This window comes from Sphingomonas jejuensis (assembly GCF_011927695.1).
Classification (GTDB): Bacteria; Pseudomonadota; Alphaproteobacteria; order Sphingomonadales; family Sphingomonadaceae; genus Sphingomonas_K; species Sphingomonas_K jejuensis.
On record NZ_JAATJE010000002.1, the window covers coordinates 221,501 to 275,449 of the forward strand.

Annotated in this window: 62 protein-coding genes, 2 tRNA genes and 2 pseudogenes (2 of these 66 only partly in view); 44 read left to right on the top strand and 22 right to left on the bottom strand. The window is 68.0% G+C overall.

The window, feature by feature from the left end; genetic code table 11:
* Positions 1-384: the 5' end (the start) of a patatin-like phospholipase family protein gene (locus GGR88_RS10520; protein ID WP_167954723.1), read on the bottom strand. The gene continues 762 nt to the left of window position 1, outside the view; only the first 384 of its 1,146 coding nucleotides appear in the window; the start codon lies at positions 382-384; its stop codon lies beyond the left edge, outside the window.
* Between the two features lie 94 nt (positions 385-478).
* Here GGR88_RS10520 and ypfJ point away from each other — a divergent pair, with 94 nt between their 5' ends.
* Positions 479-1,393 carry a KPN_02809 family neutral zinc metallopeptidase gene (gene ypfJ, locus GGR88_RS10525; protein WP_167954725.1) on the top strand — a complete coding sequence of 305 codons (915 nt, stop codon included), beginning with the start codon at positions 479-481 and terminating at the stop codon, positions 1,391-1,393.
* A 41-nt stretch (positions 1,394-1,434) separates the two neighbouring features.
* A complete protein-coding gene (locus GGR88_RS15330) occupies positions 1,435-2,148 on the top strand; it encodes an SDR family oxidoreductase (RefSeq protein ID WP_280742410.1) in 714 nt (237 codons plus the stop codon).
* Positions 2,149-2,205: 57 nt separating this feature from the next.
* Here the strand turns inward: GGR88_RS15330 and GGR88_RS10530 are convergent.
* From GGR88_RS10530 to GGR88_RS10540, 3 genes and pseudogenes are all read right to left on the bottom strand, one after another.
* A pseudogene (locus GGR88_RS10530) lies at positions 2,206-3,723 on the bottom strand (GMC oxidoreductase); the annotation flags it as partial.
* Positions 3,723-4,676 (bottom strand): aldo/keto reductase, encoded by a 954-nt coding sequence (locus tag GGR88_RS10535; protein ID WP_167954731.1) that lies wholly within the window; start codon positions 4,674-4,676, stop codon positions 3,723-3,725. The gene GGR88_RS10535 and the pseudogene GGR88_RS10530, both read right to left, overlap by 1 nt.
* Positions 4,673-5,725 (bottom strand): mannose-1-phosphate guanylyltransferase/mannose-6-phosphate isomerase, encoded by a 1,053-nt coding sequence (locus GGR88_RS10540; protein ID WP_167954733.1) that lies wholly within the window; start codon positions 5,723-5,725, stop codon positions 4,673-4,675. The genes GGR88_RS10535 and GGR88_RS10540 overlap by 4 nt, the downstream gene beginning before the upstream one ends.
* A 138-nt stretch (positions 5,726-5,863) precedes the next feature.
* Here GGR88_RS10540 and prsK point away from each other — a divergent pair, with 138 nt between their 5' ends.
* From prsK to GGR88_RS10560, 4 genes are all read left to right on the top strand, one after another.
* A complete protein-coding gene (prsK, locus tag GGR88_RS10545) occupies positions 5,864-7,906 on the top strand; it encodes an XrtA/PEP-CTERM system histidine kinase PrsK (RefSeq protein ID WP_167954735.1) in 2,043 nt (680 codons plus the stop codon).
* Positions 7,906-9,276 (top strand): PEP-CTERM-box response regulator transcription factor, encoded by a 1,371-nt coding sequence (gene prsR / locus GGR88_RS10550; RefSeq protein WP_167954737.1) that lies wholly within the window; start codon positions 7,906-7,908, stop codon positions 9,274-9,276. Before prsK ends, prsR begins: the two co-directional genes overlap by 1 nt.
* A 62-nt stretch (positions 9,277-9,338) precedes the next feature.
* On the top strand, positions 9,339-10,106 hold the full coding sequence (locus GGR88_RS10555) for a fatty acid desaturase (protein ID WP_342449780.1): 768 nt from the start codon (positions 9,339-9,341) through the stop codon (positions 10,104-10,106).
* Entirely contained in the window at positions 10,103-10,621 is a 519-nt protein-coding gene (locus GGR88_RS10560; RefSeq protein WP_342449781.1) for a sterol desaturase family protein, read from the top strand. The genes GGR88_RS10555 and GGR88_RS10560 overlap by 4 nt, the downstream gene beginning before the upstream one ends.
* A gap of 13 nt (positions 10,622-10,634) precedes the next feature.
* On the opposite strand, the gene GGR88_RS10565 is transcribed toward GGR88_RS10560, so the two are convergent.
* On the bottom strand, positions 10,635-12,416 hold the full coding sequence (locus tag GGR88_RS10565; protein ID WP_167954751.1) for an ABC-F family ATP-binding cassette domain-containing protein: 1,782 nt from the start codon (positions 12,414-12,416) through the stop codon (positions 10,635-10,637).
* A gap of 63 nt (positions 12,417-12,479) precedes the next feature.
* Between GGR88_RS10565 and GGR88_RS10570 the strand changes: the two genes are divergently transcribed.
* The 6 genes from GGR88_RS10570 to GGR88_RS10595 all read left to right on the top strand — a co-directional run bounded on the left by GGR88_RS10570 (position 12,480) and on the right by GGR88_RS10595 (position 18,776).
* Positions 12,480-12,824: a hypothetical protein gene (locus tag GGR88_RS10570; RefSeq protein WP_167954753.1), complete on the top strand. Its 345-nt coding sequence runs from the start codon at positions 12,480-12,482 to the stop codon at positions 12,822-12,824.
* A gap of 96 nt (positions 12,825-12,920) precedes the next feature.
* Positions 12,921-13,595, top strand: coding sequence for a response regulator transcription factor (locus tag GGR88_RS10575; protein ID WP_167954755.1), 675 nt, complete (start codon positions 12,921-12,923; stop codon positions 13,593-13,595).
* A gap of 236 nt (positions 13,596-13,831) precedes the next feature.
* A complete protein-coding gene (locus GGR88_RS10580) occupies positions 13,832-15,139 on the top strand; it encodes a sensor histidine kinase (protein WP_167956142.1) in 1,308 nt (435 codons plus the stop codon).
* A complete protein-coding gene (fdhD, locus tag GGR88_RS10585; RefSeq protein WP_167954759.1) occupies positions 15,136-15,912 on the top strand; it encodes a formate dehydrogenase accessory sulfurtransferase FdhD in 777 nt (258 codons plus the stop codon). Before GGR88_RS10580 ends, fdhD begins: the two co-directional genes overlap by 4 nt.
* Positions 15,909-16,448, top strand: coding sequence for a molybdenum cofactor guanylyltransferase (mobA, locus tag GGR88_RS10590; RefSeq protein ID WP_167954761.1), 540 nt, complete (start codon positions 15,909-15,911; stop codon positions 16,446-16,448). The genes fdhD and mobA overlap by 4 nt, the downstream gene beginning before the upstream one ends.
* Before the next feature lie 15 nt (positions 16,449-16,463).
* Entirely contained in the window at positions 16,464-18,776 is a 2,313-nt protein-coding gene (locus tag GGR88_RS10595) for an FdhF/YdeP family oxidoreductase (protein WP_167954771.1), read from the top strand.
* 17 nt (positions 18,777-18,793) lie between these two features.
* On the opposite strand, the gene GGR88_RS10600 is transcribed toward GGR88_RS10595, so the two are convergent.
* The 5 genes from GGR88_RS10600 to GGR88_RS10620 form a co-directional block, all read right to left on the bottom strand.
* The gene (locus tag GGR88_RS10600; protein WP_167954773.1) at positions 18,794-19,513 is read right to left on the bottom strand and encodes a Crp/Fnr family transcriptional regulator; all 720 of its coding nucleotides are present in this window, start codon (positions 19,511-19,513) and stop codon (positions 18,794-18,796) included.
* 86 nt (positions 19,514-19,599) lie between these two features.
* Positions 19,600-19,764 (bottom strand): DUF6894 family protein, encoded by a 165-nt coding sequence (locus GGR88_RS10605; protein WP_167954775.1) that lies wholly within the window; start codon positions 19,762-19,764, stop codon positions 19,600-19,602.
* A gap of 50 nt (positions 19,765-19,814) precedes the next feature.
* Positions 19,815-20,582 (bottom strand): MipA/OmpV family protein, encoded by a 768-nt coding sequence (locus tag GGR88_RS10610; RefSeq protein ID WP_167954777.1) that lies wholly within the window; start codon positions 20,580-20,582, stop codon positions 19,815-19,817.
* 20 nt (positions 20,583-20,602) lie between these two features.
* Entirely contained in the window at positions 20,603-21,592 is a 990-nt protein-coding gene (locus tag GGR88_RS10615; protein WP_167954779.1) for an NADP-dependent oxidoreductase, read from the bottom strand.
* A gap of 135 nt (positions 21,593-21,727) precedes the next feature.
* On the bottom strand, positions 21,728-22,807 hold the full coding sequence (locus tag GGR88_RS10620) for a DUF2171 domain-containing protein (RefSeq protein ID WP_167954781.1): 1,080 nt from the start codon (positions 22,805-22,807) through the stop codon (positions 21,728-21,730).
* A 227-nt stretch (positions 22,808-23,034) separates the two neighbouring features.
* On the opposite strand from GGR88_RS10620, the gene GGR88_RS10625 reads away from it, so the two are divergent.
* The 3 genes from GGR88_RS10625 (at position 23,035) to GGR88_RS10635 (ending at position 24,741) form a co-directional block, all read left to right on the top strand.
* Positions 23,035-23,110 (top strand) — tRNA-Ala (locus GGR88_RS10625).
* Positions 23,111-23,221: 111 nt separating this feature from the next.
* Complete coding sequence (locus GGR88_RS10630) at positions 23,222-24,010, top strand: NUDIX hydrolase (protein WP_245196820.1); 789 nt, start codon at positions 23,222-23,224, stop codon at positions 24,008-24,010.
* The gene (locus GGR88_RS10635; protein WP_167954785.1) at positions 24,007-24,741 is read left to right on the top strand and encodes an extensin-like domain-containing protein; all 735 of its coding nucleotides are present in this window, start codon (positions 24,007-24,009) and stop codon (positions 24,739-24,741) included. Before GGR88_RS10630 ends, GGR88_RS10635 begins: the two co-directional genes overlap by 4 nt.
* Positions 24,742-24,750: 9 nt before the next feature.
* On the opposite strand, the gene GGR88_RS10640 is transcribed toward GGR88_RS10635, so the two are convergent.
* Both GGR88_RS10640 and GGR88_RS10645 read right to left on the bottom strand, forming a co-directional pair.
* A complete protein-coding gene (locus tag GGR88_RS10640) occupies positions 24,751-25,293 on the bottom strand; it encodes a hypothetical protein (protein ID WP_167954787.1) in 543 nt (180 codons plus the stop codon).
* 180 nt (positions 25,294-25,473) lie between these two features.
* On the bottom strand, positions 25,474-25,722 hold the full coding sequence (locus tag GGR88_RS10645) for a hypothetical protein (RefSeq protein WP_167954789.1): 249 nt from the start codon (positions 25,720-25,722) through the stop codon (positions 25,474-25,476).
* A gap of 123 nt (positions 25,723-25,845) precedes the next feature.
* On the opposite strand from GGR88_RS10645, the gene GGR88_RS10650 reads away from it, so the two are divergent.
* Together GGR88_RS10650 and GGR88_RS10655 are read left to right on the top strand one after the other, a co-directional pair.
* The gene (locus GGR88_RS10650) at positions 25,846-26,961 is read left to right on the top strand and encodes a sensor histidine kinase (RefSeq protein WP_167954791.1); all 1,116 of its coding nucleotides are present in this window, start codon (positions 25,846-25,848) and stop codon (positions 26,959-26,961) included.
* Positions 26,951-27,712 carry a LytR/AlgR family response regulator transcription factor gene (locus tag GGR88_RS10655; RefSeq protein ID WP_167954793.1) on the top strand — a complete coding sequence of 254 codons (762 nt, stop codon included), beginning with the start codon at positions 26,951-26,953 and terminating at the stop codon, positions 27,710-27,712. Before GGR88_RS10650 ends, GGR88_RS10655 begins: the two co-directional genes overlap by 11 nt.
* 98 nt (positions 27,713-27,810) lie before the next feature.
* Here GGR88_RS10655 and GGR88_RS10660 read toward each other — a convergent pair whose 3' ends face one another.
* The 3 genes from GGR88_RS10660 to GGR88_RS15615 all read right to left on the bottom strand — a co-directional run bounded on the left by GGR88_RS10660 (position 27,811) and on the right by GGR88_RS15615 (position 31,615).
* Positions 27,811-28,095 carry a UrcA family protein gene (locus GGR88_RS10660; protein ID WP_167954795.1) on the bottom strand — a complete coding sequence of 95 codons (285 nt, stop codon included), beginning with the start codon at positions 28,093-28,095 and terminating at the stop codon, positions 27,811-27,813.
* A 222-nt stretch (positions 28,096-28,317) separates the two neighbouring features.
* Positions 28,318-28,971, bottom strand: a complete 654-nt coding sequence (locus GGR88_RS15075; RefSeq protein ID WP_209023372.1) for a PEPxxWA-CTERM sorting domain-containing protein — start codon at positions 28,969-28,971, stop codon at positions 28,318-28,320.
* A 145-nt stretch (positions 28,972-29,116) separates the two neighbouring features.
* Entirely contained in the window at positions 29,117-31,615 is a 2,499-nt protein-coding gene (locus GGR88_RS15615) for a prolyl oligopeptidase family serine peptidase (RefSeq protein ID WP_209023373.1), read from the bottom strand.
* A gap of 177 nt (positions 31,616-31,792) precedes the next feature.
* Here GGR88_RS15615 and GGR88_RS10675 point away from each other — a divergent pair, with 177 nt between their 5' ends.
* Positions 31,793-32,563: an SDR family oxidoreductase gene (locus GGR88_RS10675; RefSeq protein ID WP_342449782.1), complete on the top strand. Its 771-nt coding sequence runs from the start codon at positions 31,793-31,795 to the stop codon at positions 32,561-32,563.
* Positions 32,560-33,522, top strand: coding sequence for a glycoside hydrolase family 130 protein (locus GGR88_RS10680; RefSeq protein WP_167954799.1), 963 nt, complete (start codon positions 32,560-32,562; stop codon positions 33,520-33,522). Before GGR88_RS10675 ends, GGR88_RS10680 begins: the two co-directional genes overlap by 4 nt.
* 39 nt (positions 33,523-33,561) lie before the next feature.
* On the opposite strand, the gene GGR88_RS15340 is transcribed toward GGR88_RS10680, so the two are convergent.
* Positions 33,562-34,095, bottom strand: coding sequence for a restriction endonuclease (locus GGR88_RS15340; protein WP_280742597.1), 534 nt, complete (start codon positions 34,093-34,095; stop codon positions 33,562-33,564).
* 69 nt (positions 34,096-34,164) lie between these two features.
* Positions 34,165-35,277 (bottom strand): annotated as a pseudogene (locus tag GGR88_RS10685) (DNA methyltransferase); the annotation flags it as partial.
* 84 nt (positions 35,278-35,361) lie between these two features.
* Between GGR88_RS10685 and GGR88_RS10690 the strand changes: the two are divergent.
* From GGR88_RS10690 to GGR88_RS10705, 4 genes are all read left to right on the top strand, one after another.
* Complete coding sequence (locus tag GGR88_RS10690) at positions 35,362-35,499, top strand: hypothetical protein (protein WP_167954801.1); 138 nt, start codon at positions 35,362-35,364, stop codon at positions 35,497-35,499.
* Positions 35,500-35,609: 110 nt separating this feature from the next.
* Positions 35,610-38,531 carry an excinuclease ABC subunit UvrA gene (gene uvrA / locus GGR88_RS10695; protein ID WP_167954803.1) on the top strand — a complete coding sequence of 974 codons (2,922 nt, stop codon included), beginning with the start codon at positions 35,610-35,612 and terminating at the stop codon, positions 38,529-38,531.
* Between the two features lie 72 nt (positions 38,532-38,603).
* A complete protein-coding gene (locus tag GGR88_RS10700; RefSeq protein WP_167954805.1) occupies positions 38,604-39,533 on the top strand; it encodes an HTH domain-containing protein in 930 nt (309 codons plus the stop codon).
* A complete protein-coding gene (locus GGR88_RS10705; protein ID WP_167954807.1) occupies positions 39,530-40,981 on the top strand; it encodes a hypothetical protein in 1,452 nt (483 codons plus the stop codon). Before GGR88_RS10700 ends, GGR88_RS10705 begins: the two co-directional genes overlap by 4 nt.
* Before the next feature lie 22 nt (positions 40,982-41,003).
* On the opposite strand, the gene GGR88_RS10710 is transcribed toward GGR88_RS10705, so the two are convergent.
* Entirely contained in the window at positions 41,004-41,231 is a 228-nt protein-coding gene (locus GGR88_RS10710; protein WP_167954810.1) for a hypothetical protein, read from the bottom strand.
* 140 nt (positions 41,232-41,371) lie between these two features.
* Here GGR88_RS10710 and GGR88_RS10715 point away from each other — a divergent pair, with 140 nt between their 5' ends.
* The 6 genes from GGR88_RS10715 to GGR88_RS10740 all read left to right on the top strand — a co-directional run bounded on the left by GGR88_RS10715 (position 41,372) and on the right by GGR88_RS10740 (position 44,488).
* Positions 41,372-42,028 carry an SOS response-associated peptidase family protein gene (locus GGR88_RS10715; protein ID WP_167954812.1) on the top strand — a complete coding sequence of 219 codons (657 nt, stop codon included), beginning with the start codon at positions 41,372-41,374 and terminating at the stop codon, positions 42,026-42,028.
* Positions 42,029-42,266: 238 nt separating this feature from the next.
* Entirely contained in the window at positions 42,267-42,479 is a 213-nt protein-coding gene (locus tag GGR88_RS10720) for a cold-shock protein (protein WP_167954814.1), read from the top strand.
* Positions 42,480-42,546: 67 nt separating this feature from the next.
* Positions 42,547-42,789, top strand: a complete 243-nt coding sequence (locus tag GGR88_RS10725; RefSeq protein ID WP_167954816.1) for a hypothetical protein — start codon at positions 42,547-42,549, stop codon at positions 42,787-42,789.
* Between the two features lie 102 nt (positions 42,790-42,891).
* Positions 42,892-43,365 carry a DUF3597 domain-containing protein gene (locus GGR88_RS10730; RefSeq protein ID WP_167954818.1) on the top strand — a complete coding sequence of 158 codons (474 nt, stop codon included), beginning with the start codon at positions 42,892-42,894 and terminating at the stop codon, positions 43,363-43,365.
* 15 nt (positions 43,366-43,380) lie between these two features.
* Positions 43,381-43,806, top strand: a complete 426-nt coding sequence (locus tag GGR88_RS10735; RefSeq protein WP_167954820.1) for an OsmC family protein — start codon at positions 43,381-43,383, stop codon at positions 43,804-43,806.
* Positions 43,807-43,897: 91 nt separating this feature from the next.
* On the top strand, positions 43,898-44,488 hold the full coding sequence (locus GGR88_RS10740; RefSeq protein WP_167954822.1) for a hypothetical protein: 591 nt from the start codon (positions 43,898-43,900) through the stop codon (positions 44,486-44,488).
* A gap of 10 nt (positions 44,489-44,498) precedes the next feature.
* On the opposite strand, the gene GGR88_RS10745 is transcribed toward GGR88_RS10740, so the two are convergent.
* Entirely contained in the window at positions 44,499-44,831 is a 333-nt protein-coding gene (locus GGR88_RS10745; protein ID WP_167954824.1) for a hypothetical protein, read from the bottom strand.
* A gap of 121 nt (positions 44,832-44,952) precedes the next feature.
* On the opposite strand from GGR88_RS10745, the gene GGR88_RS15620 reads away from it, so the two are divergent.
* The gene (locus GGR88_RS15620) at positions 44,953-45,123 is read left to right on the top strand and encodes a hypothetical protein (protein ID WP_342449783.1); all 171 of its coding nucleotides are present in this window, start codon (positions 44,953-44,955) and stop codon (positions 45,121-45,123) included.
* 35 nt (positions 45,124-45,158) lie between these two features.
* On the top strand, positions 45,159-45,266 hold the full coding sequence (locus GGR88_RS15625; protein WP_342449813.1) for a glycine zipper 2TM domain-containing protein: 108 nt from the start codon (positions 45,159-45,161) through the stop codon (positions 45,264-45,266).
* A gap of 56 nt (positions 45,267-45,322) precedes the next feature.
* On the opposite strand, the gene GGR88_RS10755 is transcribed toward GGR88_RS15625, so the two are convergent.
* Together GGR88_RS10755 and GGR88_RS10760 are read right to left on the bottom strand one after the other, a co-directional pair.
* Entirely contained in the window at positions 45,323-45,628 is a 306-nt protein-coding gene (locus GGR88_RS10755) for a DNA primase (protein ID WP_167954826.1), read from the bottom strand.
* Between the two features lie 72 nt (positions 45,629-45,700).
* Positions 45,701-46,921 carry a multidrug effflux MFS transporter gene (locus GGR88_RS10760; RefSeq protein WP_167954828.1) on the bottom strand — a complete coding sequence of 407 codons (1,221 nt, stop codon included), beginning with the start codon at positions 46,919-46,921 and terminating at the stop codon, positions 45,701-45,703.
* A 228-nt stretch (positions 46,922-47,149) separates the two neighbouring features.
* Here GGR88_RS10760 and infA point away from each other — a divergent pair, with 228 nt between their 5' ends.
* From infA to GGR88_RS10785, 5 genes are all read left to right on the top strand, one after another.
* The gene (gene infA, locus GGR88_RS10765; protein WP_167956146.1) at positions 47,150-47,368 is read left to right on the top strand and encodes a translation initiation factor IF-1; all 219 of its coding nucleotides are present in this window, start codon (positions 47,150-47,152) and stop codon (positions 47,366-47,368) included.
* Positions 47,369-47,392: 24 nt separating this feature from the next.
* Positions 47,393-47,962, top strand: coding sequence for a Maf family protein (locus GGR88_RS10770; protein ID WP_167954830.1), 570 nt, complete (start codon positions 47,393-47,395; stop codon positions 47,960-47,962).
* Between the two features lie 3 nt (positions 47,963-47,965).
* Positions 47,966-48,967, top strand: a complete 1,002-nt coding sequence (locus GGR88_RS10775; RefSeq protein ID WP_167954832.1) for a ribonuclease — start codon at positions 47,966-47,968, stop codon at positions 48,965-48,967.
* Positions 48,945-49,133 (top strand): DNA gyrase inhibitor YacG, encoded by a 189-nt coding sequence (locus GGR88_RS10780; RefSeq protein WP_167954834.1) that lies wholly within the window; start codon positions 48,945-48,947, stop codon positions 49,131-49,133. Before GGR88_RS10775 ends, GGR88_RS10780 begins: the two co-directional genes overlap by 23 nt.
* A gap of 19 nt (positions 49,134-49,152) precedes the next feature.
* Positions 49,153-49,228: transfer RNA gene (locus tag GGR88_RS10785), tRNA-Phe, on the top strand.
* Positions 49,229-49,292: 64 nt separating this feature from the next.
* On the opposite strand, the gene GGR88_RS10790 is transcribed toward GGR88_RS10785, so the two are convergent.
* Positions 49,293-49,772 carry an SspB family protein gene (locus tag GGR88_RS10790; RefSeq protein WP_167954836.1) on the bottom strand — a complete coding sequence of 160 codons (480 nt, stop codon included), beginning with the start codon at positions 49,770-49,772 and terminating at the stop codon, positions 49,293-49,295.
* Positions 49,773-49,850: 78 nt separating this feature from the next.
* Here GGR88_RS10790 and hisB point away from each other — a divergent pair, with 78 nt between their 5' ends.
* The 8 genes from hisB to GGR88_RS10830 form a co-directional block, all read left to right on the top strand.
* Complete coding sequence (hisB, locus tag GGR88_RS10795) at positions 49,851-50,444, top strand: imidazoleglycerol-phosphate dehydratase HisB (RefSeq protein WP_167956148.1); 594 nt, start codon at positions 49,851-49,853, stop codon at positions 50,442-50,444.
* 11 nt (positions 50,445-50,455) lie between these two features.
* Positions 50,456-50,740: a YciI family protein gene (locus tag GGR88_RS10800; protein ID WP_167954838.1), complete on the top strand. Its 285-nt coding sequence runs from the start codon at positions 50,456-50,458 to the stop codon at positions 50,738-50,740.
* Complete coding sequence (hisH, locus tag GGR88_RS10805) at positions 50,737-51,339, top strand: imidazole glycerol phosphate synthase subunit HisH (RefSeq protein ID WP_167954840.1); 603 nt, start codon at positions 50,737-50,739, stop codon at positions 51,337-51,339. Before GGR88_RS10800 ends, hisH begins: the two co-directional genes overlap by 4 nt.
* Positions 51,336-52,052, top strand: a complete 717-nt coding sequence (hisA, locus tag GGR88_RS10810) for a 1-(5-phosphoribosyl)-5-[(5-phosphoribosylamino)methylideneamino]imidazole-4-carboxamide isomerase (RefSeq protein ID WP_209023374.1) — start codon at positions 51,336-51,338, stop codon at positions 52,050-52,052. The genes hisH and hisA overlap by 4 nt, the downstream gene beginning before the upstream one ends.
* A 7-nt stretch (positions 52,053-52,059) precedes the next feature.
* Positions 52,060-52,827, top strand: a complete 768-nt coding sequence (gene hisF, locus GGR88_RS10815; RefSeq protein WP_167954844.1) for an imidazole glycerol phosphate synthase subunit HisF — start codon at positions 52,060-52,062, stop codon at positions 52,825-52,827.
* On the top strand, positions 52,824-53,141 hold the full coding sequence (locus GGR88_RS10820; RefSeq protein WP_167954846.1) for a phosphoribosyl-ATP diphosphatase: 318 nt from the start codon (positions 52,824-52,826) through the stop codon (positions 53,139-53,141). The genes hisF and GGR88_RS10820 overlap by 4 nt, the downstream gene beginning before the upstream one ends.
* 5 nt (positions 53,142-53,146) lie before the next feature.
* Positions 53,147-53,524 (top strand): histidine triad nucleotide-binding protein, encoded by a 378-nt coding sequence (locus GGR88_RS10825; protein WP_167954848.1) that lies wholly within the window; start codon positions 53,147-53,149, stop codon positions 53,522-53,524.
* Positions 53,525-53,620: 96 nt separating this feature from the next.
* Positions 53,621-53,949, top strand: the start of a protein-coding gene (locus GGR88_RS10830; protein ID WP_245196831.1) for an amino acid permease. 1,240 nt of this gene lie beyond the right edge of the window; only the first 329 of its 1,569 coding nucleotides appear in the window; the start codon lies at positions 53,621-53,623; the stop codon falls past the right edge of the window.

The window sequence follows — 53,949 nt, forward strand, 5'->3', positions numbered from 1 at the left end:
CGGCACCCAGCGTGGCCGGAAGAATCCGGGGACGCCGGTCGCCGCCACCCACATCGCCGACCATTCGTGCACCGCCTCGCGCGCCTGGTCGCTGTCGGGAATGGGAAAGCTCGGCAGCCCGCTCGCCAGCCCATCCCAGAAGGCGCGCAGCCGCTCCACCCGGCGCGCGGGCGGGTTGCCCGCGATGATCGCTGCATTGGCCGCCCCGATCGAAATGCCGGCGACCCGATCGATCTCGATCCCGGCCTCGGTCAGCGCGGCATAGACGCCGGCCTGGAACGACCCCAGCGCGCCCCCGCCCTGCAGGACCAGCGCGACCTGCTCCGGCAGGGGCATCGCCGCCGGCGGCCTCGGCGCGCGGCGTTTCGGATCGGCATCGGCCATGGCTGCGCTATAGCGGCTGGCATCGGCCGGCGCGAGGGCGCATCCTCCGCGCGGTCGGCGCGTTACAGCGCCGGAACGACAAGGGGTGATTGCGATGCGGCTCGACGACTATCGCACCAGCGACAATGTGTCCGATCAGCGCGGGCAGAGCTTCGGCGGCGGCGGCGGGTTCGGCGGGGGCGGGGGCGCCCTCGGGCTCATCTTCTCGCTGGTGGCCAGCCGCTTCGGCATCGGCGGCATCATCGTGCTTGCGATCGGCGCCATGCTGCTTGGCTTCAACCCGTTCTCCGGGGGCGGCGGCAGCGGCGTGGTCTCGCCCGGAACGCAGGCGGTGCAGGGCACCCGCGACGCGACGCAAAGCTGCGCGGTGGACGAATCCTCCCGCTTCTCCTGCCAGGTGCTCGCCAGCACCGAAGACACCTGGGCATCGCTGTTCCAGGCCTCGGGCTCGCAATATCAGCCCGCGACGCTGGTGTTCTACGGCGGCCAGGGCATGTCCGGGTGCGGCGCCGCGCAATCGGCCATGGGCCCGTTCTACTGTCCCAGCGACAATGGCGTGTACCTCGACACCGGCTTTTTCCAGGAACTCCAGCAGCGCTACGGCGCGGCGGGTGACTTCGCGCAGGCCTATGTCATCGCGCACGAGGTCGGTCACCATGTGCAGACGCTGGTCGGCACGTCCAACGGCGTCCGCGCTCTTCAGGCGCGCTCCAGCCAGGCGGAAGGCAACCGGGTGCAGGTTGCGATGGAATTGCAGGCCGATTGCTATGCCGGCGTCTGGGCCGCCCGCAACCGCAACCGACTGGAGCCCGGCGACGTGCAGGAAGGCATGACGGCTGCCGCGGCGATCGGCGACGACACGCTGCAACGCGCGGCGGGGCAGCGTCCGGTCCCCGAAAGCTTCACTCACGGCACCAGCGCGGAGCGCCAGCAGTGGCTCCGCCGCGGGCTGGAGACCGGCGATCCCGACCAGTGCGACACCTTCGCCGCCATGGGCATTCGCCTGTGAGCGATGCGGCGGGACGGCCATCTGGACCAACCAGGACGATCATGATCACCGGCGCCGGCGCCGGGCTCGGCCGGGCGATGGCGCGCGCCGCGGTCACCCGCGGCGATGCGGTGGTGGCGGTCGGCCGGTCGGCCGCCTCGCTCGATGAGACCGGCCATGACCTTGACCCAGCCCGCTTCATGGCGGCGCCCGCCGACGTGCGCGACGCGCCGGCGCTGCGCCGGATCGCGGCGGATGCTGCAACACGCTTCGGCGCCATCGACGCGCTTGTCGCCGGCGCCGCCATCTACCCGCGCGGCCATGTCCAGGACGATCGTGCCGCCGAGGCGACGGACGTGATGGCGATCAACGTGGTCGGCGCGGCCAATTCGGTCGCGGCCGTCCTGCCGGGGATGATGCAGCGCGCCCGCGGCCGGATCATCCTGGTCGGCAGCTTCGCCCAGCTCGATCCGCTGCCGGACAGCTGGGCCTATTCCGCATCCAAAGGCGCGCTCACCGTGCTTGCGCGCGCCACCGCGGCGGAGGTTCGCGGCGACTATCCCGGCATCCTTGTCAACGAATGGGTTCCGGGCGCACTCAACACCGACATGGGCGTGCCGGAAGGGCATGATCCCGCGAAGGCGGCGCTATGGGGCCTGTCGATCCTCGACCTGCCCGACGGCGGACCCAGCGGGCGCGTCTTCAACGAGGATCGGCTGGTCGAGCTCCCGCTCTCCTTCAAGCGCAAGATCCTGCGCAAGCTTCGGCTCGGCTGAGGCGTCCGGACGAAGCCGCTCCACGATGCGGTCCGCCACGCGGATGGCGTTGGCAGCGATCGTCAGGCTCGGATTGACGCCGCCCCCCGACGGCATGAACGATCCGTCGACCACGTAGAGATTGTCGATCCCGTGCGCGCGACAGTCCCGGTCGAGCACACTGGTCGCGGGATCGTCGCCGAACCGGCACGTGCCCATCGGGTGGCCGAAATTCAGCACCGCCGCCTTGTTCAGGAAGAAAAGCCGCCTGCCCAACCGCTCCCGCAGCAGCGTCCGCGCCAACCGCGCCCGACGCGTCAGCTCCGGCCGGAAGCGATAATGAACGGTCACACCGCCTTCCCGGCTGGCATCGAGTTCCAACCTGTTGTCCGGATAGGGCATGTCTTCGATGATGAAGGACAAGATGGTCGCCGACCCGAACAGCCGGGCAGCAATCTTTGCCGGGATGCGCATGAACGGTTTTAGCGGCCGAACGCGGCGAAGCGGGCTGGCTTCAAGCCATCCATAGAGGAACTGCAGGATATTGCCGTATCCGGCCGACAAGCCGGTCGAATGGATCATGCCCAACCGCTCGCCGCCAGCGCTGTAGAGGGCGCGGGAAGCAACCGACTTGGCAGGCCCGGCCCCGTTCATCCGTCGGCTCGGCCACACCGCCACCCATTCATCCGCGTGGAACATCAGGTTCCGACCGACCAATCCCGACGCGTTGGCGAGACCATTCGGCCAATGGGCGTTTGCGGACTCCAGGAGCAGTGGCGCAGTTGCCATCGTTCCGGCCGCCAGCACAACGACGCGGCCGCGGTGACGCTCTTCTCTGCCGCCTTGTCGCACCCAAACGCCCGTTACCCGAGCGTCATCGGCCTTGATCCGCACGACCTCCGCCTGCGTCATCATGGCGGCGCCTGCCGCGATCGCAGGCTCGACACCGCAATTGCGCGCGTCCTGCTTGCAGGCGCGCTGGCATGGAACGCCCAAGCATTCTGCACAACCAGGCTTGTAGGCAATGCCGACATGCAGCCGGTACGGCGACAGTCCGGCCGCTGCCATGTCCTGCATCAGCTGAGCGTCCTGCGGCCGCATCGGCGGCGGTCTACGCATCTCGTCCGGCACCGCCTCGCCCAACGGATCGCGCGTGCCCAGCACGTGCAACCAGCGCTCGGCCACATCATAATAGGGTTTCAGCTCGGCGTACCGGATCGGCCAGCCGCCGGTTGGATGCGGTCTTGCGGGGTCGTCATCCACATCGTGCGGCTCCAGCCGCTCGAGCGAGCCCGAATAGAAAGTCGTCGACCCGCCGACGGACACGCCGATCGCCGGGTAGAAGTCACGATCGTCGTCGTCGATCTTCAAGCCGACGCGGTGGGCGACGCGCCCGATCGCCAGCCGCTCGTCGGGCGACTCCAGCTCATTGTCGCCGTCACGATATTCGCGCGCGCTGGCGACGCCCTTCTCGATGAACAGGACGCTCAATCCCGCCTCGGCAAGCCGGCGGCCGGCCATCCCGCCGCCCATGCCGGTGCCGACCACGATGACGTCCCACAACCTGTCGGCCGCGTTGACGCCGTCGTCCACCATCAGGCCCCATCGCCGGAGGCCGCCGACAGCCGCTCGATCTGCGACCGCGTCAGCTCGACCTGCAACGAACCCAGCAGGTCCCCGACCTGCGCGACCGACGTCGCGCTGGCGATCGGCGCCACCACCGCGGGCTGCGCCATCAGCCAGGCCAACGCAATCTGCGCCAGAGTCGCCCCGGTCTCCTCCGCTACCTCGTCCATCACCGCGAGCACCTCGAGCCCGCCCGCTTCCAGGGCGGCCCGCGCCTTGCCGCCGCGCGCGCCGGTCGCGTCTTCAGGGGAGCGATACTTGCCCGTCAGGAAGCCGCTGGCGAGGCCATAATAGGGAAGCACCGCGACATCGCGCGCCACGCAGAGCGGTTGCAGCTCGCGCTCGAACGCGCGCGAGATCAGGTTGTACTCCGGCTGCAGCACGCTCGGCCGGATCAGTCCGTCGCGCTCGGCCACGTCGATCGCCGACGTCAGCCGCGTCGCGGAGAAGTTGGACAGCCCCAGCGTAGCGATCTTCCCCGCGTGCGCCAGATCGTCGAACGCCGCGAGCATGTCGTGCTGCGGGACCGCATCGTGGTCGCGGTGCGCATAATAGAGGTCGATCCGCTCCACCCCCAGCCGCTTCAGCGATGCCTCGCAGGCGGCGGCGATCCGCTCCGGCGCCAGCCCGTCGCCGCCCTCTCCCGGCAGCATCCCGACCTTGGTCGCGATCAGCACATGGTCCCGCTTTCCGGACACGCGCAGCCACTCGCCGATGATCGTCTCCGACTCACCGCCGCTGTGCCCGTCCACCCATGCGGAGTAGACGTCCGCCGTGTCGATCATGCGCCCGCCGCCGTCGACAAAGGCGTCCAGCACAGCAAAGGAGGTCTCGCGGTCGGCTGTCCAGCCGAACACGTTGCCGCCCAGCACCAGCGGCGGGATCGACAATCCGCTCGGCCCCAACCTGCGCGCTTCGCTCATCGTCGTGCCTCCAGCGCTTCCACGATCTTCTTGACGTCCTGCGACCGGCCGCGCGGCAGGATCAGCAGCTTGTCTGCGCTCGCCACGATGATGAGGTCGCTGACACCCACCGCCGCCACCGTCGGTCCATCGGTCCGGATCAGGCAGTTCTCCGCATCGATGGCGATCACCTCGCCGCCGATCGCGTTTCCGGACGCGTCGTGCGGGCCAAGCGCGTGCAGCGCGTCCCAGCTTCCGACGTCCGACCACCCCATCGCGACGGGGACCACGGCCACGCGGTCCGCCCGCTCCATGACGGCGATGTCGATCGACTCGCTCGGCGACTGCCCGAAACGATCGGCATCGGGATAGATGCGGGCGCCGTCGCGGCGCGCCGCTGCCATCGCTGCGTCTGCCGCGGCGCGGATGGCGGGCGCATGCTCGTCCAGGGCCTCCAGCAGCGCCGATCCCTTGAACAGGAAGATACCGCCGTTCCACGCATGGTCGCCGGCATCGAGCATGGCCTGTGCCCGCTCGCGCGCCGGCTTTTCGACAAAGCGTTCCACCCGGTGCACGCCCGCGCCGATCTCCGCGCCGATCTGGATATAGCCATATCCGGTCTCCGGCCCGGTGGGCGAGATGCCGAAGGTCACCAACCAGCCAGCCTCGACCATCGGCAGCGCGGCTTCGATCGCCCGGTGAAATGCCGGCACGTCGTCGATGACATGGTCGCTCGGCATGACGAGCATCGGCCGGTCACCCGCCTCCACCGCCGCCAGTGCGATGGCGGGCGCGGTGTTGCGCCCTTTCGGCTCCAGGATCAGCGCCGCAGGGGCGATCCCCACATGCTGGAGCTGCTCCGTGATGGCGTCGGCATGCGCGGCATTCGCGACGACCAGCGGGGATGCGAAGCGCGCCTCGTCCCGGGTGCGCAGCGCCGTCAGCTGCAGCATGGTTTCCGCCGCCGTCAGCGACAGCATCTGCTTGGGCCGCTCGGGCCGGGACATCGGCCACAGCCGGGTGCCGGAACCGCCCGACAGGATGACAGGCGTGATGATGGTCGTGCTCATGGGGTCTCCGTGTGGCCCCCGCACTTAGCTGCCGTCCGCTGCTTCCGCCAGAGCACCCTCCGTTCAGCGAATCTTTGCCATTGGTCGGCAGAGCGGCCGATGGTCGGATGGTTCGGCCGGGGAAGATCGCGCGCGGACATGATCGAGATCGTCGGCATCTGGGGGCACGCCCTCGCCGCCGCCGCGTTCGCGGCCACGGCGCTGTGGCAGGTGCGACGCCGGATCGCCGGTCAGCAACGATTGCTGATGACGGCCGCGCTTGGGCTGAGCGCCCTGTGGTGCATCGCCGTCGCGGCCGCCGGATCCGGCAGCATGCTGGCGCTGACGGCGGAAGCGCTCCGCAATCTCGGCTGGCTTGCCACCATGCTGGCGCTGTCGGGGCAGCAGCGCGCACGGCGCAGCGGCCTTGGCCTGCTCTACGCCGTGGTGATCGGCGTGTCGGTTCTGGCCGCGCTCGTTCATCCGCTCCAGCTGCTGGCCGGCGGGGTGGAGGCGATCGGCTTCACCGCGCTGGTGCTCCGGCTGATCGCCGCGATCGGCGCGCTGGTCCTGGTGCACAACCTCTACACCGCCGCGGCGCCGGATGCGCGCGCGTCCATCCGCATGGTCGTCGTGGCGCTCGCCGTCATGTGGACCTTCGACCTCAACCTCTACACCATCGACTATCTCGTGCATGCGCCCGTCATCGGCGCCGATGCGCTCCGGGCCACCGTGACGCTGCTGATCGCCGGCCTGTTCGCACTGTCGCTTCGTCAGGATGGCCGCACGCGGCTGCGCGTGTCGCGCACGGTCGCGTTCCAGTCGCTCTCGCTCGTCGCGATCGGCGGATACCTGATCCTGATGGCGGCGATCACCAGCATGATCGACGCCTGGGGCGGCGACGGCGCGCGCCTCATGCAGGTCGGCTTCGTGGTCCTCACGACCTTTGTCATGCTGGCGCTGGTGCCGTCGGAGCGGATGCGCGCCTGGGCCCGGGTCAAGGTCGCCAAGCACCTGTTCCAGCATCGCTACGATTATCGTCAGGAATGGATGCGCTTCACCGAAACCATCGGCCATCCGGGCGAGGGCGCGGACGGACTCGATCGCCGCATCGTGAAGGCAGTGGCCGACATCACGCTGTCCCCCGGCGGGCTGATGCTGGCACCCGCCGATGCCGGCACCATGACGGAGCGGGTCCGCTGGACATGGACCGGCGGCGAGCCGCCGGCGCCCGCGCTGACCGCCGACGGAGTCCAGATGCTCGCGTCGGGCCGCATCGTCGATCTCGATGCCGTACGCCGCGGCGACGACGACGACGCCGGCGTGCCGGACTGGATGATCGCCGACGCGGCGATCTGGGCGGCGGTGCCGCTCGTCCACTTCGACCGGCTCGCCGCCGTGGTGCTGCTCGCCCGGCCGCCCATCGACCGCACGCTCGACTGGGAGGATTTCGACCTGCTCCGCGTGGTCGGTCGTCAGGCCGCCAGCTACCTGTCGGAAGCGCAGGGGCAGGAGGCCCTGTCGGACGCCCGCCGCTTTGACGAGTTCAACCGGCGCTTCGCCTTCATCATGCACGACATCAAGAATCTGGTGTCGCAGCTGACCCTGCTCGCCCGCAATGCGGAGCGGCATGCCGACAACCCCGAATTCCGCGCCGACATGGTGGAGACGCTGCGCACCTCGGCGGGGCGGATGAACGACCTGCTTGCCCGCCTGTCCCAGCACAACAAGGCCAAGCCCGAAGAGCCGCGCCCCGTCGCGCTCGCCGCGCTCGTCCATGCCGTCGCCCGGTCCAAGCGCTCGCTCCACCCGCTCGTCGTCGACGGCGCGGCCGACCTCCATGCGCTGGCCGACCCCGCCCGGCTCGAACAGATCCTTGGCCATCTCGTGCAGAACGCCATTGATGCCAGCCGCGCAGGCGAACCGGTCACGATCCGGCTGCGGCGCGCGGGCGTCGACGTGGCGGTGGAGGTGATCGACACCGGTTGCGGCATGTCGGCCGAGTTCATCCGGTCGCAGCTGTTCCGCCCGTTCGCATCGACCAAGGACGGCGGCTTCGGCATCGGCGCGTTCGAGGCGCGCTCGCTGGCCGCCTCCATGGGCGGCCGCATCGAGGTCGACAGCCGCGACGGCGAGGGCAGCCGCTTCACCCTTCTCCTGCCGCAGGCCGCGGCCGACACGCTTATCCGGAAGGCCGCCTGATGACGGACGCCAAGATCCTGCCGAAGCTCCTGGTCGTGGAGGACGATCCCGGCCTCAGCAAGCAGCTGCGCTGGGCCTATGAGGATTACGAGGTCGTGGTGGCGGGCGACCGCGCGTCCGCGATCGATGCGCTGCGCTTCCACGAGCCCAAGGTCGTCACGCTCGACCTCGGCCTGCCGCCCGATCCCGACGGCACCACCGAGGGCTTTGCGACCCTGGCCGAGATCCTGCGGCTGGCGCCCGACACCAAGGTGATCGTGGCGTCCGGGCACGGCGCGCGTGAAAGTGCGCTGGGCGCGATCGCGGGCGGCGCGTACGACTTCTACCAGAAGCCGGTCGACATCGACGAGCTCGGCGCGATCGTGAAGCGCGCCTTTCACCTGTCGGCGATCGAGGCGGAGAACCGCCGGCTCCAGTCCGCCATCGGTGACGAGAACCGCGTGCTTGGCGGCCTCATCACCGCCGCACCCGAGATGCTGAAGGTGTCCCGCACGGTGGAGCGCGTTGCCTCCGCCAACGTGTCGGTGATGCTGCTGGGCGCCAGCGGAACGGGCAAGGAGCTCCTCGCGCGCGGCGTCCATGACGCCTCCAAGCGCAAGGGCGCCTTTGTGGCGATCAACTGCGCCGCAATCCCTGAAAACCTGCTCGAGGCCGAACTGTTCGGGTTCGAGAAGGGCGCCTTCACCGGCGCGGTGAAGACGACCGAGGGCAAGATCGAGCTGGCCGAGGGCGGCACGCTGTTCCTGGACGAAGTCGGCGACATCCCGCTGCCGCTGCAGGTGAAGCTCCTGCGCTTCCTGCAGGAGCGGGTGATCGAGCGGATCGGAGGCCGCAAGGCGATCCCGGTCGACACCCGCATCGTCTGCGCGACGCACCAGAACCTCACCCGGATGATCGAGGCGCAGCAGTTCCGCGAGGATCTGTACTACCGCCTTGCCGAGATCGTGGTGACCATCCCGACGCTTGCCGAACGGCCGGGCGACGCCGGGCTGCTGGCGCGTCATTTCCTTCACCGCTTCGCCAAGGACATGAACCGCCCGGTGCGCGGCTTCACGCCCGATGCCCTCGCCGCGATCGACGCCTGGGGCTGGCCCGGCAACGTGCGCGAGCTCGAGAACCGCATGAAGCGCGCCGTGATCATGGCCGACGGCAAGCTCATCTCGGCCGAGGATCTCGACCTGCGGGCCGATGCCGAGGAGGACGGCGCGCGTCGCATCAACCTGCGCACCGTGCGCGAGGACGCAGACCGCGTCGCCATCCGCCGCGCGGTGGCGAGAACCGAAGGCAATCTGTCGGGCGCGGCCAAGCTGCTCGGCATCAGCCGCCCGACGCTCTACGACCTCTTGAAGCAATATGAGATGCAGGGCTGATCGGGGCGATCGCCACCGCTCCGCCCTTTCTCTCGCAGCGCCTTGCCCCTATCTGACGGGGTGTGACCGCAGCCCCCGCCCTTCGCCAGCGTGGACGCCAGACCGTGACCGGCCTGGCGCTTGCGGGCCTGATCCTCGCCGCGTGGGCGGGCATCCACATCTATGCGATGTTCGTGTTCCGCTTCACGGCGGCGACCTGGCCGCTGGCCGTGCTGATGATCGCCCTGCAATGCTGGCTGTCGGTCGGCCTGTTCATCGTGGCGCATGACGCGATGCACGGTTCGCTCGCGCCGTCGGCGCCGCGCCTGAACGGGCCGGTCGGCGCGGCGCTTCTGTTCCTCTACGCCGGGTTCGGCTGGCGGCGGATGCGGGCCGCGCATTTCGATCATCACCGCGCGCCAGGGAGCGCCGACGATCCCGATTTCGACGTGGTCAATCCGGCGCATTTCTGGCGCTGGTACGGCACGTTCCTGCGCCGCTACTTCGGGTGGCCGTCCGCGCTCTATGTGTCCGCGGTGGTGACGGTCTACGCGCTCGTGCTGGGCGTTCCCGTCGCCAACATCGTGCTGCTGTACGGCCTGCCTGCGATCGCGTCGTCGCTGCAGCTCTTCTACTTCGGGACGTTCCGTCCCCACCGGCATGAGCATGGCGCGTTCGCGGACGCGCACAATGCCCGCAGCGAACGGTTCGGCACCGTCGCCAGCCTCCTCAGCTGCTTTCATTTCGGCTATCATCACGAACATCATCTGAGTCCCCACCTGCCATGGTGGGCGCTCCCGGCCCGCCGCCGGCAGGCGCGCGCGCCCGTTGCTGCAAGGGTACCCGCGTGACCTGGATCGAAAAGCTCGCCATCGTGGCCGCGGCCGTTGCCGGCATGGAGCTGTTTGCCTGGTGGGCGCACCGCTACATCATGCACGGCTGGGGCTGGGCCTGGCACCGCGACCACCACGAACCGCACGACCATGCGCTGGAAAAGAACGACCTCTACGCGGTCGTGTTCGGCTCCATCGTCATCGGCCTGTTCACGGTCGGCGCGCTTTATTCGGAACGGCTGTGGTGGGTGGCGGTCGGCATCACCGTCTACGGCCTCATCTACACCGTCATTCACGACGGCATCGTGCATCAGCGCTGGTTCCGCTGGGTGCCCAAGCGCGGCTATGCCAAGCGGCTGGTGCAGGCGCACAAGCTCCACCACGCCGCCATCGGCAAGGAAGGCGGCGTGTCGTTCGGCTTCGTCTGGGCCGGCAATCCGACCCGGCTGAAGGCGGAACTGAAACGCCAGCAGAAGCTCGGCCTCGCCAAGCTGCGCGGCGATGCGGAGCGGGAGTCGGCGCCCTCGGCCTGACCGTCCGGCGCGCTCAGCCCGCCAGCGCCTCCACCTGCTCGGCCAGCGCCATCCAGCGTTCCTCGGCCGCCGCCTGCTCGGCCCGCGCATCGCCGATCGCCTTGGTCAGCGCCGCGAACCGCTTCGGATCGCGGGTGTAGAGCGCCGGGTCGGACAGCAGCGCCTCGTCGCGGGCGATCTCGGCCTCCAGTGCCTCGATCCGACCGGGCAGCAGGTCGTAATCGCGCTGGTCCTTGTAGCTGAGCTTGGTCGCCGGCTGCCGCGTGGCCTGCGGCTCCGGTGCCCGCGGCGCCGCCTTCTTGGCCTCGACCTTCGGCGCTCGCTTCGCCTCCCAGTCGGCATAGCCGCCCGCCACCACGTCGACCCGGCCCGATCCGTCCAGCCCCAGCGTGACCGTCACCGTCCGGTCGAGGAAGTCGCGATCGTGGCTGACGATCAGGACGGTGCCCGAATAATCCGCGATCACCTCCTGCAGCAGGTCCAGCGTCTCCAGGTCCAGGTCGTTGGTCGGCTCGTCGAGCACCAGCAGGTTGGACGGCCGCGCGAACTCCCGCGCCAGCAGCAGGCGCGACCGCTCCCCGCCTGACAGCGTCCCGACCAGCGCGTCCGCCAGCGACGGATCGAACAGGAACTCCTTCAGGTAACCGTGGACGTGCTTGCGGACGCCTTGCACCTCCACCCAGTCTCCGCCGTCCGCCAGCACGTCGCGCAGCCGCTTGTCCGGCGTCAGCAGGCTGCGCTGCTGGTCGATGGAGACCATGTCGAGCGTCTTGGCGAGCGTGATCCGGCCCTCGTCAGGCTCGACCTCTCCGGTCATCAGCTTCAGCAGCGTCGTCTTGCCCGCGCCGTTCGCGCCGACGATGCCGATCCGGTCGCCGCGCTGCACGCGCAGCGTGAAATCCTTGATGATCGTCCGGTCGCCATACCGCTTCACCACGCGCTCGGCGGTGATCACCGCCTTGGTCCGCACGTCGTCCGCCTGGATCGTCAGCCCCGCCCGGCCCTGCTGGCCGATCATCGCCTTACGCTCGGCGCGCATCTCGACCAGCTTGGCGAGCCGCCCCTGGTTGCGCCGCCGCCGGGCGGTGACGCCGCGGTGGAGCCAGTGCTCCTCGATTTTCAGGCGCGCGTCCAGCCGCTCGGCCTGTCGCTCCTCCTCCGCCGCGACCCGCTCCGCCCAGGCCTCGAACCCGCCAAAGCCGACCTCCGCCCGCCGGATCTGTCCGCGGTCGAGCCACAGCGTCGATCGCGTCAGCCGGGTCAGGAAGGTGCGGTCGTGGCTGATCACCAGGAACGCGCCGGAAAAGCGTCCCAGCCATTGTTCCAGCCACTCGATCGCGTGCAGGTCCAGGTGGTTCGTCGGCTCGTCGAGCAGCAGCACGTCCGGATCCTGGGCCAGCGCGCGGGCGATGGCGGCGCGGCGCCGCTCGCCGCCGCTTGCCGTCGCCGCCTCCCGTTCCAGGTTGATGCCCAGCTGGTCGGCGATCGCGGCCACCTCGTGCGCCTCGGGCGCTTCGTCGCCGGCCAATGCCCAGTCGATCAGCCGCCGGTGGCCGCTCAGGTCCGGCTCCTGCTCCAGGATCACGACGCGCGTGCCCGGCACGATCGTCCGGCGCCCCTTGTCCGCCTCGATCGTGCCCGCCAACAGCTTCAGCAGCGTGGTTTTTCCCGCGCCATTGCGGCCGATCAGCGCCAGCCGATCGCGCGGGCCGACATGGACGTCCAGATCCTGGAACAGCCAACCAGCTCCCTGGACAAGCGAAAGGCCTTCATAGGATAGGATCGGTGCTGCCATGGCGCAGGCGTTAGCGCGGGGACGCGCGGGCGTGAAGCCGGCCGGGGGACGACGGGGACATTCATGGCTTATTCAATCGCTTCGCCCTATCCCGCGGCCATGGTCATCCGCCCCGCCCTGTTTGCCGGACTTGCCGCGCTCCTGCTCTCGCCGCAGCCTGCCGATGCGCAGTCGCGCCGCCGGGACGAGCAGCGTGGCGCCTACGAGGCGGCCCGCGCGGGCGAGCTTCGCCCCTTTCCGGAAATCGTCGCTGCCGGTCGGCGGGAAGCGGGCGGCGCTGCCATGATCGGCGGCACCGAGTTCGACCGGGAGGCAGGCATCTACCGTCTGAAGTTCATGCGCGACGGATCGGTGTTCTGGATCGACGTCGACGGGCGCACCGCGCAGGTGATCGGGCGCTCCAACTGATCGGTCGCGCCGGATCATTGTTCAGCCCCGCGACAGCCGCTTCCCTCCACCGCCCGACCTGCTAACGAAGGCGGCAGCAGCCGAGGAAGGAAGCCGATGCGCGTATTGATCGTCGAGGACGAGCCGAGCCTGGGTCGCCAGCTCAAGGCCACGCTCGAGGGTGCGGGCTATGCCATCGATCTCGCCACCGATGGCGAGGACGGGCTCTTTCTCGGCCAGACGGAAACCTACGACGCGGTGATCCTCGACCTCGGCCTGCCGGAGATCGAGGGGCTGACCGTGCTCGATCGCTGGCGCAAGGACGGCCGCACCATGCCGGTTCTGGTGCTCACCGCGCGGGACAGCTGGTCCGACAAGGTCGCCGGGCTGGACGCTGGCGCCGACGACTATCTGGCAAAGCCGTTCCAGTCCGAAGAGCTGATCGCGCGTCTTCGCGCCCTCATTCGCCGCGCGTCCGGCAACAGCTCGTCGGAGCTGATCGCCGGCGACGTGCGGCTCGACACGCGCTCGGGCAAGGTCACGCTGGCGGGCGAGCCGGTGAAGATGACCGCGCAGGAATACAAGCTTCTCAGCTACCTCCTCCACCACAAGGGCAAGGTGGTCAGCCGGACCGAGCTGATCGAGCATATCTACGATCAGGATTTCGACCGCGATTCGAACACGATCGAGGTGTTTGTGACGCGGATCCGGAAAAAGCTCGGCCCCGACGTCATCACCACCATCCGCGGGCTCGGCTACAGCCTTGAGGAGCCGGACGCCCGGACCGCCTGATGGCGGTCGTTGACCCGGCGGCCGAGCGCGGCCGGGGCTGGCTGCGACGCTGGCCGGACGGCGTGCTCGCCGTCACCGCCTTTGCGCTGCTCGTGTCCGTGCTGTTCCAGCCGGTCGGCCAGCTTTCGCGGTCGCTGTGCGTGCTCGCAGCCGGCGTGCTTGTCCTCGGCCGGATCGTCTGGGCCCTGTTCTTCCGGCCGCCGGGCGCCCGCTCCACCGGGTCGCTCGCCCGCCGGATGATCGGCATCGCGGCGGTGTGGATCACCGTGCTGCTGATCGGCGGCGGCATCGGCCTGGACCGCATCCTCACCTCCGCCATCACCCAGAATTTTGATGATCAGCTCGATTATGTGCTGACCGCCATGATCGCCTCGGCCGAGATCGGCGCGGACGGAGAGGTGGTGCTCAACCGCGCGCTCGGCGACCAGCGCTTCCTGGAGCCTTATTCGGGCCTCTACTATCAGATCAGCGGCGACGGCTTTGAAGCCTTTCCGTCCCGCTCTTTGTGGGACCGGCAGCTCGCGGTTGGCCCTCCGCATCCGGAACCCACGCTCTACGTCTACGACAGCCGCCAATTTCCCGATGAGCATCTCCGCATTGCGGAGCGCGACGTCACGCTGCCCGGCTCCCCGATCAAGTGGCGGTTCCAGCTCGCACAGACCCGCGAAGGGCTCGACCAGCAGATCCTCACCCTTCGCCGCACCATCGTCCGCTCCTTTGCGCTGCTCGGCATCGGGCTGATCCTCTTGGCGGCGTTTCAGACGCTCTACGGCCTGTGGCCGCTCCGCCGCGTGCAGGCAGCGCTCAAGAAGATGCGCTCGGGCGAGGCGTCGCGGATCGAAGCGGCCATGCCCAACGAGGTGCAACCGATGGTGGACGAGCTGAACGGCCTCCTGATGCACAACGAACAGCAGGCGGCGGAGGCGCGCACCCATGCCGGCAACCTTGCCCATGCGCTCAAGACCCCGCTCACGGTGCTCATGAACGCCGCCACCGCCAATGATCCCGATCTCGGCCAGACGGTGGTGCGCGAGGCCCGCACGATGCGCCGGCAGGTCGACCATCATCTCGCCCGCGCCCGCGCGGTCGGCCGGCGCGGCTCCACCCACAGCCGCGCGGACGTCTGGCCAAGCCTCGCCGCCGTCGAGCGCGCGGTGGCGACGCTCTACCCGGATGCGCGGATCGACATGACCGGCGACAAGACCCTGGCCGTCCGTGTCGAGCGGCAGGACCTGGACGAGCTGATCGGCAATCTGGTCGAGAACGCCGCAAAATATGGCGGCGGCAGCGTGTTCGTCACCGTCGGTCAGGCCGACGGCATGGCCACGCTCGCGGTGGAGGACGACGGCCTCGGCATTCCGGAGGCGGAGCGCGAGCGGATCTTCGATCGCGGCGTCCGGCTCGACAGCGGCAAGCCCGGGACCGGTCTCGGCCTCGCCATCGTCCGCGACGTGGTCGAGATCTATGGCGGCACCGTCACGCTCGAGGAGAGCGAGGATCTGGGCGGCCTCCTGGTCTGCATGCGGCTTCCGCTCGCCGCATGACGGCAATCGTCCCCGCCCCCTTCCGCCGCCACGCCGCGGCGGGCGGATCGGACGAGATCAGCCGCCCGCTCGCCGTGGAGGCGCCGGTCGCCATCGAATTTGGCGGGATCGGCTACGCGGTGCTGATGGCGACACCCGTCGACCTCGACGATCTCGCCACCGGCTTCGCCCTGGCGGAGCGGCTGGTCGACGATGCGGGCCAAGTGGTCGCGGTCGACGCGCACGCCACGCCCGTGGGCACGATCCTGCGCGTCACCCTCGATCCCGCCTGCATGGTTCGCGTGCTGGACCGCGTCCGCCACCGCGTGTCCGAGAGCGGCTGCGGCCTGTGCGGGATCGAGAATCTCGAACAGGCGCTCCGCCCGCTCCCGCGCGTGACCGGGCGGAGCGACGCCACACCTGCTGCCCTTTTCGCCGCGCTGGAGCGGCTGCGCGATCACCAGCCCCTCGCGCGCGAGACGGGCGCGGTTCATGCCGCGGCGCTGTGCGATGCCGCCGGCGCCATCCGCCTGGTTCGGGAGGACGTCGGCCGCCACAATGCCTTCGACAAGCTCATCGGCGCGATGATGCGGGCCGGGCTCGGCTGGGACGGCGGCTTCGCGCTGCTCAGCTCGCGCTGCTCGTTCGAGCTTGTGGAGAAGGCCGCACTCGCCGGCTGCCCGCTGCTCGCCACCATCTCCGCCCCCACCGACCTTGCCGTCGCCCGCGCGCGGGAGGCTGGCCTGCGCCTCGTCGCGCTCGCCCGACCCGACGCCTATCTCGAGGCCCGATGAGGCTCCTGGGCGCGATCCTGGCGGGCGGGGAAGCACGCCGGTTCGGCAGCGACAAGGCGCTGGCACCCGTCGGCGACCGCGCGATGATCGATCATGTCGCCGATCGGCTCCGCCCGCAGGTGGCCGCGCTGGTGGTGGTCGGCCGCGACCACGGCGCCTTCACCCGCATTTACGATGCGCCTGCGCCCGGCCTCGGGCCGCTCGGGGCGCTGCTCGGCGCGCTCCGCCATGCGGCGGAAGGCGGCTATCATGCCGTCCTCTCCGCGCCGTGCGACATGCCGCTGCTCCCCCCCGATCTGGCCGATCGGCTGCGCCCCGCGCCCGCTTATGTTGCGCAGCATCCGGTGGTTGGCCTGTGGCCGGTGGAGGCGGCGCCCCTGCTCGCCACCATCCTCGGGTCGGACAATCGGGCGGTTCGCGCCTTTGCGGATCGCTGCGGCGCGCGCGCCGTCGGCATCGATGGCTTGATCAACATCAATCGACCCGGCGACCTTGAGCGATTGGGCCCGATCGGCCACTCAACCGTTGAGCGCTGAAGGCAGGAGATCGACATGGAAGAACAGAAGACCCCGGACCTGACGCCGTTCACCGGCCCCGCCGGCGGTTGGGGGTCCGTCCGGTCGCTTGCCGAGATCCTGCCGCGCGAGCAGCTCGGCCCCGTCGATCTCGCCCAGCTCGCGCGCCAGAACAAGCCCGGCGGGTTCCAGTGCGTCAGCTGCGCCTGGACCAAGCCGGCCGAGTATCATCCCGCCGAATTCTGCGAGGAAGGCGCCAAGGCGACCGCGTGGGAGCTGACCGCCCGGCGTACCACCCCCGATTTCTTCGCCACCCACACGCTCGCCGACCTGCGCACCTGGTCGGACTATCATCTGGAAGAGCATGGCCGGCTCACCCACCCGCTCAAATATGATCCGGCGACCGACAAATATCAGGCGGTCGGCTGGGGCGAGGCGTTCGACGACATCGCCACGCGGCTGAAGGCGCTCGATCCCAAATCCACCGTCTTCTACGCGTCGGGCCGCGCGTCCCTGGAGACGAGTTACATGTATGCGCTGTTCGCGCGCATGTACGGGCACCAGAACCTGCCCGACAGCTCCAACATGTGCCATGAATCGACCAGCGTCGGGCTGAAGAAGGTGATCGGCGCGCCGGTCGGCACCTGCCTGCTCGAAGATTTCGATCATTGCGACCTGATCCTGTTCTTCGGCCAGAATGTCGGCACCAACGCGCCGCGCATGCTGCACACGCTGCGGTCCGCCAAGAAGCGCGGCTGCACCGTCGTCACCTTCAATCCGCTGCGCGAACGCGGGCTTGAACGCTTCACCGATCCGCAGAACCCGATCGAGATGGCGACGCTCGGCGAGACGCAGATTTCCGACCATTATCATCAGGTGAAGGCGGGCGGCGACCTCGCGGTCCTCACCGGCCTGACCAAGTGGCTGGTCGAGGCGGACGACGCCGCGCGCGCCGCCGGGAAGCCCGCGATCCTGGACCATGATTTCATCGCCGAACACACCACCGGGTTCGAGGATGTTGCGCAGCATGCCCGCAGCACGAGCTGGGACGAGATCGAGCGGAATTCCGGCCTGACGCGCCTCGCAATCGAGCAGACGGCGCGGATCTATGCCGACGCCAAGGCCACGATCGGCGTCTACGGCATGGGTCTTACCCAGCATGTGCTGGGCGTCCAGAACGTCACCTCCTACGTCAATCTTCTGCTGCTGAAGGGCAACATCGGGCGCAAGGGCGCGGGCACCTGCCCGGTGCGCGGCCACAGCAACGTCCAGGGGCAGCGCACCGTCGGCATCACGGAGAAGACGGAGCTCGCCCCGGTCGACAAGTACCGCGAGCTCTACCATTTCGAGCCGCCGACGGAGAAGGGTCACGACACCGTCTCCACCTGCGAGGGGATCATCGACGGCAGCGTCCGTGCCTTCATCGGCCTGGGCGGCAATTTCCTGCGCGCAGTGCCCGATCACCGCGTGATCGAGCCGGCCTGGGGCGGGCTCGACCTTCACGTCCAGGTTGCGACCAAGCTCAACCGCAACCACCTATTCCCCGCGAAGGCGAACGGCGCCACCTATCTCCTCCCCTGCCTCGGCCGGATCGAGGAGGATCTTGACGCGCAGGGCAACCACAAGGCCGTGACGATGGAGGACAGCCTCAGCTGCATCCACGGCTCGGTCGGCAAGGTGAAGCCGGCGTCGCCCGCGCTGCTGTCGGAGCCGCGCATCGTCGCGGAGCTCGCACTCCGGGTCGTCGGCGACAATCCGCATGTGCCCTGGATGGCGTGGGCGGGCGACTACGGCCTCGTTCGCGATGCGATCGAGCGCACCTATCCAGAGGAGTTCAAGGACTTCAACAAGCGCCTGTTCACCCCCGGAGGCTTCTGGAAGGGCAACAAGGCGCGGGAGCGCGAGTGGCAGACGGAAAGCGGCAAGGCGCAGTTCACCGTCCCCACCAAACTGTCGGCCACCGGCTTCGATGACGAGGACGGCGTGTGGCGGCTGATCACGCTGCGGTCGAACGATCAGTTCAACACCACCGTCTACGGCTATGACGATCGCTTCCGCGGCATTCGCGGCACGCGCGACGTCATCCTGATGAACGCCAACGACATCCGCGAACGCGGCCTGCGCGAAGGCGATCTGGTGACGCTGGAATCAACGGTCGAGGACGGTGTCGAGCGCAAGGTCGAAAACCTGCGCATCCACGCCTACTCGATCCCGCTCGGCTGCATCGCCGGCTATTATCCGGAGCTGAATCCGCTGATCGCGCTGGCGCACCACGCGGAGGAAAGCCACGTCCCCGCGGCCAAGTCGGTGCCGGTCAGGATCCTGGGCCCGACCGGCCACGCGCGCTAGATCAGCTGATCGGGCCGCTATTCGGCCCGGCGCTCGAGATAGAGGTAGGCCGGGTCGAACTCGGCCGCCTTGCGCAGGCCGGCAGCGTCGATGATCGTCACCCGGCCTTCGCGGAAGGTCAGGAGCTCGCGCTCCCGCATTTCGCGCAGCGTCCGGTTCACATGGACGGGGGTCAGCCCCATGCACTCGGCCAGGTCGGCCTGCGTCAGGTCGAGATCATATCCGCCCTCATCCGACAGCCCGACGAGGCCGAGGCGGACCTGCAGCTCGCAGAACAGGTTGGCGAGCCGGCCGAGCGCGGTGCGCCGGCCGAGGGAAAGCACCCACTCGCGGTGGATGGCGGCGTCCAGGTTGGTCGAAAACCAGTAGACGCGACCCAGGTGCGGAAACGCCTCCACCAGTTCCTTCACGCGGTCGTGCGGCGCGACGCCGACCTTCACCTTGGTCAGGGCAAGCAGGCTGTGGTCCAGCCGCTTCAGCGTAAAGCCGTGCAGGTCGATGAAGTCGCCCGCGACGTTCAGTTCGGTGATCTGCCGCTGCCCGTCGCGCATGTCTTTGGCGCGGCATGCCAGCCCGTCCAGCAACAGGGTGCAGGCGGTTGTCTCGGTGCCCGCCCGCACGATCGTCCGATGCGCGCCGATCTCGCGCGTCTCGGTGATGACGGACCGGATGGCGGCTTCTTCTTCGGCACTGATCGTGTCACGCGCCCGCAGGCGCATAAGGTGGCGCTCGATCATTATCGGCTATCGTCCCGGATCACTGTGATGGCCTCGTCGAAACGGACCGAGCGCATCACCTGCCCGCCCGCGTCCGCAATGTCCAATCAACCACGAAGATCGACGCATCCGCTGCGCGCCTCCTCCCCCACGATCGACCGGATATTGTCTATCGCACAGCGCACGGCCGCATCGATGTCGAGGAGCATCAGCCCCTCCTCGTCCAGCACCGAGCCGAAGCCGTTGTGCACATGCATATAAAAACGTTGCATTTTTACAGAACGTCGGCCGCAGTGCGTGGTTGCGGCGCGATCGCTCGGGATCAGCGGCGGCCGACCCCGAAGGTGTAGGTGATCGCCGCACCCGCATTGATCTGCGTCCGCTCGCCGAACTGCCGCGCGAGCGGGGACTCGGCGGCGTCGTCCACCAGCCGGTCGACTCCGGCCTGGCCGTACATGCCCCAGCGCGGTGTCAGTTGGTGGAACAGGCCCGCCGCCAGGCCCGCGGCATAAAGCCCGCCGTCCGGCCGGAACGAATCGATGCCGTTTGCCTGAGCGGCGGCGTCGCTGACGCCGAAGTAGCGACGGTGGAACCGCCCGTCGCCGAAGCGGACTCGCGGGCCGACGGTCGCGACGAAGCGATCCGCGTCGCCGCGCACGATGTAATCGGCCGCCAGGTCACCGACGAGGGCGCGGTGCCCGGTCACACCGTGGCGCAGCTCCGCGCGCAGGCGCAACGCCGGCGTGACGAAACCCTGGACGAACACCCCGGGCTCGATGCTGAAGGCAACGTTGCCCACCTCCGGCGCCACGTCACGCTCCCGCCTGCGCCCCTGGAAACCCAGCGTGGGCCCGATGCTCAACCCATCCGCCCGTCCCAGCACACGGACGCTCGGCCCCTGGTCGGGGGACCGCGCCGGCATCGGCTCGCCCGGGCGCCGGACGCGCGCGAACAGCAGGGGCGCTGCGCGCCGGCCATCGTCGCCGGGAAAGCCCGGCACCGCCTGCACGCCGATGCCCACCGTCACGATCCGGGCGGGGCTCGACTGGCCTTGCGCGGCGGCGGGTCCGGCGACAGCGGCGATCAGCACTGCCGCTGCCAAACGGCCCTTCAAAGCCGCACCAGCATCTTGCCGACATTGTGCCCGCTGAACAGGCCCAGGAAGGCGTCGGGCATCGACTCGAGGCCGACCTTCACGGTGGTGCGGCTCTTCATGCGCCCCTCCTTGATCCAGGCGAGCATCTGGCCGTGGAACTCCGGCAGCGCGCGGACATGGTCGGTGTAGAGGAAGCCCTCGATCCGGATGCGCTGCTGGATGATGCGGAAGAGGCCGTTCAGCGTTGTGCCGCCGCCCCGGTTATACCCTTCGATCAGCCCGCAGATCGCAAAGCGCGCGTTCAGCCGCGCCGACAACAGCGCAGCGTCCAGATGGTCGCCGCCGACATTGTCGAAATAGATGTCGATGCCGTCGGGTGCCGCCGTCCGCAGCGCCTCGCCGACCGGGCCGGCCTTGTAGTCGATGGTCGCATCCGCCCCCAGCTCGCGAACCCAGGCGCACTTGTCGGCACCGCCTGCCGATCCGATCACCGTCAGGCCCATGGCCTTGCCAATCTGCACCACCGCCGATCCGACGGCGCCGGCCGCCGCCGAGACGAACAGGATCTCGCCCGCCTTCGCCTCCGCGATGCGGGTGAGGCCGATCCAGGCGGTGCCGCCCGTCAGGCCCATGTCATGCAACCAGTGGTCGAGCGGAAGCCCGACATCGGGCAGGCGGGTCGGCCGGTCCGCGGGGGAGAGCACCGCCTCGTCCCGCCAGCCGGCCATGTGCAGCACCGCCGTGCCGACGGGCAGGTCGGGGTTCCGGCTTTCCACCACCTCGCCGACCGCGCCGCCCTCCATCACCTCGTCGATCTGGAAGCCGGCGATGTAGTTCTTCGCCTCGCTCATCCGCGCGCGCATGTAGGGGTCGACCGACAGCCACCGGTTCGCCACCCGCACCTCGCCGTCCGTCAGCGGCCGCCCCGGCAGGGGGCGCAGGGCGAAATCGTCGGGAACCGGCATGCCCTTTGGCCGCCGCGCCAGATGCCATCCGCTTGCCATGCCCGCACTCCTCTCCGTGGTGTTGGCAGCGGCCTTATCAGGCGCGCCCCCGCCGACCAAAGCAAAGCATGGCCGCGTCCATGCGAAAAGGGCCCGGGATCGCTCCCGGGCCCTCGTCAGTGTCAGTGCTGCGGCTCAGTAGGTGCCGGAGAAGCTCCGATCCAGGTTGCGCGCACCCTGGTTGTCATCGCCCTGGTTGCCCGACAGCGGCTGGCGCTGCTCCTCGTCCTTCCAAGCCTTCTTGGCGTCGGCCGCGGACTTGGTCAGCTTCACCTTGTCGTCGACGGTGTCGATCCACGACGACGAGAAGCTGTGGTGGTGACCCTCGGGATCGTCATTCTTGGTGAGGATCACGCGGTCGCCGCGCACCTTGTCGACCTTGCCGATCGTCTCACCGTCTGAGCCGACCACCTCCATATGCTCCTGGATGCGCTCCAGGTGCTGGCGCTGGCCCTGCCGCTTGTCGCGCCACGAGCTGAACTCGCTCTGGAAGCGCGACTGGTTCTCCCGACGATACTCGTCATAGTCGCGATCGAGCGAGTCGATCTGCTGGTTGCGCCAGTTGCCATAATCGTCGTCATGCTGCCCGCGGCCGGACGAGGATTGGTTGTATCCGCCGCGACCATAGTCGCTGTCGCCGTAGCTCGACCGGCCCGATCCGGACTGCGAATAGCCCGAGCTCTGCGAGCCATAGCTGCCGCGGTCGCCATAGCCCTGGCCATAGGTACCGCCGCCGCCGCCATAGTTGCCGCCGCCGTAGCCGCCGCGCCCACGCTCCTGGCTGCCGTAGCTGCCGCGACCATAATCGTCAGACCCGAAGTTGCCGCGCCCGCGATCGTCGCTGCCGTAGCGGTCGTTGTCCGACCGGCCATAGCTGCCGCTGCCGTACGAGCTGCCATAGGACCCGCCGCCGTAGGACCCACGGCCATAGCCGCCCGACTGGCTGGCGCCATAGTCGGAGCCGTAGGACCGCCGACCCTGATCGTTCGACGACGACCAGCGGTTCTGGTCGCGGTTGCCCTCGTAGCCGCGCTGGCGATCGTCGTTGCGCTCGTCGTACCGGCGGCGGCGCTCGGCCTCCTCGTCGCCGAACCAGGAACGGACCTCGTCGCTCGCCCGATCAAAGAAGCCACGGTCATCGTCGCGGTCACGGTTCCAGCGGTTCTGGTCGCTTCGGTAATTGCCGTCGCGGCGGTTGTCCCGATCGTAGCCCATGGTGTCTCTCCTCTCGATCTACGGGGGCGCGGCGGGCGCATCGGCCTCAACCGCACTGTTGACTAAAACCGGCCGATCCCGATCCGGGTTCCGCAGCAAAGTGGATGATGACGGCCAGCGGCGGCGCTGCCGCGACGACCGGATCGATGATCGGCGTTGCATCGCCCGAACGCCGTGGCTATGGACGCCGCTCGCGATCACCCGACGGGCCGGTCGCGCGCTGGCGCGGGGCCGTAGCTCAGATGGGAGAGCGCGTCGTTCGCAATGACGAGGTCAGGGGTTCGATCCCCCTCGGCTCCACCACCCCGCCAGCATCCGCATGATCGGCTTGCCGCGACCCGGGTCTCCGGACCGACGATCGCCCGCCACGCCTGAGCGCATTTCCCGGTTGGCGCGTTGCACCGCTCGATGAACATGGAACATGCACCGGCCGAGGACAGCGCGGCCATCCACGCCGCGACGCTGATCCTGGTGCGCGATCGCCCCGATGGCGCACCCCACCTTCTTCTGGTCGAACGCGCGGCCGGGCTTGCGTTCGCGGGCGGCGCGGTGGTGTTTCCGGGCGGTCGCGTCGATCCGGGCGACATCGTGCTCGCCGCCGATCCGGCGCTGGTCGTTCACGCACCCGCGGACGCGTCCGATGCGGTCGGCCGGGTCGCCGCCATTCGCGAGACGCTGGAGGAAGCCGGCATCGCCGTGGGCTTTGCGACCCCGCCCGATCCCCGCTCGGTCGCGGCGATGCGAACGGCGCTGCATGCCGGCGGGGGCTTTGCCGAGGTGCTCCGGTCGCACGGAGCGCGGCTGGACCTTTCGGTGCTGCGTCCATGGGCGCGCTGGCGACCCAATTTCAAGGAAACGCGCACCTTCGACACGCGCTTCTATCTCGCTGCCGATCCTCCCGGCTCGGGCGAGCCCGGCAGCGACGGCGGCGAGACCGTGCGCGCGTTCTGGGCATCGGCGGCAGACGTGCTTGCACGCGCGGACCGCGGCGATGTGTCGATCATCTTTCCCACCCGTCGCAATCTGGAGCGCATCGCGCCCCACCGCAGCCATGCCGCGCTCGATGCGCATGCCGCCGCCCATCCGCCCCGCCTGATCGTCCCCGCGGTCGAGGATCGGGACGGCGTTCCCACGCTGACCATCCCGAACGACCTCGGCTACCCCGTCACGGCGGAGCCGATGTCGACGGTGCGGCGGCGATGATCGGCTGGCTTCACCGCGCTCTGCGGCTGGTTGTCGTGCTGGCATTGCTCGCGGCCGGCGCGCTCGCGCTCTATGCCTTCGGCCGCTCCCGTCCCGGCGACGTGCCCTGGACGCCGCTTGACCTCGCCGATCAGCCGGGGATGTTCACCGGCCGCAAGCTCGCCGGTCTTCGGGACGATGCGCCCCGCTGCCAGGCGCTGCTCGACAAGGCGGGCGTCCGCTACACGGCCCTGCCGCCGCGTGGCGGCGACCAGTGCGGCTATGATGATGCCGTCCGCCTGACGGGCGGCGGCGCGCTGTCGGTTGGCTGGCGACCGGACCGGCCGGGCGTCGCCTGCCCGGTCGCGGCCGCGCTCGCGATGTTTGAATGGCGCGTGCTGCAACCGGCCGCGCAGGTCCATCTGGGGACCAGCGTGACGGCGATCGACCATTTCGGCAGCTACAGCTGCCGCCGGCTCTACGGCCGCGATGCCGGCGCCTGGAGCGAGCATGCGACCGCCAACGCGATCGACATCGCCGGCTTCCGCACGGCCGACGGCCGCAGGATCACGCTGGTGAACGACTGGGCGGGCGGCACGGCGGAGGAACAGGCATTCCTGCGCGCGATCAGGGACGGCGCCTGCCGGCTGTTCGCGACCGTGCTCAGCCCGGACTACAACGCCGCGCACCGCGACCACTTCCACCTCGATCAGGCAGCCCGCGGCGCTCTTGGCGGGCGGGCCTGCCGCTGAGGCAGTCGGTCAGGCGTTGCCTTCGATCTTGTCGACCCACTCGGGAAAGAAGCTCGGCGCCCGGCTCGACCATCCGGCCGCGGTTGCCGCAGCCTCGCTGATCGACTGGAGGAGGATGCGCCGCTTGTCGGGGTGAAGGTGCGGCAGCGCCGCCGCCGCGCAGAACGCACCGGGCAGCCACGGACGGACGGTGGGGCCGATCAGCCGCTCGTAGAGAAAGCGGTAGCTCGCGAAATTGTCGAGCCGCCCCTGGCCCAGGTCGAAGGCCGACATCGACACCAGCGGCGCCATGAATGGCTCGATGGCATCCAGGCCGCTGTCGTCGGGAACCAGGCGCCGCACCGCGCCCAGCCGGTCATAGACGTGGCGCTGCGCACGGATGCTGGCGGCCTCCACCATGTCGCGCGACCACAGCCGGATCGCGTCGCGACGGTCGAGACCCACGTCGAGCGAGCGGCGGATATAGCGCTGCGTGGACGAGGTGAAGCCTGCGAACTCCTTCATCTCCGCCAGCGCCATCGCGCCCGCTGCAGGCTGCATCCGTGTTCCCATCGTCCAACGCCTCCTTGTTTCGCCATCGGTATAAAAGCTGCCGTCTTTCGACGACGTTAACCGACGCAACGAAATGGATCAGAGGACATGCTGCGATGCAACGGAATTGCGCCGTGTTGCCGATTGGCTTGGCGGAAGTGGCGTCGCCGTGGCGCAGCCGCCACAGTGACGCCCTTGCGATCAGGCCGCGCCGCCCCGCTCGGCGTCCTCGTCATAGCCCGATGATTCTGCCGGTTCGTCATGGCCCGGGGCCGTCACCGACGGCGGATCGGACGCATCCATCGATTCATCGCTGCCACGGTCCAGCTTGGCATCGGCGTCGTCGGGCGACCGGCGCAACCGCTCCGTGATCGACCGGTCGTGCCCGGCATCCTGCCGGCCGGGCATGGTGCTCTCGTCCGGGTCCTGCTTGTTGTGGTCGTCGGCCATGACTCTCTCCTTTGGTCGCCTCAGCAACCCCGTGCCATCGCTCCCGGTTCCGCGTCGACAGGTGCATCCCCTGCTTCGACGAGCGCCGTTGGCCGCGTCCCCGCGCTCAAGCTATGGAACCGCATGGGAAGCGGGGAACAGCGCCGGCACGCGATCGGGGCCGAGGTGGCGATCTACACCATCCTCGGCTTCTGGCTTTTCTATGTCGTGGTGGTGTCGCTGCGCGGGGCCGTGATGGGCTTCCCGTCGCCGGCCGAATTCGCGCAGCGCCGCGCGGCCGTCACCGTCATCGGCATCGGCATCACCTATCTGCTCTACATGCTGCTGCGGCAGGTGGACGGCCGGCCGCTCGGCCACCGCGTCGCGGTCGCCTTCCTGGGTGCGGTGCCGGCATCGTTCGCGATCGCGCTGTTCAACTACTGGGTGTTCAACATCTACGACCCCACCAGCCTGTTCGAAACGAGCGGCATCGGGCCACAGGCTCCGGCGGAAGGCGAACCCACGATGATCCAGGAGATCGTCGAATTCGCGCTCACCCGCTATTTCTTCCTGATCGCCTGGGCGGGGCTCTACCTCGCCATCTCCTTCGCGGCGGAGGTCCGGGAGGCCGAACGCCGCGCCGCCGCCTACGCCCGCGCCGCGCAGGAGGCGGAAATCCGGTCGCTCCGCTACCAGGTCAACCCGCACTTCCTGTTCAACACGCTCAACTCGCTGTCCGCGCTCGTCATGACCGAGCGCGCGACCGAGGCCGAGACGATGATCATGAACCTGTCGACCTTCTTCCGCACCAGCCTCGCGAGCGACCCGACCGAGGACGTGGTGCTGGCGGAGGAGGTGCGGATGCAGCGCCTCTACCTCGATATCGAGGCCGTGCGCTTCCGCGACCGGCTGCGGGTGGAGATGGATCTCGCCCCAGGGCTGGAGCGCGCCTGCGTGCCCGCGCTCATCCTGCAGCCGCTGGTCGAAAACGCCATCAAGTACGGCGTGTCGCCGCTGTCCCGCCCCGTCACCATCCGAATCGCCGCGCGCACCGCGCAGGGGCGCCTGACGCTCACCGTCACGGACGACGGGCTCGGCGAGGCGGCAGCCAAGGCGCCGGGCGAACGTGTCGGCCTTGCCAATGTCCGCGACCGGCTCGTCGCCCGCTACGGGCCCGGCGCCGGCGTCGTCACGACCATGCCGCCGGGGGGCGGTTTCGTTGCCACGCTCACCCTGCCGGAGGTCTATAATGACTGCTGACGACCGCACCGCGCCGCTCCGCACGCTCATCGCCGACGACGAGCCGCTGGCGGTGGAGCGCCTGCAGCTGCTGTGCGCGCGCGAACCGCAGATCGAGGTCGTAGGCACCGCCGTCGACGGCGATGCCGCGCTTCGCCTCGTCGGCGCGCTCTCGCCCGACCTGCTGCTCCTGGACATCTCCATGCCGCAGCGCGACGGCATCGACGTGGCGCGCAGCCTCGCCGGGCTGGAGCGGGCACCCGCCATCATCTTCGTGACCGCCTACGACAATTTCGCGGTGGAGGCGTTCGACCTCGCCGCCATCGACTATCTGCTGAAGCCGGTGGCGCCGGATCGGCTGGCGCGCGCCGTGCAGCGGGTCGTTGAACGGCGGGCGGAGGCGAGCGGCGACCAGGCCGCGCCCGCGCCGGCGGCGTCGGGCTATGCGGAGGAATTCTGGGTCCCGCACCGCTCGCAGGTGATCCGCATCGGGGTCGCCGACATCGACCGCATCGATGCGGAGCGCGATTACATGCGCCTCCACGTCGGCGACCGCTCCTTCCTGCTCCACCAGACCATCAGTGCGCTGGAGGCGCGGCTGGACCCCGCCTTCTTCATCCGGGTGCATCGCTCCACCATTGTCCGGCGGGACCGCATCGTGGCGCTGCGCCATGATGGCACCGGGGGCTGGCAGGCCGATCTCGGCGAAGGCGGGCTGGCCCGCATCGGGCGGACCTATGTGAATGCGGTAAAGGCGCTCACCGGGCGCTGAGACCATCGCCGGCTCGCCGGGCGCTGAGACCATCGCTCGATCCCGGGCGCCAGGGCCATCGCCGGGGCCGATCGGCTCCGGCGATGGCGGCGGCGCGATCAACGCCGCCCGTTGATGGCGGCGCGCGCGTTGCTGAGGGCGGTGTTGCGGCAGCGGACACCGCCCAGATCGTCGCGGTTCGGTCCCAGGCGACGGCAGACGTTGCGGGCGGCGGTGCGAAGCCGCTGGTCCATCTCGGCGGCGTGTTCCGGCTGGCTGAGGTCGAGATCGCCGTAGAACACTTCTTCGGATGCACTGTTGACGATCGGCCGGGCCGCGGCCGGTGCGGCGGTGGCAAGCAGGGCGGCGGCGCACATGGCCGCCGTGGTGATGAACTTCGTCATGAACTGCGCTCCCTTGGCTCTGCGCCGCCGGCCGCTTGCGGGGGATCGCTTCGGTCGGTGGCGCATCCCCTGGCTAGGGCGCGCCGGCGGGCCGGTCAGCCGCGCTTCGTCGGGCGGCGCGGCACGTCGGCAAGGGGCGCGGCCGCATCGACAAACGCCATGCCGCCGCCGGCCACGGGGGCGCGACGGCGGCCTGGGTGCTCGTCGAAGGGCGACTCGCGGTCAGGCGGCGACGGTTGCCGCCTCGCTGCGCTGCCGGCGACGCACGGCGATTCCGACCACGCCGAACCCGGCGATCAGCATCGACCAGGTCGCCGGCTCCGGCACCGCCGTCACGCCCGCCACCGTGTAGTCGTAGATCACGCGGAAGCGCGCCTGCATCGATGCCGCCGCCGGCGGCTCGGACCATCCGCCCATGCCGCTGAAATTGGTGAAGGTGAGCGCCGCCGGCGCCGACCCCGTGGCATGGATGCCCAGCTGCCCGGTCCCCACGAACGGCGAGAAGCCGTCCGCCGCGATCTGCGTCACGCTGTGGCCCGTGCCCTCGACGGCAAAGCTGCCGCGGCTGCTGGTGGAGGACGAGATCGCCCCCTGGTAGGCGGCGCTGCCGATGTTGGTCTGCAGCGTCCCCGCCAGTGCGGCATCGACGCTGACCGGGCCGGACATCGATGTCAGCCAGTATCCGCGCATCACGCTGGCATCCATCTCCACCGTGATCGCGTTGAGCGCGCCCAGGGTCGGGTCGAACTTCGCGATCGATCCGGACCCGACGTTGGACCAGTTGCCCGTGACGATCAGGGTTGCCGCCGCCGCCGGCTGTGCGGATGCGAGGCCGACAACCATGGTGGTGAGGGCGAGGGGCGTGTTGAGGCGCATGAACTTTCTTCCTTCCCGCTCCGGCCGCAGCTTGGCCGGCCCCGCGTCTGCGGTGATCGGGCGTCCTTACCGCGTTATCCGTTAAACCTTGCCTTACGACGCCCCCGCTCCGGCGTGAGCCGGGGGCGTCTCGCCGCGAAGCGGGTCAGCGCGCGGCGGTGGCGATGGCGGTGGCGGCGGCAGGGGCGGCGGCGGTGCCATCGGCGGCGGGCGGTGCCTTCACATGCTGGTCCAGCCAGCGCGTCATCTCCCACAAGGTGTGGCCGACCGATTCCCGCGCGCGATATCCATGCGCCTCCAGCGGCAGCACGACATAGCGTGCGGTGGCACCCTGCCCTTTCAGCGCGGCATAGAAGCGCTCCGTCTGCACGGGAAAGGTGCCGCTGTTGTCGTCGGCCTGCCCGTGGATCAGCAGGATCGGCTCGTTGATGCGGTTGGCGTAGGTGAAGGGCGACATTCGCGTGTACACGTCCGTCGCCTCCCAATAGCTGCGCTGCTCCGCCTGGAAGCCGAACGGCGTCAGTGTCCGGTTGTAGGCGCCCGACCGCGCGATGCCGGTGCGGAACAGGTCGGTGTGCGCCAAGAGGTTGGCCGTCATGAACGCGCCGTAGCTGTGGCCGCCGACGGCGATCCGGTCGCGGCTCGCCACGCCCATGTCGACCACCGCCTTCACCGCCGCCTCTGCATTGGCGGTCAGCTGCTCGATATAGCTGTCGTTCGGCTCCGCCCCGCCCACGCCGACGATCGGCATGGATGGGTTGTCGAGGATGGCGTAGCCCTGCGTCAGCAGGAACAGGTGGCTGGATCCGCCCGGCCGCACGAACCGGTTCTGCACGTCCACCGTCTGTCCCGCGACGGCGGCATCGGTGAACTCCGCCGGATAGGCCCACATTAGCAGCGGCAGCGGCCCGTCGCGATCCTTGTTGTACCCCGCTGGCAGGTAAAGCGTGCCGGACAGCTTGACGCCGTCCGCGCGGGTGTAGGTGATCAGCTGGCGCGTGGCGTCCGCCAGCTGCGGCGCCGGATCGGGGAACCGGGTCAGCACGGTGGTCTGCCCGCCGCCCAGGTCCCGCAGCAGCAGGTTGGGCGGATCGACCCGCGTTTCGCGCCGCGTCACCGCGCGGGTGCCGGCCGCGTCGACAAAGCCCACCAGCGTCTCGTAATCGCTGTCGGCCGATGTCCACAGCCGTTCGGTTTGGCCGCTTCCGGTGTCCACCGCCGCGATGAACGGGAACTCGCCGCGCGGCGTCGCCCCCGCGCCTGTCATCAGCACGCGGCCGCGCCCGTCGAACCGCGCCACCGGAAAGCCGGCCGCATTGTCTTCGGTGATCGGCTCGCCCGGATCATTGTACCGATCCTGGTAATTGCGCTCGAGCAGGATGCGCGACTGCCCGGTCGACGGGTCGACGACATACCGGGTCTCGTGCCGGGTCTGGAACCACTGGGTCGATACCAGTGCCAGGTCGTCGCGACCCCACGTCACCCCGCCATAGCGCTCACCCATGTCGAGCATCCGGCGCGGCGCGCCACGGAACGGCGCCGCCAGCGTCAGCAGCCGGTCGCGCACCGCGGCCTGGTTCCGCGGGTTGCCGCCGTCCTGCGCTTCCACCCAGGCGAGCGTGGCCGGCGCGTCCGATCGCCATTCGACCTGCCGCGGCCCGACCGGCACCGCATCGAAGGCGGTGGGGATGTCGTCGCGCAGCGGCAGGTCGGCGACCCGGTGTTCCACCCGGCCGTTCATGTCGGTCACCACGATATCGGTGGGGAACAGCCGGGCCGGCACGGCATAGCTGTAGGGCTGCTTCACCGTGGTCAGCAGCAGGTGGCGCCCGTCGGGCGACACGTCCGCGCCCAGGTGCACGCCCGCCGCGCCGATCGCGCGGGGCGCGCCGTCCAGCGGCACCAGCGTCGGCTGCGATGTGAAGTAATGGGTGAACAGCACCTCGTCCGTCCGGTTCTGCAGCAGGTCCTGATAGGTGCGGACCGGCGCCGTGCGGCCGGCGGTTTCCTCCACGATCGGCCCCGCGGGCGTGCCCGTCGCCGCTGGGATGGCTCCGCGATCCGCCGGCACGGCGCGGACCAGCAGCCCGCGGCTGTCGGGCAGCCAGCTGTACCCGCCGCCCGCCGCCATGTTTACCTGCACCCGCTCGATCGGCCGCGGCCGCCCGCTCGCCACATCCACGGTCCACAGCGACAGGCCGGTCTCGCCATCGACCACCATCGCCAGCGTCCTGCCGTCGGGCGAAAAGGACGGCGCGGTGAACCGTATGCCGTCGGGCAGCGCGATGCGCCGCGGCGTGCCGCCGGTCACGTCCTGCAGCGACAGCCCGGTCAGCCACGCGACGCGGCTCTCCGCCGGTCCGTTGTTGCGCGGATTGATGCGATACCCGCCCAGTCGCAGCATCGGCTCGGCCAGCGAGGCGATCGACGGCAGGCTGGCCCGGTCGAAGATCGCCAGCGTCCGGTGGTCGGGCGACATCGCCACCCCCGGTGTCGGCGATGCGTCCAGGATCTCCGCGATCGGTGCAGGCGGCTGCTGATAGGCGAACGGTGCCGGGTTCTCCGATGGCGCAGGCGGCGTCTGCGCGGCACCAGTCTGGCACAGCAGGGTGGAGGCAAGCAGGACGGCAAGGGATCGGGTCACGGGCTTCTCCGCTGATGGTGGCAACACCTTAGCTCCCGCCCGCCCCCTGCCAACAGCAAAGCGGGCAGGCGGAAAACGTCGCGGGTCCACCCTCCGGCGCGCGGCCACGCCGCGGCCGGCAACAACCATGCGCGCTGTTCGTAGTCCCCCGGCGCACAGGCAGGAAGGACGGCAGCGGTGGCAAACGGCCGGGTGGTTGTGGTGACGGGTGCGGAATCGGGCATCGGCGCCGCGTGCGCCCGCGCCTTCGGAGGCAACGGGGACCGTGTCGCGATCCTCTATCACGGCGATGCGACCGCCGCCGGGGACAGCGCCGATGCGGTGCGCGCGGCCGGCGGCGATGCGATCTGCCTCCAGGCGGACGTCGCGGCCGAGGCGTCGGTGGACGCGGCGTTCGGCGCGGTGGAACAGCGCTGGGCGCCCGCCGACGTGCTGGTCAACTCCGCCGGGCTCAACATGACCGGCGTCGCCGTGCGCGACATGGCGCTGGCGCAGTGGCAGCGCCTGATCGACACCGACCTGACCGGCGCCTTTCTAACCTCGCGCCGGTTCCTGCGCGGGCGCGGCACGGTGCGGGCGGATGCGGCGATCATCCACATCTCGTCGATCCACGCCTATGCGGTGCGGGCCGGCGGCGCCGACTATTGCGCGGCCAAGGGCGGCCTCACCAACCTCGTCGAGACGCTCGCGATCGAGGAAGCGCCCCGCCTCATCCGCGTCAATGCGATCGAGCCCGGCATGATCCTGACGCCGATGAACGCGCGCGCCAGCACCGACGCGGACTATCGCCGCACGCTTGAAGGCAACATCCCGCTGGGTCGTGCCGGCGGGGCTGGCGAGGTCGCCGATCTTGCGCTGTTCCTCGCGTCGGATCGCGCGCGCTACATCACCGGCGCGCGGGTCGTGATCGATGGCGGCCTGTCCCTCATGCAGGCGCTCGGCGCATGACCGCACGCTTCCAGCCCGGACCCGCTCAAGCCGACATGAAGGAGCAGGTGGAGCCCGCTCCCATCGCGCTCGACTTCAACGTCAAGGCGATCGAGCCGGTGCTGCTGGACGGCCCGCCGGAGCTCGCCGACCGCGACCTGATGAGCCCCTTTGTCTGGCGCGAAGCGGACAGCCGGTACGGCATCATGGTCCGCGCCGTTCCCCGCGCCGGGACCACGCCCACCGACACCGGCGTCATCTGGGCGGGCTGGAGCGAGGATGGCCGCCGCTTCGCCATGAACGATGCCCCCGCCATCGTCCCCGGCCCCGACCCGCACGACGCCGGCGGGGTGGAGGATCCGACTGTGGTGCGCACGGCGGACGGCTATCTTGTATACTACACCGGCGTGCTGGCCGACCACGCGCATGGCGAGCTGTCCTACGCCACCGGCCCCTCGCTCGACCGGCTTGAAAAGAGCGGCGTCGCGCTCGCCTCGTCGAAATCGGAAGGCAACACCAAGGAAGCCACCGTTGACCGCACGGCGGATGGCCGGTGGCGCCTGTTCTACGAATATGCCGCGGATCAGGCATCCCGCGTCGGCCTCGCCTTCGGCACCGGCATGGCCGGACCCTGGCAGGAACAGCCCACCCCGTTCATGCCGCGCGAGGACAGCTGGGACGACTGGCACCTGTCGACCGGTCCGCTGCTGACCGACGACGCGGCGACGCCGGTGATGTTCTACAACGGCGCCACCCGTGACGCGCGCTGGCGGATCGGCTGGGTGGCGTTCGACCGCGACTACACGCGCGTCGTCGCGCGCGGCGTCCAGCCGCTCGTCACACCCCCGCCGGTCGCCGAACGCACCGCCACCGACATCGCCTTTGCCGCGTCCGTGGTGGTGGAAGGCGACGGCACCATCTGGCTCTACTACTCGCTGGAGGACCGCCGCCTGGCGCGAGCGCGCATTCGGCGGAGCTGAAGGGTAATCAGCGTCACCGCGAGCGAGGAGAGCAGGCTCTCAGAGGAGAGCAGGCTGCCGGGCACTCGCCTCCCGCCCAGCCTTCCGGAAGGCTGCGGTCGCGTCGACGAAGGGAATGTCCGGCTTCTTGCCTTGGAACAGCTCGGCCAAAGTCATGATCTGCAGCCGCGGATAACTCCGCCCGGTCGCCTCCGCATGGAAGCGACCGACCGCCGCGGCCTCTTTCTCCATCACGCTGGTCGGCAGCGCCTTAGTGATGAACACGCCGATCGGCGCCTTTTCACGCTCCATGGTGGAATGGAGGTCACGAATCATCTGCACGCCGACATTGTCGCCGCCCTTTACCGAAACGAGCGCCTTGTCCGTCCGCTTGCCGTCCGGCTTGAAGTAAATGATCCCATCGACTCCGCCGTCGGCACCTTTCTTCTTCCCGCCAAATGGCATCGCGTCCACCATCGACACCACCCACCACTGGAACTGATACTTGTCCCGTCGCGCCAGATCCTCAGCGGACGCGAGGTCCTTCGGCGTTCCCTCCACCGTGAACGCGGCACCCGGAAACGCCGCCTGCATCCGCTTCTCGATCAGGCTGATGGCAAGGTGCGTCACATCGATCCCGATCCAATGCCGCGCCAGCTTCTGCGCCGCATGGATCGCCGTGCCGCAGCCGCAGAACGGATCGAGCACCACATCGCCCTCGTTCTACGACGCAGCGATGATACGCTCGAGCAGGCCAATAGGCTTCTGCGTTGGATAACCTAACCTCTCTTCATCGCCTTGCGCTGTAAGCCAACGGACATCCTCATCGATGCCTTCTTGAGACCCGTGTAGCGTCCCACGAGTATGAGGTTGATAAGCCCAGATGTCTTGCAGCAGCAGGCCGGGGCTCCGATCCAAATACTGCCGGTATGTTGGCAACGCTCCCGACCCAACCGGAGGAAAATCGATCACGCCGAGGTCTGCCAGAGCATCGAGTTTTGCATGTTGTGGTAGGTCGGGATCGACGCCCAAGGCTGTCACTAAATCGCTTGGAACCGCCCAATGGCGCTTCGCCGCCGTAGGATCATAACCTCGCCAAACCTTGCCGGACTCACCGTTCCGTGTTCCAGCTCCATGGATCGAGTTTGTCCAGAAATATCCTCGCCGGTCTTCCTTCTTGAAGTAGCTCTCCACATGGCCGCGAGTGTACGGTCGGAACACTGGGCGGTGGCGATAAGCCGCAGACTTCCTATAAAAGTGGATCACATCGTGAACCGGGCCAAATCGCTTGGCATTGTTGTGCGAGCCCGTCCTTCGCCAAATCACCTCGTTTAACCAGTTATCTGCCCCAAACACCCCATCCAGCAGCAGCTTCAAGTAGTGGCTCGCCGTAGGGTCGCAGTGGAGATATAGGCTGCCGGTCGGCTTCAGCACCCGGTGCAATTCGACCAGGCGGATCGCCATCATTGACAGGTACGCCATCACGTCGTTCTCGCCCAGGAACGACCGCATTGCGTTCAGCAGGTCGAACGCCTTGCTATTGCCGCTGCGGGCGACCTGATCGAAGGCGTCCTCCGCCGTATCGTTCCAGTGCCAGGTGTCCTCGAACGCCTCGATCTGCGCGTCGGCCTGCGTGCCGGCAGGCGACTTGAACAGGATGTTGTAGTTGGCGTTCGAATTGAACGGCGGGTCCAGGTAGACCAGGTCGACGCTTTCGCTCGCCACATGCTCACGCAGCACGTCGAGATTGTCGCCGTAGAAAAGCCGATTGGTCATCTTTGCTCCAAGGAACGCACCGGGAACACCAGCACAGCTTGGACGTTAGACATGACGCGTGCATCTTTCCAGAAGGAACCGACGATGGCGGACAAGAAGACCTCATCTGAAGCGGCAAGGTCAGCCTCAAAGACGTTGCGTGATGGTCGAACGTCGAAAGATTCGAAAGCAGCGGCGGGCTCTGCTTTGAGCCAGAAGGAAGGTAGCAAGAAGAAGTCGTAGCGTCCCCGCCAAACAATGCCGAGCGCGGGCGCGCCTCACCTCGCAACATGCGCCCGGCTTCCCTATCTCCCGCTCTGGCCTGCCAACCGGAACGGACGTAGAACACCCCTATGCTGACCCACATCAACGTCCGCGGCGCGCGCGAGCATAATCTGAAGGGCGTGGACGTCTCGATTCCGCGCGACACGCTGACCGTCATCACGGGGCTGTCGGGCTCGGGCAAGTCCTCGCTCGCGTTCGACACCATCTATGCGGAGGGGCAGCGGCGTTATGTGGAGTCGCTCTCCGCCTATGCCCGGCAGTTCCTCGAGCTGATGCAGAAGCCGGACGTCGACCATATCGACGGCCTGTCGCCCGCCATCTCAATCGAACAGAAGACCACCAGCCGCAATCCGCGCTCCACGGTCGCGACCGTCACCGAGATCTACGATTATATGCGCCTGCTGTGGGCGCGGGTCGGCGTGCCCTATTCGCCCGCCACCGGCCTGCCGATCGAGGCGCAGCAGGTCAGCCAGATGGTCGACCGCGTGATGTCGCTGCCCGAAGGCACCCGGCTCTACCTGCTCGCCCCCGTCGTGCGCGGCCGCAAGGGGGAGTATCGGAAGGAACTCGCCGAATGGCAGAAGGCGGGCTTCACCCGCGTGCGCATCGACGGGCAGTTCCACGACATCGACGAGGCCCCCGCGCTCGACAAGAAGTACAAGCACGACATCGAGGTGGTGGTGGACCGCCTGGTCGTCCGCGACGGGCTGCAGACCCGCCTCGCCGACAGTTTCGAGACCGCGCTGAAGCTGGCCGACGGCCTCGCCTATCTCGACCCCGCCGATCCGGTCGCGGACGAGGTCGAGCCGCGCACGCCCAAGTCCGCGATCCTGGGCGACAACGCGCCCGAAGGCCGCATCGTCTTCTCGCAAAGCTTCTCCTGCCCCGTCTCCGGCTTCACCATTCCGGAAATCGAGCCCCGCCTGTTCTCCTTCAACGCGCCGCAGGGCGCCTGCCCGGCCTGCGACGGCCTTGGCGAAAAGCTGCTGTTCGACGTCGATCTCGTCGTCCCCAACCACGCGCTGTCGCTGAAGAAGGGCGCCGTCGTCCCCTGGGCCAAGTCCAACCCGCCGTCGCCCTACTACATGCAGGTGCTGGCCAGCCTGGCGAAGGCCTACGACTTCTCGCTGGAAACGCCCTGGGGGGAGCTGCCCGCCGCCACGCAGGACGTCATCCTGACGGGCTCGAAGGGCAAGCCCGTCACCCTCACCTTCATCGACGGCAAGAAGAAGTACGACGTCACCAAGCCGTTCGAAGGCGTACTCGGCAACCTCCAGCGCCGCCTGGCGCAGACGGAAAGCGCCTGGATGCGCGAGGAGCTGGTGAAGTTCCAGTCGCCCTCCCCGTGCGAGGTCTGCGGCGGCGCGCGGCTGAAGCCGGAGGCGCTGTCGGTCAAGGTCGCGGGCGAGAACATCAGCCACGCCACCCGCCTCAGCGTGGTGGACGCGCTCGCCTGGTTCCGCGCGCTTCCCGACCGGCTCGGCGACCAGCAGCGCCAGATCGCCGAACGCATCCTGAAGGAGATCGTGGAGCGGCTGGGCTTCCTCGACAATGTCGGGCTCGATTACCTCAACCTCAACCGCACCTCCGGCACGCTGTCGGGCGGCGAGTCGCAGCGCATCCGCCTCGCCTCGCAGATCGGCTCGGGCCTCTCCGGCGTGCTCTACGTCCTCGACGAGCCCTCGATCGGCCTCCACCAGCGCGACAACGACATGCTGCTCGCCACCCTCCGGCGGCTGCGCGACCTCGGCAACACGGTGGTGGTGGTGGAGCATGACGAGGATGCCATCCGCTCCGCCGACCATGTCATCGACATGGGGCCGGGCGCCGGCGTCCACGGCGGCCGCGTCGTGGCGGAAGGGACGCTCGCCGACGTGCTCGCCACCGAAGGCAGCATCACCGCCGACTATCTCTCCGGCCGGCGCGAGGTGCCGGTCCCGGCCAAGCGCCGCAAGGGATCGGGCAAGAAGCTGACGGTGAAGGGCGCCCGCGCCAACAACCTGACGAACGTCACCGCCGCCATCCCGCTCGGCACCTTTACCTGCATCACCGGCGTGTCCGGGTCGGGCAAGTCCAGCTTCACCATCGACACGCTCTATGCCGGCGCCGCCCGTGCCTTGAACGGCGCGCGCATCGTCTGCGGCCCGTGCGAGAAGATCGACGGGCTCCAGCATCTCGACAAGGTGATCGACATCGATCAGTCGCCGATCGGCCGCACCCCGCGCTCCAACCCCGCCACCTACACCGGCGCCTTCACCCAGATCCGCGACTGGTTCGCCGGCCTGCCGGAGGCGCAGGCGCGCGGCTACAAGCCCGGGCGCTTCTCCTTCAACGTGAAGGGCGGCCGGTGCGAGGCGTGCCAGGGCGACGGCGTCTTGAAGATCGAGATGCACTTCCTCCCCGACGTCTATGTCACCTGCGATGTCTGCCACGGCGCCCGCTACAACCGCGAAACGCTGGAGGTGAAGTTCAAGGGCAAGTCGATCGCCGACGTGCTCGACATGACGGTCGAGGACGCTGTCGAGTTCTTCAAGGCCGTGCCCCCCATCCGCGATCGCATGGCGATGCTGGCGGAGGTCGGGCTCGGCTACGTCAAGGTCGGGCAGCAGGCGACGACCCTGTCGGGCGGCGAGGCACAGCGCGTGAAGCTCGCCAAGGAGCTCGCCCGCCGCGCCACCGGCCAGACGCTCTATATCCTCGACGAGCCCACCACCGGCCTCCATTTCGAGGACGTGCGAAAGCTGCTGGAGGTGCTCCACGCGCTGGTCGACCAGGGCAACAGCGTGGTGGTGATCGAACATAATCTCGACGTCATCAAGACCGCCGACTGGATCATCGACATGGGGCCGGAAGGCGGCGTCAAGGGCGGCAAGGTGATCGCGGAGGGCACGCCCGAACAGGTGGTGCGCGTCGCGGGGAGCTACACGGGGCGGTATCTGGCGCCGCTGCTGGAGCGGGGGAAGGGTGCGGAGGCTGTGGCGGCGGAGTGAATTAGCGCCTTGAGATTCCATTCACATCAAATCTAAGCTGTGCTTGCCTAGCGATATTGGCTACGAAGAAGCATGAACGACGCCGATGCCTACCTTGATCTATCTGAGAAGGTAATTCGGGCTTTAAGGCGTCCAGCCTCCACGCGCGACATACTTAGAGAAGCTACTCTTCGGGACCTAATACCTCCCCACCTGCACGGTAGAACCCAGCACAAAACAATTGGCGCGAGATTGAGTGAAGATATTCTTGCGAAGCGGGAACGCTGCCGGTTTTTCAGGGTCAGACCCGGAAGGTTTTTCCTGAGATCATTTATCGACGATCCAACAATCCCAAAGGATTTTAAAACCCCGATTGTAGCACGACGCCGTTCTCGGCAGCTTCAGCGGGAATGCGCGGCTTACATTCACGCCGATAAACTGCCCTCGGCTTATTCTGCTAGCGACAGAATGCGAGCGTCCGATTTTCGCAAGCTCGTTCGACTTGAGAATATTGAGTACTATAGCGGGGTGCACTCTGATCCTCTAGCCATTCCGATTTACACAGCTGCATATGTAAAACGCGGTTCGCGTCTATTGGTTTACCGGCGCGGATCGTTTGCGGAGTCGAGGCTTGGCTTTAAGGGATTACGGACAGCCCTGTTTGCATCGCCCCTTGCTCAAAGTGATCGCACGTTATTTGATCTCTTTGACCATGGCGCAGTCACTACGTCCTTAATGGCGCTCGCAACCGACTTGGATCTCTATCTTTCTCCTCATTTACCGGGCTTCGAGGAAAGCGCAAGATTAACAGGAGCTGTGGTATTTACAGATCCTATGAAGAGCCTCGTGGGCTTTGTAGAGGTTGTTCCACCACCAGATTATACGCCCTACTCTCGCAAGCTATCGATTGGCGGGTTTGAATGGGCCCCGATCAGTACCCTTACGTCTAATATAAATGAGTTTGATCCTTGGACAGTTTCGATTATTCGTCACTTAGATAGCGGAGCAATCAAGGCCTCATGAGGGATAAGCCGTTCACCATTGAGGAAGAACGGTTTATTGCGCAGCAACTGGGCGCCGTTGAAGATCGTCAGGTTCAAAGAGCTCTCCAGTTTCTTTGTGAACAATACAGACGGGGGCGATTTAGTACGGACTCAGTTCGGTTGCGCACCCTTGTAATTAACTGCCTATTTCGAAATTACGAAGGTGTGAAGCGATGGGCACTAAATGCCCTTGTTGAGATAGGGCTCGGCGCCCACCGTGAAACGGTGGTATCAATGGCGCCTAGTTTTTTAGATCACCCAGACCTTTATGCATCCTTTGTGAGGCTTATCTTCTTTGGTGAGCGCGAGGATAAAGCGCTGCTGACTTTTAGTCGTCTTGGCCTACCGCTTCATGGGCTGGCATTAATAGCTGGAGCAGAGCACAGTCATCAACTTCGCAGGCGCCTTATCAAGGAACGCATTCCTCTGGAGCGAGCGGACGTTGATGAGCTTCGGGCTGCAATTGTATTAACAGGCAGGCAAAAAGCACCTCCCCATATTTTCTTGCCAAACCATTCTAATGAGTTAGCACTAGGAGAGCTGACGCTTCATGATTCTGACCCAGTAAAGAAATACGCTATTTGGGCGCAAGCTGAACGTAGACTTGGTTTTTCGGCGCTTCGCATTCCTATATCAGATTACGACAGTAGTGCGCCGCAAGTGAGAAAATGGATACTACGCCTCTTGTTTTCCGATCCCGATGGTCTATCAAAGAACATTGATCTCATAAAGCATGCGCAACTCGATGATAATGAGGATGTTCGGCAGGAGGCGGCAATTCAGCTTAGATCGAATTATGTTTTGGACGGATCCCCTTACCTCCAAGATTGGCTTGCCTCAGAAACCCACGAGCCTACAAAGCTAGCGCTGCTGGATCATATCACTGCTTTTGCTTACAGAGATCCTAGTTACCTTGCGATCTGCCTGAGTTTTTACAGAGAGGCGCCGTTAAAATCGGTTTTGCGTACTCGCCTGGAGGCAGCAGCTTCCGGTACCTCTGTGTTCAAAAGGTTGAGAGCTATAGAGCTTGAGGAAGAAAGCGCTTCATTATTCTCAAATGATAATGAATGGGAGGGCCGCTCCGTGACTAACCTGACCCAGAACTTCTATGCTCCAGTCGGCTCTGCAACGGGCACAGGAGCTATTAGTGCGGATACTATATCAGCGATATCAAACGTTAATAACGTACAGTTACAAAGCGCGCTTCTCTCAGCGAGTAGCTTACTTGAGAAACTGAAGGATGAAGACATTCGCGCTGAGGGAAAAGTCGCGATCGAGAGTGTGGCAAAGGCCCCATCAAGACTTGGGATCGGCAGGGTAATAGATTGGCTTGGCAAGATAAAGAATGGTATGGATACAACATCCGGCTTAATTAGCTCGGCAGACGGACTTATAGAGACCTTCCAGAACATGGATTTTCCTGGATAGGATTATCCAGGATGATTACTTGTTACCCATGATACTCCCTGAACACCGCCACCACGATCGCGTCGCGGGCGCCGCACTGGCGGCAGCGGAGACGCTTTTCCGCTTCGCTGACGGAGATCGGCGGCTGGAACATGTCGTTGAACATCTTGGCCGGGAACACCACCACCCGCTTGCACCCGCGGCACCGCACCTCCGCCGACTGGTGGCGGGTCATGAAGCCGCTGGTGATCCAGACTCGGAAATTGCCCATGCAGGCATTAGAACGAATGGGGAACGTGTAGGAAAGGCCGCCGCGGCAAAGCCGCGTCGTCGGTCGGCGCTTTCGGCGCCGCCGGCCGGGCGCGCCTCCAGCCTCGATTTAGCGCAGCTAAATCGCTAGGCCGGCGCGCCATGTGCAACGAAGCAGCCCGTCGCATCGCTCTCGGCCAGCTCCGCGAGGATTTCAGCGACCTTCGCATACCCCTCGTCTTTCCCGAAGGCGCGCCCAACATGGCGCCGCTCGACGGCTTCCGCATCACCGATCCCACCGTGGTCGTCCGCACCGCCGCCTCCGCTGCCGACGCCCCGCCCGGCGCCGCCGAGTTCGACGCGCAGCGTGCCCCCGGCACGCCGCGTCCCGCCGAACTTGTCACCCGCCGCTGGAGCTGGCCCGGGCCCGGCGGCCGCCCCGTCTACAACTACCGCTCGGACGGCCGCACGATTGCCAACACTGGCGCAAAGGGCGGCCGCTGCCTCATCCCGGTCGACGGCTTCTATGAATTCACCGCGCCCGAGGGCGGGGCGAAGCGCAAGACCCGCTGGATCTTCAACCACAGCCGCGACCCCTGGTTCTGCATCGCCGGCATCTGGCGCGCGGACGCGGGCGTGGGGGAGGCGTTCGCGATGCTCACGGCCGAACCCGGGCCGGACGTCGCGCCCTATCACAGCCGCCAGGTCGTGGTGATCGACCGTGCCGACTGGGCCGGCTGGCTCGACGGCACCGCCCCCACCGCCGATCTCTGCCGCCCCGCGCCGGCGGGCACGCTCCGCGCGACCAAGGTGGGCTGAGGGGGGCGCCGCGGCACAGCCGCGTCGTCGGTCGGCGCTTTCCGCGCCGCCGGCCGGCCTTGCCAGATGGAGGGCAAGCTTGGCTTGCCCTTGATCGCGGCGTTGCCGCTCCCATATGGCTGCGGCTCGCATATCGACGGTCTTTCGGCGCTTTGCGGCTCCAACTTCCTTCTTTCCCTGCTCGCGGCCCCAGGCGGCCCGACGATCGGGTCGCCCCAACGAAGGAAGGATCCGCCTCATGGCGATCACCGGTACCGTCAAGTTCTTCAACGCCGACAAGGGCTATGGCTTTATCGCGCCCGATGGCGGCGGCAACGATGCGTTCGTCCACATCTCCGCGGTGGAGCGCGCCGGCATGGGCACGCTCAACCAGAACGACCGCGTCAGCTATGATCTGGAGGAGGATCGCCGCGGCAAGACCGCAGCCGTCAACCTCCAGCACGCCGAGTAGCATCGGCCACCGGGCGGCGGCTCACCCGGGACGTCGCCCCCGTTTCCGCTCACGAGGAGGACCGCTCATGGTCGACGAAGCCAGCCTGTACCGCGAACGCGCCGATGCGGAGCGCCGCAACGCCGATGCCGCGACGCTCGACAATGTTCGCATCCGCGCCGAACGGGCCGAGGCGGCATGGGCCGCGATGGCCGACCGGTCGGACCGCACCCGCATCCAGCGGCAGGAGCGTGAGGCCCAGGCCGTCGCCGCCCGCACCGCGCGCGACGCGGACGCCGCCGCCAACCCGGACTCCGATCCCGCCGGCTGATCCCGGCTTGGCCGCCGCCCGGCGCAAACTTTGTCGGGCGCCGCGCATCCCCGCGCCGCCGGACGCGTTCGTTCCCCGAACCATCTTATGGGGACATGGACCATGAGCATCTTCGGCAAGATCAAGCACGCCATCTTCGGCGACAACGGCCCGCTCGGCGGGCAGTTCGGCGGTGGCGGCGCACGCCCCGCGCCCGCCCCGGCTCCCACGCCCGCGCAGCCGACGGCGGCACCCCGCCCCGCGGTGCCGGCGCCCGCCCCGGCCGCACCCGCCGCCCAGCCGCAGCCGACCGCGCAGCAGCCGCAACAGCAGCAGCCGGTCGATGTGGAGGCCGTCCTCACCCGCCTCCAGGAACAGAAGGGTGGCCCGGCGCTCAACTGGCGCACCTCCATCGTCGACCTGATGAAGCTGCTCGACATCGATTCCAGCCTCGACAACCGCCGCGAGCTCGCGACCGAGCTTGGCTACACCGGTGAGAAGAACGGCTCGGCCGAAATGAACATCTGGCTGCACAAGGCCGTGATGCGCGCGCTTGCCGACAATGGTGGCCGCGTCCCCGCCGACCTGCGCGACTGAAAAGGAGCTCCCTCGATGACCACCCGCACCGCAACCGCCCGCTACGAAGGCCTGGGGAAGGACGGCAAGGGCCGCTTGACGGCGCCCTCCGGCGTCCTGGACGGCACGCCGTACAGCTTCAACACGCGTTTTGGCGACGAAAAGGGCACAAATCCGGAAGAATTGATCGCCGCCGCGCACGCCGGCTGCTTCACAATGGCCCTGTCCTTCGCGCTCGCCGGTGCCGGCCACACGGACGGCACGCTCGAAACCACGGCAAAGGTGACGCTCGACAAGGACGGCGACGGCTTCAAGGTCACCCGCTCCGAACTCGACCTCAATGGCCAGGTCCCGGGGCTGTCGGCCGAGGAATTCGACCGTTTTGCGCAGGAAGCGAAGGCCAACTGCCCGATCTCCAAGCTCCTCAACGCCGACATCAGCTTGACACATCGGTTCGGCTGACCGGGCGGGCGGGGCCGAAGCGACACGCCTCCGGAACGACCCCGCCCCCTGCCCGTTGTCGGCCGGACAAACATCGATTGGGAGTGTCAACATGGCCGACAACGACGATACGACCCCGACCGGCCCGGACGCTCCCGCCCGGCGCCCGCGCAAGTCCACCGCGCCCAAGTCCGCCCGCGCCCCCCGCGCCGCCAAGGCGGATGCCGCCGCGCCGAAATCCACCCGCAGCAAGAAGGCGGCCGACGCGCCCAAGCCCGCACCCCGCCGCAAGGCCGCGGCCCGCAAGGCAACCGCCAAGGGCCCCGTCGCCACCGCCCGCAAGTCCGCGACCAAGGCCGCGGACCGCGTCGGGAAGAGCGCACGCAACGCCGCCGAGGTGATCGCCGACACCGCCAAGAAGCCCGGTGTTATCGCCGCCCTCGTTGCCGGTGCAGGCGCCGCGATCGCGGCCGGCGCCGTGCTCTACAGCCGCAGCCGTCCCGCCAAGGGCGGCGACGCGTCGACCCGCCCCGGTCAGGAGGGGCATGCCGTGCCCGACCTTGCATCCGACAAGCCCCATAACGGCCCGGCGGACCGCGCGCCCGACGCCTTCCGCCCGGATCCGACCGCTGGCATCCCGGACGGTGACCGGTCCGCCTTCGCGCCTGCTCTGGTGAAGGACGGTCCTCCCTCCAACCCGTAAGGGCTGGCGCTTAGCGCTGGCCCACGCCGCCCTCCGCACCGCCACCGCCCGCACCGGCGGTGTCGGCAGGGGTGCCGGACCCCGCATCCGCCGCACCTGCGCCCGTCCCGATCGCCTCTCCGAGGCTGGACGGCCGCTCCGCACCGCCAGCCAAAGACCGCTCACCGACAGCGCGCGGATCGCGCGGCGCATCGCCCCCAATCCCCGTCAGGTCGCCGGCGCCGCCGGGGTCCAGTCCGTCCCGTTCCGGCAGGGTCGCCGCCGGATCGCCGCCGCCCTGCTTCAGGTCCGCAGGTCCCGCAGTGTCGGGCCCTGTTGCCGGCATCTTGTCGCTGCTGTTCATCAGACGCTCTCCTTTCGCGAGACAACGCCTCAACGGTTCGTCGTGTTGCTCGGGGTTCATGAAACAGGGCGCAGGGGAGACGCGTTGGACAAACTGAAACGATCCAGAAAGGACTGTTGTTATGCGTATGATGACCTTTGCCGCTGCGGCGGCCCTGACCATTGCCCCGACGATGATCGTCGCGGTTGACAGTGCCGAGGCCCAGCGTGGCCGCGACGGCTGGACGCGTGAGTGGCGCGGTTGTGACGGCCGGACCTATTCCGCAAGAACGACGGCACCACCGGCCTCCTGATCGGCGGCGCGGCCGGTGCGCTCGCCGGACGTGCAATCGACACCCGCGGCGATCGCACGCTCGGCACCGTCGGTGGTGCCGTTGCCGGCGCCCTGCTCGGTCGTGAGGTGGAGCGCGGCACGGATCGTCGTCGCTGCCGATAAGGCTTAGGACATCCGTCAGCGATCGAGGGGAGGCGAAAGCCTCCCCTTTTTCGTATCTACAGCGCGTTGCTGTCATCCTCGTCCTGACCGTCGGTCAGCACGTCGTCGCCGTCCTCGTCGTTGAGGTCGTCGTCGTCCAGATCGTCGACGGACGCACCGGCCATCTCCTGGAAGCCATCCGGCGCTTCCGGCGCCCGCCCATCCAGTTCCTCGTCCAGGTCGCCGCCGCGATCCTGCGTCATGTCCGTCTTGATGATCCCGTCGCCAGGACCGCCGCCTTCATATTCATGAACTTCGGCGCGCTGGCTTTCGTCATAACCGTCGCGATCGTTTTCGGGGTTGAGCGGGGTGCGCGGGCTCATGGCCGATCCTTTGGCAAAAGAGGTTGGACCTGCGAAGCGCGTGAGGATCGTGCCCGGTTCCTCTCCCCAGCCTTATTCGGCAGCCTCCGGCACACCACGGCGAAACAGCGTTCCCCGTTCCGTTATGAAGGTCAGCAACAGGGATCCCAGACCCGCTACCAGGAAGCCCAAGTAGAGCGGAACGGCAGTGCCATCAAACGCCTGCCCGATCAGCAATCCCATGACTGCGCCCGCCGTGCTGCCGATGAAGCCCTGCACGCTCGAAGCCATCCCGGCCATGCGCCCCATGTTCTCCATGGCCATCGCACCGAAGTTCGATCCGGTCAGGCCGAAGCAGGCCATCATCGCCGCCTGCACCGCCACGAACAGCACCACCGTCTCGCGTCCCGTCAGTGCAAGCAGCAGATGGACCGCAGCGAACGTAATGAAGCCGATCAGCGCCCAATGCGAGATGAACCGGGTGCCCAGCCGCAGCACAAGCCGTGCATTGAACCACGACGCAACCGCCATAGCAGTGCCCACGGCCGCAAACACCGGGATCAGCAGGTCGGCGCGCCCGTAAACATCCGTAACCACCTGCTGGATCGAGTTGATGAAGCCGTAGAGCGCGGCCAGCAAAAGTGCGAAGGCAGCGGTGTACCCGACCGACATACGGTCCGACAGAGTGCCGCGGAAACCCTGGATCAGCGCGGCGATGCTCAGCGGCCGCCGGTTTTCTGCCGGCAAGGTCTCCGGCAATCGCCACGCCGCCCACATCAGCAGCATCGCCGCCGCAGTCGCCAGGGCGGCAAAGATCGCCCGCCAGGGCGCGACCGTCAGGACGAGCTGGCCGAAGATCGGCGCGAGAATGGGCGCCGCCATGAACACGATGAACGCCAGGCTCATCACCCGCGCCATTTGCCGCCCGGAATATCGGTCACGCACGATCGACACAGTGAGGACGCGGGACGACGCCACGGCCACGCCGCTTAGCAGGCGTGCGGCAACCAGCAGCGTGAAGCTCCCCGCCACCGCTGCCGCGATGTTGAAGAGGATGGTAAAGCCAAGGCTTGTCAGCAGCACCGGCTTTCGTCCGAACCGGTCGGACAAGGGCCCATGCACGATCTGGCCGAGACCAAAACCGATCAGGAAAGACGCGATTACCCATTGGCGATCGTTGTCGGCCACCACCTGCAGGCTTTCGCCAATCGCGGGCAGCGCCGGCAGCATGGAATCGATCGACAAGGCGGTCATCGCCATCAGCGCGGCGATCAAAGCGACGAATTCGGTGAAGCCAATGCGATCGTGGCCCATGTCGACCGACGCGAGGGAGCTTTGCTTTAGCATGGCTGCCAGATGGTTCCTTCTGCACTGCAGCGAAACCCTGCAGGAGCAGAAAAACCGCTCCGGCGCACAACGACCGGACAGCCACTCCGTTCAAAGCCGGGCCAGACGTCCTATATCGGTGCAGCGAGCTTCCCTTTTGGGCCCCATGCGGCTATGGGCGGCGCGCTCTCAGTCCTCCAAGATGAAGGTTGCCGCTTGGCGAAGGAAGAACTGCTCGAAATGCGTGGCCAGGTTGTGGAGCTTCTTCCCAACGCCATGTTCCGTGTGCGCCTTGAGAATGATCATGAGGTTCTCGGTCACACTGCCGGAAAGATGCGCAAGAACCGCATCCGAGTTCTCGTCGGCGACGAGGTTCTTGTTGAACTCACGCCCTATGATCTGACCAAGGGTCGGATTACCTATCGCTTCAAGTAAGCGCTTGGGAGCCGCAATCGGCCCATGCGTCTGATCCTCGCATCATCATCGCCACGCCGGCGCGATCTGCTGGCGCGGATCGGCGTTTCTGTCGACCTGGCGGTATCGCCCGACATCGATGAGAGCCCGAAGACGGGAGAGCTGCCGCGCGACTACGCGGTGCGTCTCGCGGTGGAGAAAGCGTCGGCCGTCCCCCGGCCCGCGGGCGACATCGTCGTCGCGGGCGACACCACCATCGCCCTTGGTCGGCGCATCCTCCCCCCGGCCGGTGACGAAGGCATTCAGCGCCACCTGCTCTGCCTCCTGTCGGGCCGCCGCCACCACGCACTGTCAGCCGTCTGCGTCATCGATGGAGCAGGCAAGGTGCGAACGCGTCTGTCGGACACGATCGTCGCGTTTCAACGCCTCTCCGACGAAGAGATCGACGCATATGTCAGGTGCGGTGAGGGCCTTGAGAAGGCAGGTGGCTACGCCATCCAGGGCCGTGCGGAGGCATTTGTCCGCTTCATGAGCGGAAGTCACTCCGGCGTGGTCGGATTGCCGCTGATGGAAACGCGGCGGCTGCTCCGTGCGGCCGGCTATCCGCTCGACTGACAGGTGGCAAGCCGCTGGCTGTTTGAGGACGGCATCGGCGAGCGGCGCGCCGCCCTGGTCGATGGTGGCTCGATCGTGGAGGCCATGGTCGAGCGCGACGATGATGGGCCCGTCGTCGGATCGATCCTCCCTGCCCGCCTCCACCAGGTGCTCCAACCCGGGCGCCGCGCGATCGCCATCCTTGACGGCGGCGTCGAGGCGCTGCTGGAGCCCGTGCCGGCAAGGATCACGGAAGGCATGGCGTTCGTAGCCGAGGTCGTCCGTGAGGCGCTGCCCGAGGCCGGAGCGCTCAAGCGCGCGCGGGTGCGGATGGCACCTGATGACGCCGCTCTCGGCCCGGGGCCCGACCTTTTCGCCCGTCTCTCCTCCAGCCCCCATCCCGTTCAGCCTACCCGGCATCACGACAGCGACCTGCTGGAGGCGGCCGGCTGGGGTGAAGTGCTGGACGCCGCGCGCACGGGCGATCTCGATTTCGACGGCGGACGGCTGCGGATCAGCCCCACACCTGCCATGACGCTGATCGACGTCGATGGCGACGGGGACCTCGCCGCGCTGGCCATCGCCGGAGCCGCCGCGTCCGCCGCTGCCATCCGCCGCCTTGGCATCGGCGGGTCGATCGGGATTGATCTGCCGACGGCCGGCCGCAAGGACGCACGCCTGGCGGCGGCGGAAGCGATCGACCGGCTGCTGCCGCAACCGTTCGAGCGAACGGCGGTGAACGGCTTCGGTTTCGTGCAGATCGTCCGCCCGCGTGCGCGCGCCTCGCTGATCGAGCGCGTCCGGGAGGATCCGGCGGTCAGCGCCGCGCTCGCACTGCTCCGCCGGGCGGAGCGCACGCCCGGCGCCGGCCCGCTTCACCTCACCGCGACGCCAGGCGTGCTGGGCCGAATAAGGGAGCGCGGCTGGTCCGGTCTGCTTGCCCGGCGGGTGGGCGCGGAGGTCGTCTTGCACCCCGATCCCGGCAGACCCATCTGGGTTGGCGATGTCCACCGCCAGCCGCTCTAATGCCGCCTGTCCGATCTGCGGCACTGCACCCTCGCCTGAGTTCAAACCCTTCTGCAGCCGCGGCTGCCGCGACCGCGACCTCCTCAACTGGCTGGGCGACGGTTATCGGCTTCCCGGAAAGCCTGTGCCAAACGGGCTGGACAGCGACGCCGACCCCGCCCTATAGGCCCGCTTCCGCGATGCGGGCCCAGGTAGCTCAGTTGGTAGAGCATGCGACTGAAAATCGCAGTGTCGGCGGTTCGACTCCGTCCCTGGGCACCACCCCGCCCTTGCCAACAGATCTGATCAGAGTTTCCGCGGCTGCGTGACTCTGCCGCCGGCAAGCCTATTTCTTGCGGCCGAAGTCCACCGACACGACGTTTGATCCCGGCTCAACCGGCGTCGCCACCGGCGGCTCGTCGTTCTCGGCATCGTCGTGCGGTTCCGGCCCGCCCTCATCTTGCGCCTTGAACTGCAGCGCGAAGTTGACGCTGGGATCCACGAAGCCCGTCACCGCGGCGAATGGGATCGACAGCTTGGCCGGCACCTGGTTGAAGCTCAGCCCGACCTCGAAATGCTCGGCTGCGACCTTCAGGTCCCAGAACTTGTGCTGGATGACGATGGTCATCTCGTCGGGAAACCGCTGCAGCAGGCTGGTCGGCATCTGCACGCCGGCAGAGCGCGTCTTGAAGGTGATGTAGAAATGGTGCGCGCCCGGCAGCACGCCCGTTTCCTCCACCTCGCCCAGCACCCGACCCACGACGGCGCGCAGGGCTTCCTGCACGATCTCGTCATAAGGGATGAGGCTGTCGGGCGTGTCGGTCATGCTCCTTGGCTGGTGAACCCGATGGTCGCCCCGGTCAAGACGCGTTGCGCGCACTCCGCCGGGCGCTATAGCGACGCGATGCGCACCGGCACCTCCGAACGGACCACCAGCGAAACCGCGCTCCGCGTGACCGTCGGCCTCGACGGCACCGGGCGCCACGCCATTCGCACCGGCATCGGCTTTTTCGATCATATGCTGGAACAGCTTGCCCGCCACTCGGGCATCGACATCGACGTTGAGGCGAAGGGCGACCTTCACATCGACCAGCATCATACGGTGGAGGACACGGCGCTGGCGCTCGGCGGCGCGCTGGCCAATGCGCTCGGCGAAAAGGCCGGTGTCGCGCGTTACGGCGAGGCGCACGCGCCGATGGACGAAGCGCTCACCCGGGTCGCGCTGGACCTGTCCGGTCGTCCCTGGCTCCACTGGCGCGTGCCCTTCACGCAGCCTCGGCTGGGCGAGATGGACACCGAACTGTTCGAGCATTTTGCGCACAGCCTGGCGCAGACCGCTGGCATTACGCTGCACGTGGAGCTGCTCTACGGCCGCAACAATCACCACATTGCCGAAAGCGTGTTCAAGGGGCTTGCCCGCGCGCTCGGCCAGGCGGTGGCGCTCGACCCGCGCAAGGCGGGCGCGATCCCGTCCACCAAGGGCACGCTCGCCGGCTGAAGGAGCCTTCAATGATTGTGGTGCTGCTCGACTACAAGGCGCCGATCGAGGAGATCGACCGTCACCGCGCCGATCATCTCGACTGGCTGCGGCAGGGCGTGGCCGACGGTCGCCTGCTGCTCGCCGGGCGACAGGTTCCGGTCACCGGCGGCATGTTCCTGGCGCGTGGCACCAAGGAGGATGTCGCCGCCTGGGCCGCGACCGATCCGTTCGCTGTCCACGATCTCTCCGACTATCGCTTCATCGAGGTTGCGCCGTCGGTTGTCGCGCCGGGGCTGGAGGCGCTGAAGTCTTGACGCTCGCGCTTATCGATTACGGCGCGGGCAATCTTCGCTCTGTCGAGAACGCGCTGCGGACGGTGGGCGCGGAGGACATCTGCGTCACCGCCGATCCGGATGTGGTGCGGGCCGCTGATCGGATCGTGCTCCCCGGGGTTGGCGCCTTTGCCGCTGCCGCGACGGCCCTGCGGGCCGTGCCGGGCCTGGTCGATGCGCTGGACGAGCGTGTCCGCCGCGACGCCCGGCCGTTCCTGGGTGTCTGCGTCGGCATGCAGCTGATGGCGTCCGTCGGGGAGGAGCATGGCGACACCGCGGGGCTCGGCTGGCTTTCCGGCCGCGTCCGGCCGCTTTCGCCCGCCGGCGCGCTCAAGGTTCCGCACATGGGCTGGAATGACGTCCGGCCCCTTGGGGGAAGCGCGCTTCTAGAACCCGGCGAGGCCTATTTCCTGCACGGGTTCGCCTATGAGGGCGACGGCGTGCTTGCGACCACAGACCATGGCGGCACCGTCACCGCGGCGGTCGGGCGGGAAACGGCGATCGGCGTGCAATTTCATCCCGAGAAAAGCCAGCGCTACGGCCTCGCCTTCCTCCGCCGCTTTCTGGACTGGTGCCCATGATCCTTTTTCCCGCAATCGACCTCAAGGCCGGACAGGTGGTCCGCCTGGCCGAGGGGGAAATGAACCGCGCCACCGTCTATGGCGACGATCCGGGCGCCCGCGCGCGCCTGTTCGGAGAGGCTGGCGCCACCCACCTCCACGTTGTCGACCTTGACGGCGCCTTTGCCGGGACGGCGCGCAACGCCGACGCCGTGGCATCCATCCTGGCGTCCTTTCCGGGGCATGTTCAGCTCGGCGGCGGCATCCGGACCCGCGCCGATATCGATCGCTGGCTGGACGCCGGCGTCTGGCGTGTCGTGATCGGCACGGCGGCGCTGGAGCAGCCCGATCTCGTCCGGACCGCCGCGGCCGCCCATCCCGGCCGGATCGTGGTCGCCGTGGACGCGCGGGGCGGCATGGTCGCCACCCGCGGCTGGGCCAATGTCACGGACGTTGCCGTGGCCGATCTGGCCCGCCGGTTCGAGGATGCGGGGGTCGCCGCGCTGCTGTTCACCGACGTCGGCCGTGACGGGCTTCTGAAGGGCGTGAACCTCGACGCAACGGTGGCACTTGCCAAGGCGGTCTCGATCCCCGTCATCGCGAGCGGCGGCGCTGCCGGGATCGAGGATATTCGCGCCGTGGCGGAGGCCGGCCTTGCCGGCGTGATCGTCGGCCGCGCGATCTACGACGGCCGGATCGACATGGCCGAAGCGCTGGCGGTCGGCCGGCCATGATCGCCCGATGACGGTCCGCATCCGCGTCATCCCCTGCCTCGACGTCGCCGGCGGCCGGGTGGTGAAGGGCGTCAATTTCGTCGACCTCAAGGATGCTGGCGATCCCGTCGAGCAGGCGCGCGCCTATGATGCGGCCGGTGCGGACGAGCTCTGCTTCCTGGATATCGGTGCCAGCCATGAGGCGCGCGGCACCATGGTCGATGTGGTGGCCCGCACGGCGGCGGTCTGCTTCATGCCACTCACCGTCGGCGGCGGCGTCCGGTCGGCCGATGATGCCCGCGCGCTCCTGCTGGCGGGCGCGGACAAGGTTGCGGTCAACTCCGCCGCGGTCGCCCGCCCGGAACTCGTCGGCGACATCGCCAGCCGCTTCGGAAGCCAGTGCGTGGTTGCCTCGGTCGACGCTCGGGCAGTGGCACCGGGTCGCTGGGAGGTCTTCACCCATGGCGGACGCCGCGCAACCGGCATCGATGCGCTCGACCATGCCCGCCGCCTCGCCGCCCTCGGCGCGGGCGAGTTGCTCGTGACCTCAATGGACCGGGATGGAACCCGCGACGGCTATGACCTTGCGCTCACACGCGCGGTGGCCGATGCGGTGGACGTGCCGGTGGTGGCGAGCGGGGGCGTCGGGTCCCTTGATCATCTTGTCGCAGGGGTCGTGGATGGCGGCGCCAGCGCGGTGCTCGCCGCGTCCATTTTCCACTTCGGCGAAGCCAGCGTCGGGGACGCGCATCGTGCGCTGCGAACGGCGGGCCTTTCCACACGGGAGCCGGCATGACCACGCTTGAACGTCTCGATGCCGTGATTGCCGATCGCCTGTCAGGTGATCCGGCCAAGTCCTATGTCGCGCGCCTGGCTGCCGGCGGGGCGCCGCTTGCCGCGCGCAAGCTCGGCGAGGAAGCGGTGGAGACGCTGGTCGCGGCGCTGGACGACGATCCCGCAGCCCTGACGGCCGAGGCCGCCGACCTCTTGTTCCACCTCCTCGTCCTCCTCCGCCTGAAGCACGTCGCGCTGGCCGACGTGATGGCGGAGCTTGACCGCCGGGAAGGTGTCTCGGGTCTGGACGAAAAGGCCGCCCGCACGGCAGGATGACGCGCATGCCCGTCGACATCACGCAGCCCTATGACCCGAACAACATCTTCGCCCGCATCCTGCGCGGTGAGATCCCCGCCAGGCGGGTCTGGGAAGACGATCATGCCGTCGCGTTCGAGGACATCGCCCCGCAGGCTCCGACCCACGTCCTGGTCATTCCGCGCGGCGCCTATGTCTCGTGGGACGACTTCTCCGATCGGGCGAGCGACAAGGAGATTGCCGGCTTCGTCCGGGCGGTCGGCACTGTTGCCCGCATGCTAGGCCTGGATGCGAATGGATACCGGCTGCTCGCCAACATCGGCAGCCATGGCGGGCAGGAGGTGCCTCACCTTCACGTCCACCTGTTCGGCGGCCGGCCGCTCGGCACCATGCTCGCCGGCTGACCGAACCAGCCGGGGATTGCGCCCCCGGCGATTGCCGCTACGCTCCCACTCTGATCAGGAACGCGGCGCCCAAGCGCCCAAGGGGATTACAACCAAATGGCAACCAGCCCACCGCGGCGTGGCGTGATCGAGCGGATGTTTGCTCGCAAGTCAATCGCACAGGTTCAGCATGAAACGGCCTCCAGCGAGCTCAAGCGGACGCTCGGCAAGTGGAACCTGCTGCTGCTGGGCGTCGGCTGCATCATCGGCGCAGGCATCTTCGTGCGCACCGGCAGTGCCGCCGCTCTGCATGCAGGCCCTGCCGTTCTCCTGTCGTTCGTCGTTGCCGGCATCGTCTGCGCCTTTGCCGGACTCTGCTATGCCGAGCTTTCCTCCACGCTTCCGGTGTCCGGATCGGCCTACACCTACGGCTACACCACGCTTGG

Bases quoted from the DNA above. Each gene is read 5' to 3' on its own strand.
- ypfJ (WP_167954725.1), top strand. From the start codon at position 479: ATGCGGCTCGACGACTATCGCACCAGCGACAATGTGTCCGATCAGCGC.
- GGR88_RS15330 (WP_280742410.1), top strand. From the start codon at position 1,435: ATGATCACCGGCGCCGGCGCCGGGCTCGGCCGGGCGATGGCGCGCGCC.
- GGR88_RS10535 (WP_167954731.1), bottom strand. From the start codon at position 4,676: ATGAGCGAAGCGCGCAGGTTGGGGCCGAGCGGATTGTCGATCCCGCCG.
- GGR88_RS10540 (WP_167954733.1), bottom strand. From the start codon at position 5,725: ATGAGCACGACCATCATCACGCCTGTCATCCTGTCGGGCGGTTCCGGC.
- prsK (WP_167954735.1), top strand. From the start codon at position 5,864: ATGATCGAGATCGTCGGCATCTGGGGGCACGCCCTCGCCGCCGCCGCG.
- prsR (WP_167954737.1), top strand. From the start codon at position 7,906: ATGACGGACGCCAAGATCCTGCCGAAGCTCCTGGTCGTGGAGGACGAT.
- GGR88_RS10565 (WP_167954751.1), bottom strand. From the start codon at position 12,416: ATGGCAGCACCGATCCTATCCTATGAAGGCCTTTCGCTTGTCCAGGGA.
- GGR88_RS10570 (WP_167954753.1), top strand. From the start codon at position 12,480: ATGGCTTATTCAATCGCTTCGCCCTATCCCGCGGCCATGGTCATCCGC.
- GGR88_RS10575 (WP_167954755.1), top strand. From the start codon at position 12,921: ATGCGCGTATTGATCGTCGAGGACGAGCCGAGCCTGGGTCGCCAGCTC.
- GGR88_RS10580 (WP_167956142.1), top strand. From the start codon at position 13,832: ATGATCGGCATCGCGGCGGTGTGGATCACCGTGCTGCTGATCGGCGGC.
- fdhD (WP_167954759.1), top strand. From the start codon at position 15,136: ATGACGGCAATCGTCCCCGCCCCCTTCCGCCGCCACGCCGCGGCGGGC.
- mobA (WP_167954761.1), top strand. From the start codon at position 15,909: ATGAGGCTCCTGGGCGCGATCCTGGCGGGCGGGGAAGCACGCCGGTTC.
- GGR88_RS10595 (WP_167954771.1), top strand. From the start codon at position 16,464: ATGGAAGAACAGAAGACCCCGGACCTGACGCCGTTCACCGGCCCCGCC.
- GGR88_RS10600 (WP_167954773.1), bottom strand. From the start codon at position 19,513: ATGATCGAGCGCCACCTTATGCGCCTGCGGGCGCGTGACACGATCAGT.
- GGR88_RS10605 (WP_167954775.1), bottom strand. From the start codon at position 19,764: ATGCAACGTTTTTATATGCATGTGCACAACGGCTTCGGCTCGGTGCTG.
- GGR88_RS10615 (WP_167954779.1), bottom strand. From the start codon at position 21,592: ATGGCAAGCGGATGGCATCTGGCGCGGCGGCCAAAGGGCATGCCGGTT.
- GGR88_RS10620 (WP_167954781.1), bottom strand. From the start codon at position 22,807: ATGGGCTACGATCGGGACAACCGCCGCGACGGCAATTACCGAAGCGAC.
- GGR88_RS10630 (WP_245196820.1), top strand. From the start codon at position 23,222: ATGGAACATGCACCGGCCGAGGACAGCGCGGCCATCCACGCCGCGACG.
- GGR88_RS10635 (WP_167954785.1), top strand. From the start codon at position 24,007: ATGATCGGCTGGCTTCACCGCGCTCTGCGGCTGGTTGTCGTGCTGGCA.
- GGR88_RS10640 (WP_167954787.1), bottom strand. From the start codon at position 25,293: ATGGGAACACGGATGCAGCCTGCAGCGGGCGCGATGGCGCTGGCGGAG.
- GGR88_RS10645 (WP_167954789.1), bottom strand. From the start codon at position 25,722: ATGGCCGACGACCACAACAAGCAGGACCCGGACGAGAGCACCATGCCC.
- GGR88_RS10650 (WP_167954791.1), top strand. From the start codon at position 25,846: ATGGGAAGCGGGGAACAGCGCCGGCACGCGATCGGGGCCGAGGTGGCG.
- GGR88_RS10655 (WP_167954793.1), top strand. From the start codon at position 26,951: ATGACTGCTGACGACCGCACCGCGCCGCTCCGCACGCTCATCGCCGAC.
- GGR88_RS10660 (WP_167954795.1), bottom strand. From the start codon at position 28,095: ATGACGAAGTTCATCACCACGGCGGCCATGTGCGCCGCCGCCCTGCTT.
- GGR88_RS15075 (WP_209023372.1), bottom strand. From the start codon at position 28,971: ATGCGCCTCAACACGCCCCTCGCCCTCACCACCATGGTTGTCGGCCTC.
- GGR88_RS10680 (WP_167954799.1), top strand. From the start codon at position 32,560: ATGACCGCACGCTTCCAGCCCGGACCCGCTCAAGCCGACATGAAGGAG.
- GGR88_RS15340 (WP_280742597.1), bottom strand. From the start codon at position 34,095: ATGCAGGCGGCGTTTCCGGGTGCCGCGTTCACGGTGGAGGGAACGCCG.
- GGR88_RS10690 (WP_167954801.1), top strand. From the start codon at position 35,362: ATGGCGGACAAGAAGACCTCATCTGAAGCGGCAAGGTCAGCCTCAAAG.
- uvrA (WP_167954803.1), top strand. From the start codon at position 35,610: ATGCTGACCCACATCAACGTCCGCGGCGCGCGCGAGCATAATCTGAAG.
- GGR88_RS10700 (WP_167954805.1), top strand. From the start codon at position 38,604: ATGAACGACGCCGATGCCTACCTTGATCTATCTGAGAAGGTAATTCGG.
- GGR88_RS10705 (WP_167954807.1), top strand. From the start codon at position 39,530: ATGAGGGATAAGCCGTTCACCATTGAGGAAGAACGGTTTATTGCGCAG.
- GGR88_RS10710 (WP_167954810.1), bottom strand. From the start codon at position 41,231: ATGGGCAATTTCCGAGTCTGGATCACCAGCGGCTTCATGACCCGCCAC.
- GGR88_RS10715 (WP_167954812.1), top strand. From the start codon at position 41,372: ATGTGCAACGAAGCAGCCCGTCGCATCGCTCTCGGCCAGCTCCGCGAG.
- GGR88_RS10720 (WP_167954814.1), top strand. From the start codon at position 42,267: ATGGCGATCACCGGTACCGTCAAGTTCTTCAACGCCGACAAGGGCTAT.
- GGR88_RS10725 (WP_167954816.1), top strand. From the start codon at position 42,547: ATGGTCGACGAAGCCAGCCTGTACCGCGAACGCGCCGATGCGGAGCGC.
- GGR88_RS10730 (WP_167954818.1), top strand. From the start codon at position 42,892: ATGAGCATCTTCGGCAAGATCAAGCACGCCATCTTCGGCGACAACGGC.
- GGR88_RS10735 (WP_167954820.1), top strand. From the start codon at position 43,381: ATGACCACCCGCACCGCAACCGCCCGCTACGAAGGCCTGGGGAAGGAC.
- GGR88_RS10740 (WP_167954822.1), top strand. From the start codon at position 43,898: ATGGCCGACAACGACGATACGACCCCGACCGGCCCGGACGCTCCCGCC.
- GGR88_RS10745 (WP_167954824.1), bottom strand. From the start codon at position 44,831: ATGAACAGCAGCGACAAGATGCCGGCAACAGGGCCCGACACTGCGGGA.
- GGR88_RS15620 (WP_342449783.1), top strand. From the start codon at position 44,953: ATGCGTATGATGACCTTTGCCGCTGCGGCGGCCCTGACCATTGCCCCG.
- GGR88_RS10755 (WP_167954826.1), bottom strand. From the start codon at position 45,628: ATGAGCCCGCGCACCCCGCTCAACCCCGAAAACGATCGCGACGGTTAT.
- GGR88_RS10760 (WP_167954828.1), bottom strand. From the start codon at position 46,921: ATGGGCCACGATCGCATTGGCTTCACCGAATTCGTCGCTTTGATCGCC.
- GGR88_RS10770 (WP_167954830.1), top strand. From the start codon at position 47,393: ATGCGTCTGATCCTCGCATCATCATCGCCACGCCGGCGCGATCTGCTG.
- GGR88_RS10780 (WP_167954834.1), top strand. From the start codon at position 48,945: ATGTCCACCGCCAGCCGCTCTAATGCCGCCTGTCCGATCTGCGGCACT.
- GGR88_RS10790 (WP_167954836.1), bottom strand. From the start codon at position 49,772: ATGACCGACACGCCCGACAGCCTCATCCCTTATGACGAGATCGTGCAG.
- hisB (WP_167956148.1), top strand. From the start codon at position 49,851: ATGCGCACCGGCACCTCCGAACGGACCACCAGCGAAACCGCGCTCCGC.
- GGR88_RS10800 (WP_167954838.1), top strand. From the start codon at position 50,456: ATGATTGTGGTGCTGCTCGACTACAAGGCGCCGATCGAGGAGATCGAC.
- hisA (WP_209023374.1), top strand. From the start codon at position 51,336: ATGATCCTTTTTCCCGCAATCGACCTCAAGGCCGGACAGGTGGTCCGC.
- hisF (WP_167954844.1), top strand. From the start codon at position 52,060: ATGACGGTCCGCATCCGCGTCATCCCCTGCCTCGACGTCGCCGGCGGC.
- GGR88_RS10820 (WP_167954846.1), top strand. From the start codon at position 52,824: ATGACCACGCTTGAACGTCTCGATGCCGTGATTGCCGATCGCCTGTCA.
- GGR88_RS10825 (WP_167954848.1), top strand. From the start codon at position 53,147: ATGCCCGTCGACATCACGCAGCCCTATGACCCGAACAACATCTTCGCC.